Here is a 56,454-nt window from a genome sequence, read left to right as displayed (position 1 = left end):
ACCAGGCTCGTGGCCTCACCGGTGAGCCGGTCTGTGGCGGGCGGACCCGACCGCTGGGCCGCCCGTCGGCTGCGGGCCGCGGTGAACTCGGCGGGTGTGCAGCCGGTCATCGCCCTGAACTCACCGCTCAGATGCGCCTGGTCGTAGAACCCGCAGGCCGCCGCCGTCTCGGCCTGGCTGTGACCGGCCACGAGCAGCCGCCGTGCGCGCTGCAGCCGCAGCACCCGGGCGGCCGCCTTCGGCCCGAGGCCGATCTGCTCCCGAAAGCGGTTCTCCAACTGGCGTACGCTCCAGCCGACTTCGTGGGCGAGGCGGCTGACGGGGATGGTGCCCCCGGTGCGGACGAGCTCGTTCCAGGCGCCGACGATCCGGGGCGAACAAGGGGTTCCGGCATCCACGCAGCGAGTCAGGACATCGTCCAGCAGGGCGAACCGGGCGCTCCAGGTGCTCAGCCCGGCGAGTGCGGCGACGAGTTCGGCGATGCTTCCCCAGCCGACGAGCCCTGGCGGTCTGCCGAGGTCGTCCGGATCGACGTACCGATTCGACAGTTCATGCTGTGCGATGCCGAAGAGCGAGAACGCGGCCCAGGGGGTGAGCAGCACAGAGACACCGGACAGCCGCCCCTCGTGCTCGCCGACGGCGGGCGTGGTGCCCAGCCCCGAGCACACCGAGACGAGGGAGACGGCGGGACGCCCCGCACTGGAGATCCGCACCGGCTGCTCGAAGCCGAGCATCAGCGTGACCGCGCCGATCGGTGTCTCCAGCCGGCGCCGTGGACGGTCCAGGTCGTACCGGAAGCCGTGATAACTGATCACGCCCGGCCGTAGCCGGGGGTGGGGCAGCGCCCATGCGGCTTCCCAGGTGCTGGCGGCACGGTGGACCGGCCCTGGTGCCGCTGCCGGCCCCCTCACCGTCGTCATGGCGGTCAGCTTTCCGGCCGTGAAAGAAAAGTGTCAAGACGGTCAGGATGTCAGGACAATCCATTGACAGGGTGCTGGTATGCGACTAAACCCAGACTTCGAGACTCGACCGGACCCCCTTTTACTGCTTCGAGACTCGACCGGACCCCCTTTTACTGCTGGGCCGGGCAAACGTGTTCAAGCGAGGTCGGCGACCTCGCCGCCCTCACGTACCGCTCGAAGCCCTGCACCCATCGCCTCCGGCGCGGGAGGCCACTTCGCCCTGGCAGGAGCGAAGTGCGAGCGCTGACTCCCCGCCCGCCACGCCCCCGCGCCGGAGGTTCAGCCCGGAGCTGCTGCATGTGTCGGGCGCCGGGCGCCACATGTGTCTACGCCGACCCCGAAATGGCAGACACAGTGTCCGGCGCGCTCCCCGTCGGGGCGTGGTGGGATGTGGCCATGGCCGAGGCCGGGACCCGCTCGTCGGCCATGGAAGCCCACGAGGTGTACGACCGGGACGTCCGGGCCCGACGCCGCCGTCTGCGAAGGTAGGGATCTTGTCATGACGAAGACCGTCAACCACTGGATCGGTGGGAAGACCGTCGAGGGTACGTCGGGTACGTACGGCCCGGTCACCGACCCCGCGACCGGCGCCGTCACCACACAGGTGGCCTTCGCCACCGTCGACGAGGTGGACGCCGCGGTCGCCGCGGCCAAGGCGGCGTACGCGACCTGGGGGACGTCTTCCCTCGCGCAGCGCACCGCGATCCTGTTCAAGTTCCGTGCGCTACTGGACGCCAACCGGGACGCGATCGCCGAACTGATCACCGCCGAGCACGGCAAGGTCCACTCGGACGCGCTGGGCGAGGTGGCCCGCGGTCTGGAGATCGTCGACCTGGCCTGCGGCATCACCACGCAGCTCAAGGGCGAGCTGTCCACGCAGGTGTCCAACCGGGTCGACGTCGCCTCGATCCGCCAGCCGCTGGGCGTCGTCGCCGGCATCACGCCGTTCAACTTCCCGGCCATGGTGCCGATGTGGATGTTCCCGATGGCCATCGCCTGCGGGAACACCTTTGTGCTGAAGCCGAGCGAGAAGGACCCGTCGGCTTCCATGAAGGTCGCCGAACTGCTCGCGGAGGCAGGCCTCCCGGACGGCGTGTTCAACGTCGTGCACGGCGACAAGGTGGCCGTGGACCGGCTGCTCGAACACCCGGACGTCGCGGCCGTGTCGTTCGTCGGGTCGACGCCGATCGCCCGGTACATCCACACCACGGCCTCGGCGAACGGCAAGCGCGTCCAGGCACTGGGCGGCGCCAAGAACCACATGCTGGTGCTGCCCGACGCCGACCTCGACGCCGCCGCGGACGCCGCGGTGTCGGCCGCGTACGGCTCCGCGGGCGAGCGCTGCATGGCCATCTCGGCCGTCGTCGCGGTCGGTGCGACCGGTGACGAACTCGTCGCGAAGATCAAGGAGCGGGCCGAGAAGATCAAGATCGGCCCCGGCAACGACCCCGAGTCCGAGATGGGCCCGCTCATCACGGCCGCGCACCGCGACAAGGTCGCCTCGTATGTGAAGGGCGCCGCCGACCAGGGCGCCGAGGTGGTGCTCGACGGCACCGGCTACACCGTGCCCGGCTTCGAGGACGGCCACTGGATCGGCCTGTCCCTGCTCGACAAGGTGCCCACGGACGCCGACGCCTACAAGGACGAGATCTTCGGCCCGGTGCTGTGCGTGCTGCGCGTCGACACGTACGAGGAGGGCGTCGACCTCATCAACGCCTCGCCGTTCGGCAACGGCACTGCGATCTTCACCCGGGACGGCGGCGCCGCCCGCCGCTTCCAGATGGAGATCGAGGCGGGCATGGTCGGCGTGAACGTGCCGATCCCGGTGCCCGTCGGCTACCACTCCTTCGGCGGCTGGAAGGACTCGCTCTTCGGCGACCACCACATCTACGGCAACGACGGCACGCACTTCTACACCCGCGGCAAGGTCGTGACCACCCGCTGGCCGGACCCGTCGGAGGCTCCGGCGGGCGTGGACCTCGGGTTCCCGCGCAACTACTGACCGACCGTCGTAGGCCCTGTGCGGGCGTCCGTATTCCGGACGCCCGCACATCTTCGTACCGCGCCTGCGGTATGCGGGCGGAGAGCCGTACTCCTCAAGGAGGTACGGGGGTTCAGACCGGTGGCTGCCGTGGATGTCGGTGCCTGCCCTTACCGTTGACGACATGGATCTCCGACTGCCCGAAATGCGCGGGCCGCGACGGTGGCTGGCCGCCGCGGCCGCTGTCGTGGTGCTCGCCGGCGCCGGGACTTGGACAGCCGTCGCCTCGGACGACGCGCCGGCCGTTCACCGCGAGGACCGGATCCTCGACACCGGCGGCGTGAAGATCGACACATCGCTCTTCACGGTGGGCTCCTCCGGCGCGGGCAAGCGTCCCGCGGTGCTGCTCGCACACGGCTTCGGCGGCAGCAAGGAGGACATGCGGACGCAGGCCGAGGAGCTGGCGCGCGACGGGTACGCGGTCCTGACCTGGTCCGCCCGCGGCTTCGGCCGATCCACCGGGAAGATCGGGCTGAACGACCCGAAGGGCGAGGTCGCCGACGTCTCCGGGCTGATCGACTGGCTGGCGAAGCGGCCCGAGGTCACGCTCGACAAGGCCGGCGACCCGCGCGTGGGCATCGCGGGGGCCTCGTACGGCGGAGCGGTGTCGCTGCTGGCCGCCGGGTATGACCAGCGGGTCGACGCGATCGCCCCGCAGATCACCTACTGGAACCTGGCGGACGCGCTGTTCCCGGACGGCGTGTTCAAGAAGCTGTGGGCCGGGATGTTCGTCAACTCCGGCGGCGGCTGCCAACAGTTCGAGAAACAGCTCTGCGAGATGTACGAGCGTGTCGCGGAGACCGGCACGCCGGACGCCGAGGCGCGGCAGCTGCTGGAGGACCGCAGCCCGTCGGCCGTCGGCGACCGCATCAAGGTGCCCACGCTCATCATGCAGGGCCAGACCGACTCCCTCTTCCCGCTCGGCCACGCCGACGCGATCGCCAAGGCGGTCCGCGCCAACCACGCGCCGGTCGACGTCGACTGGATCGCGGGCGGGCACGACGGCGGCGACATGGAAGTGGACCGGGTGTACGCGCGCGTGGACGCCTGGTTCGACCGCTATCTGAAGGACGACAAGAACGCCGACACCGGGCCGGCGTTCCGCATCACCCGTACCGGAGGCGTCGACTCCACCGACGGCGAGGCCCAGCTCCGCGGCGCGAGCGGCGACCGGTATCCGGGCCTCGCGAGCGGGCTGCACAGCGTGCCGCTCACCGGCCGCGAACAGACCTTCGACAACCCCGCGGGCGCCGGGCCGCCCGCCGTCTCCTCGCTGCCCGGCCTCGGCGGCGCTGCCGGGGGCCTGTCCCTGTCGTCCCTCGGCGTCGGCGTCTCCCTCGACTTCCCCGGCCAGTTCGCGCGGTTCGACTCGGCGCCCCTGCGCAGCGATCTGCGCATCACCGGCTCTCCGACGGCCACGGTGCACATCGCGTCCACCAGCGACGACGCCGTGCTCTTCGCCAAGGTGTACGACGTGGGGCCGGACGGCAGACAGCAGGTGCTGCCCTCCCAGTTGGTCGCGCCCGTGCGCGTCGAGGGCTCCGGCGCGAAGGGTGGCAAGGACGTCACGCTGACCCTGCCCGCCGTCGATCACGAGCTGCAGAAGGGTCACCGGCTGCGTCTCGTCCTCTCCTCGACCGACCTCGCCTACGCCTCGCCCGTCCAGCCCGCCACGTACACGGCGTCCCTCAAGAGCGACCTGCACGTACCGACCGCGCCCGGAGTGACGACCGCCGCCGCGCCACTGCCTGCCTGGGTGTGGTGGCTGCCCATCACCGGAGCCGTCGCCGCCCTCGCACTGCTGCTCACCGGGCGGCGGCGCACCGCGACACCACCGCCGGACGCGGACCTCGCCGACGTGCCGCTGCAGATCACCGATCTGAGCAAGCGGTACGCGAAGTCGGCCGACCGGTACGCGGTGCGGGACCTCTCCTTCCGCGTCGAGAAGGGCCAGGTCCTCGGCCTGCTCGGACCCAACGGCGCGGGCAAGACGACCACCCTGCGCATGCTCATGGGCCTGATCCGGCCCGACGGCGGCGAGATCCGGGTCTTCGGCCACGCGATCCGCCCGGGCGCGCCGGTGCTGTCCCGGGTCGGCGCCTTCGTGGAGGGCGCGGGCTTCCTGCCCCACCTCTCCGGCCGCGAGAACCTGGAGCTGTACTGGCAGGCCACCGGCCGGCCCGCCGAGGACGCCCACCTGGACGAGGCGCTGGAGATCGCCGGACTCGGCGAAGCCCTGCAGCGCGCCGTCCGCACGTACTCGCAGGGCATGCGCCAGCGCCTCGCCATCGCCCAGGCCATGCTCGGCCTGCCGGACCTTCTGATCCTCGACGAACCGACGAACGGCCTGGACCCGCCACAGATCCGCGAGATGCGCGAGGTGATGATCCGCTACGCGGCGGCCGGCCGCACCGTCATCGTCTCGAGCCATCTCCTCGCGGAGGTCGAGCAGACCTGCACGCATCTCGTGGTCATGGACCGCGGCAAGCTCGTGCAGGCGGGACGGGTCGACGAGATCGTCGGCTCCGGGGACACGCTGCTCGTCGGCACGGCCCGGCCGCTCGACGATCCGCTCGTGGAGAAGATCGCCGCGCTGCCGGGCGTGGGCTCGGCGGTGCCTGCCGATGGCGGACTCCTCGTCCGGCTGGACGGCGCGAGCACACCGCAGCTGCTCGCCGAACTCCTCCGCCTTGAGGTGCCGGTCGAGTCGGTCGGGCCGCACCGGCGGCTGGAAGACGCGTTCCTCACCCTGATCGGAGGCACCTCATGACCACGCTCGCCGAACGCACCGAGGTGGCGCACGGGTACCGCGCGGGGCGGACGCTGCCGCTGCGCGTCGAGCTGGTCCGCCAGCTGAAGCGGCGGCGCACGCTGGTGATGGGCGCGGTGCTGGCCGCACTGCCGTTCGTGCTGGTCGTGGCCTTCGCGATCGGCGGCGAGCCGGACGGCCCCGACGACCGCGTGACGCTGATGGACACGGCCACGGCGTCCGCGGCGAACTTCGCCGCGACCAGCCTGTTCGTCTCGGCGGGCTTCCTGCTGGTGGTGCCGGTGGCGCTGTTCTGCGGTGACACGGTCGCCTCCGAGGCGAGCTGGTCGTCGCTGCGCTATCTGCTGGCGTCGCCCGTGCCCCGGGCCCGGCTGCTGTGGTCGAAGCTCGTCGTCGCGCTGGGCCTCAGCCTGGCCGCGATGGTGCTGCTGCCACTGGTTGCGCTGGCGGTCGGCAGCGTCGCGTACGGATGGGGGCCACTCCAGATCCCCACCGGCGGGGCGCTCGACTCGGGCACCGCAGCCCAGCGGCTGGTGATCGTCATCGCGTACATCTTCGTGTCCCAGCTCGTCACCGCCGGGCTAGCGTTCTGGCTGTCGACGAAGACCGACGCACCGCTCGGCGCGGTCGGCGGCGCCGTCGGACTGACGATCGTCGGCAATGTGCTGGACGCGGTGACCGCCCTGGGCGACTGGCGCGACTTCCTGCCCGCGCACTGGCAGTTCGCCTGGGCGGACGCGATCCAGCCGGAGCCCGAGTGGGGCGGCATGATCCAGGGCGCGTCGGTCTCCATAACGTACGCACTGGTGCTGTTCGCGCTGGCCTTCCGCGGTTTTCGCCGGAAGGACGTGGTGTCCTAGGTCTCCGGAGGATCACCTCCCTGTCTCAACCGCCGCCCGCCGTAGCCGCATCGAGATCCAGCCGCAACGGCCCCGACAGCTCCTTCGGGCCCCCTCGGCCGTCACAGTCACAAGCGCTCCGCTGTTTCGAACGAAGGAGCGCACAGACAAGCTGACGGGCCGAGGGGGCAGGGGGCCTGCGCGACGGCGCCACCAACCGGGTCGTCCTGCTCTCCGACGCCCTCGCCAACACGGGCGAGACGAGCGCCGACGCGATTCTGGAGCGCATCGCCGACGCCCGCCGCGAGCACGGCCTCACACTCTTCGGGGTGGGCGTGGGCAGCCAGTACGGCGATGCCCTGATGGAGCGCCTCGCCGACAAGGGCGACGGCCACACCACGTATGTGTCCAACGTCAAGGACGCCCGCACCGTGTTCTGCGAGCAGCTCCGCGCCAACATCGAACTGCGCGCGGACAGCCGTGCCCCGCACGAGGCGTCGGGCCAGATCGAGTCCGGCGCGCTCGACGGCCCCCTGTGGCAGGCGGGCAGCGGTCTGCGGGTCGCGGCGGTTGCGGCGTACTTCGCTGACGCCCTGCGCACCCCGGCGGCCCCGACGGGCACGGGCCGCTGGGACCTGCTGCCTGGCGCACCGTCGATGCCCGAACTGGCCAATCGAGCAGAGGAGTTGGCGTACACGACGCGGGACGAGACGGTACGCGGGCTCGCGGACGCGGTACGGCAGGCCGACCGGCTGCGGGCGTGACGGGCCGGCCGACCGGCTGCGGGCCTGACGGACCTGATGGAACGCACATCGGCCGGGACTCCGCGGAGTCCCGGCCGATGTCACGCCTGGCTTGGTTCCGAGCAGTCTAGAACAGCGAGTAGAGCAGCCTGTTGGGCGAGCCGGTGCGCGGATCCGTCACCTTGCCGCTGGTCGCGCCGTTCACCAGCGCGTCCCGTACCTGCGCCGGGGTCGCGGTCGGGTGGGTGGCCAGATAGAGGGCCGCGACACCCGCGGTGTGCGGTGTCGCCATGGACGTACCACTGATCGTGTTGGTGGCCGTGTCGCTGTCGTCCCACGCCGACGCGATGCTGACACCTGGGGCGAACAGGTCGAGGCAGGTGCCGTAGTTCGAGAACGACGCCCTCCTGTCGGAGGAGTCGGTGGCGCCGACGGTGATGGCCTCCGGGACGCGGGCCGGGGAGTAGTTGCAGGCGTTCTGCGGCCAGCCGAGGATGTTGCCGTTGCCAGCCGCTATCGAGTAGCTGACGCCGGAGGCTATGGACCTCTTCACGGCGTTGTCGAGGGTGGTGTCCGCGCCGCCGCCGAGGCTCATGTTCGCCACGGCCGGCTTCACGGCGTTCGCGGTGACCCAGTCGATGCCGGCCACGACGCCGGCCGTGGTCCCGGAGCCGTTGCAGTCGAGCACCCGCACCGCGACCAGCTTCACGCCCTTCGCCACGCCGTACGTCTTGCCGCCCACCGTGCCCGCGACATGCGTGCCGTGCCCGTTGCAGTCCTGCCCGTTCTGGCCGCCGCCCACCGTGTCGGTGCCGACACTCGCACGACCGCCGAACTCGCTGTGCGAGGTGCGGATCCCGGTGTCGATGATGTACGCGGTGACGTTCGACGCGGTCGTGTTGTACGTGTAGGTCTTGCTCAACGGAAGATCCCGCTGGTCGATGCGGTCGATGCCCCACGTCGCGTCGGACTGGGTGTCGTTGATGCGCAGGACCTGGTTCTGCTGGACGTACGCGACCTTGGGGTCCCGCGCGAGTTCGGCCGCCTCGCTCCTCGTCAGCTCGGCGGAGAAGCCCTTGAGGGCGCTGCTGTAGACGCGGTCCAGGGCGCCGTCGTACTTCGTGGCGAGGCTCCTGGCCGTGGCGGGCGTCGCCGCCTTCGTGGTGGAGCCGTCCTTGAGGACGACGATCCAGCTGTCGGGGACGGCCGTCGCCTCGGGAGCGAGACGCAGGTCGGCCAGCGGCGCGCTGTGCGCGGGAGAGGCGGTGAACTGCAATCCGGCTGCCAGCAGCACGGCTGCGGGCAGAAGGGCTCCGAGCCGGCGGGTGGTTGCTCTCATAGGGCACCAGACCTTTCGTTGACCAGGTCGCGCTCATGTGGGGGTCGGGCTTCATGCGGGGTCGGTTGCGACGGCGCAGTACAGAGCGCGCCGAGACACCCGATGGGCACCCAAGGTGTTCATGGCATGCACAAGTCAGCATCAAACACGCAAGGAGGTCTGGGTGTTGGGGGAGTGCATGGGTGAGTTGCGGGGCTTGCGTGAAATCTGACGTGAGGTCAGGTACGGGTCGCGCGGCGGAAGTCGCTGTGGTGGCGGTCGGGGTCCTTGCCGCACGGCTGTCAGTCGCTCACCGAGAGCCAGTAGCGCCCCGGATGCTCCAGGGCTCCAGCCGTCGCGGCCCGCGCAGGACGCGACCGCCACCGTCCTCCGTATGAGCCCCCGAGGAGAGGGCGAACGCCCGGTGCGCAGGACGGTCTCGCGCGCCCGGGTGTCCGCGCGGAGGCCGGTGGCGCGGCGGGATGTCCGTCCGGGCTTGTCTGGCGAGAGAAAACTCGGCACACTGGTCACATGGACCGAACGAACGGTCGGTTGGGGAAGCGAGTGCCGATGACCAAGACGGACTCCGCCTCGTCCGCCGCGGGCTCCACCGACCCGCGCCTGGACGGGCACGATGAGCAGGACCTCGAGCAGCACTTCGACGCGACGATCGCGAGGGATCAGCGGATCGAGCCGCGGGACTGGATGCCCGACGGCTACCGCAAGACGCTGATCCGGCAGATCGCGCAGCATGCCCACTCGGAGATCATCGGTATGCAGCCCGAGGGCGAGTGGATCACCAGGGCGCCGTCGCTGCGTCGTAAGGCGATCCTGTTCGCGAAGGTCCAGGACGAGGCCGGGCACGGTCTGTACCTGTACTCGGCGGCGGAGACGCTGGGCGCCGACCGCGCGGACCTCACGCAGCGGCTGATCGAGGGCCGGCAGAAGTACTCGTCGATCTTCAACTACCCGACGCTGAGCTTCGCCGACGTCGGGGTGATCGGCTGGTTCGTGGACGGCGCGGCGATCTGCAACCAGGTGCCGCTCTGCAGGAGTTCGTACGGGCCCTACGCGCGCGCGATGGTGCGGATCTGCAAGGAGGAGTCGTTTCATCAGCGGCAGGGTTACGAGCTGCTGATGACGATGATGCGCGGCACCGACGCCCAGCGGGAGATGGTCCAGGACGCGGTGGACCGCTGGTGGTGGCCGTCGCTCATGATGTTCGGCCCGCCCGACGACGCCTCGCCGAACTCGGCGCAGTCCATGGCCTGGAAGATCAAGCGGCACAGCAACGACGAGCTGCGCCGGCGCTTCGTCGACATGACCGTCCCGCAGGCCGAGAAGCTCGGCGTGACGCTGCCCGATCCCGAACTGCGGTGGAACGCCGAGCGCGGCCACCACGACTTCGGCACGCCGGACTGGTCGGAACTGCAGCGGGTGATCAAGGGCGACGGGCCCTGTAACGCCCAGCGGATGGAGCGGCGCAGGTCCGCCCACGAGGAGGGCGCCTGGGTGCGGGAGGCGGCGAGCGCGTACGCGGCCAAGCAGAGCAGGCGAGCGAGGGAAGGGGCGGCATGAGCAGCACCGAAGGCGTCAAGGACGAGTGGCCCCTCTACGAGGTGTTCGTACGGGGCAAGCGGGGCCTGAACCATGTGCACGTCGGCTCGCTGCACGCCGCCGACGACCGGATGGCCCTCACCCACGCCCGCGACCTGTACACGCGGCGCAACGAGGGCGTCTCGATCTGGGTGGTGCGCTCTGACCACATCGCCGCGTCCACACGCGACGAGAAGGACCCGTTCTTCGCGCCCAGCGCCGACAAGGTCTACCGCCACCCGACCTTCTACGACATCCCCGACGACGTCCCGCACATCTGAGGAGCAGGGCATGAGTGACGATCACGTCTACATGACCCTCGCCGAGGGACACGAGGACGACGCCCGATGGGCGTACGGCACCGGTTTCGAAGACCCGCTGCACGGCGTGGACATCGCCGTGCCCGAGGGGGTCGACGCCGGTGAGGTGGCCGCGTGCTGCCTGGCGCTGGGCGACGACGCACTGGTCAGCGCGCAGCGGCTGGCCGAGTGGTGCACCCGCGCCCCGGAGCTGGAGGAGGAGGTGGCGCTGGCCAACATCGGGCTCGATCTGCTCGGCCAGGCCCGCCTGCTGTACGGGCGCTGCGGGCAGGTCGACGGCACCGGGCGCGGCGAGGACGCGTACGCCTACTTCCGCGACCCCGGCGACTTCCGCAACGTCCGCCTCGCCGAACTCCCGGGCGGCGACTTCGCGTTCTCCATCACCCGGCTGCTGGTGCTCTCCAGCTGGAGGCTCGCGCTCTTCGAGCAGCTCACGGCCTCGCCCGACCCCGTACTCGCGGCGATTGCAGCCAAGGGCGTCAAGGAACTGGCGTACCACCGGCAGTACGCGGCCGAATGGGCGGTGCGCCTGGGCGACGGCACCGAGGAGTCGCACCGGCGGATGCGTACGGCCCTGGAGCAGGTCGGGCCGTACATCGGCGAGCTGTTCACGGCGTACGACGTGCGGGACGAGGTCGTCGCGGTCCTGCGCCAGGTCACCGAGGCGGCCGGACTGCCCATGCCCGCGTGGAAGCCCTCCCCAAGCTCTTCGAGCAGGGGATACCCCATGCCCGGCGCCGGCCGCGACGGCGACCACACCGAACACCTGGCCCCGCTGCTGGCCGAGCTCCAGGGCGTGGCCCGCGCCCACCCGGAGGCGACATGGTGACCACCGGAGATGACATGGTGACCGCCCGAGGTGACACGGTGACCGCCCGAGGCGACTCGGTGACGGCGGGAGGGGACTCGGTGACCGTCCGAGGCGACTCGGTGACCGGGCTCGCATCGGCCGACGCGCGGCGGGCCCGGCGCATCGCCGAGGAGGTGCCCGATCCCGAGCTGCCCATGCTCACCCTCGCCGACCTGGGCGTACTGCGCGGCGTGGAGATCATCGCCGACGGCACCGTGGTCGCCGGCCTCACGCCCACCTACTCCGGCTGCCCGGCGATGGCCGAGATGCGCGCCGACGTGGCCGCGCGACTGCGGGAGGCAGGATTCGAACGGATCGAGATCCGTACCGTCCTCGACCCGCCGTGGACCAGCGACTGGATCACTGCCGAGGGCCGTCGCAAGCTCGCCGAACACGGCATCGCGCCCCCCGGCGCCGCGCCCCGCCGCACCACCGGCCCCGTGCCGCTCGAACTGCCGGCCACCCGCCGCTCAGTCGCGTGCCCGCGCTGCGGCTCGGTGGACACCGAGGAGACCTCCCGTTTCGCCGCCACCTCCTGCAAGGCCCTGTGGCGCTGCCGCTCTTGCCTGGAGCCGTTCGAGTACGTCAAGGAGATCTGATGGACGTGCATCAAGGAGATCTGACGGACGATGTGGCGGCCCCGCCCCCGGCACCGAGCCCGTCGTCGGCCAAGGCGTCGCCCCCGACGCCGACCCCGGCACCGGCACCGTCGTCGGCCGAGGCGTCGGCCCCGACCCCGGCACCGTCGTCGGCCGAGGCGTCGGCCCCGACCCCGGCACCGATCCCGGCCGCCCCGCAGGCGTCGCCCGCGCGTTCCCGTCGCCGCCCGGCCTTCCACCGCCTGCGGGTCGCCGCCGTTCAGCCGCTGTGCGAGGACGCAGCAGCCGTCAGTTTCGACATTCCCGCGGAACTCGCCGAGGAGTTCGCCTTCGCTCCCGGGCAGGCCCTGACGCTGCGGCGGGAGGTCGACGGCCGGGACGAGCGCCGCTCGTACTCGATCTGCTCACCGGCCGGCTCGTCGCCCCGCATCGGCGTACGAGTCGTTCCGGGAGGGCTGTTCTCGTCCTGGCTCGTGACCGGCGTACGGCCCGGCGACACGGTCGAGGTGATGGGACCGACCGGCGCCTTCACCCCCGACCTGACCCGGTCGGGCCACCACGTCCTGATCGCGGCCGGATCCGGCATCACCCCCATGCGCTCCATCGCCGAGTCGGTCCTCGCCGCCGACGACAGTTCGCAGGTCACGCTCTTCTACGGAAACCGGCGCACCGACACCGTGATGTTCGCCGACGAGCTCGCCGACCTGAAGGACCTGTATCCGGCCCGGTTCCAGCTCGCCCACGTGCTGTCCCGCGAGCCCCGCGAGGCGGACGTCCTTTCCGGACGCCTCGACGCCGACCGTCTCGCCACGCTCGTCGACGCCCTCGTCGACATCGACGGCACCGACCACTGGTGGCTGTGCGGCCCGCACGGCATGGTCAAGGACGCCCAGCGGGTCCTCGCCGGTCTAGGAGTCCCCGATGACCGCGTCCATCGGGAGCTGTTCTACGCCGACGACGAGCCCGTGCAGCCGGTGCGCCACGAGGACGCGGCGCTCGAGGGGCCCGTCAGCCAGGTGACCATCACCCTCGACGGGCGCTCCACCACGACCGCGCTCTCCCGCGAGCAGACCATCCTGGAGGGCGCGCAGCGCACCCGCCCCGACCTGCCCTTCGCCTGCAAGGGCGGGGTCTGCGGCACCTGCCGCGCCCTGGTGACCGACGGCAAGGCCGACATGCGCCGCAACTTCGCCCTCGAACCCGCCGAGGTCGACGCCGGGTACGTCCTGACCTGCCAGTCCTTCCCGGTCTCCGAGACGCTGACCGTCGACTACGACAGCTGAGGGACGAGCCGGGGGACGGGTCGGCTCAGCGTCCGCATCAGGTCCCGGCGGGCCCCTTCCGGCGCCCTGCGGGGCCCCGCCAGGCCCGCGCCCGGTCACCGAGCGGAAGTCACCGAGCGGAAGTACGGCCCCGGTGTGAGACTGCTGGTGTCGCGGGCCTCGACGGAGGGTTCGTGCGGCATACCGCTGGTGGAAGACATGGGAGACGATGTGCCGGCACGAGAGGCCGGGGAGAGGCTTCTGGAGGACTTCCTCGCCGATCCCCGGAACGCGGCCCTGGACCTGTCCACGGCCGTGACCCGGTGCGCCACGGCCCTAGGCCTGAACCAGGTGGTGGTCTATCTCGCCGACGTGCAGCAGCGGCACCTGATATCCCTGACGGACGTGTCGCCGACGCTTCCCGTCGACGCATCGCTGGGGGGCTGGTCCTACCGCACACTCTCGCTGCGCGTGGAGGAGTCCCCGACGGGTGGGATGACCGTGTGGCTGCCGCTGATCGACGGCGCCGAGCGGCTCGGGGTCCTCGCGGCGCAGACCACGTCCCTGGACGCGGAGCGCCTGCGGCACTGCCGGGCCCTCGCCGCCCTCATCGCGATGATGATCACCTCCCGGCGGGCGTACCTGGACACCTTCGTACAGCGGACCCGCACCGAGCCCATGCAGTTGCCGGCCGAGCTGCTGAGGGCCGTGATGCCGCCCCGCACCATAGGCAACCTCCACGCCATCTCGACCGCGGTGCTCGAGCCGGCCTACGAGATCGGCGGGGACGCCTTCGACCACGCGCTCACCGAGACGACGCTGCACGCCACGATTCTGGACGCCATGGGCCACAACATGGCGTCGGGACTGACCACGGCCGTCACGCTGGCGGCCTGCCGCAACGGCCGGCGGACGGGTGCCGATCTGCCCGAGCTGGTGGAGACAGTCGACCGGACGCTCGCCGAGTGGTTTCCCGAGCAGTTCTGCACGGGCGTCCTCACCCAGCTCGACCTCATGAGCGGCGCCCTCCGCTGGTGCAACTGCGGGCATCCGCAGCCCTTGCTCATCCGCAACGAGCGCCTGGAGCGCGGAGCCCTGGAACGCCCGGCCGATCCGCCCATGGGGCTGACCACCGCCTTCCTCGACGCGCCCCGCCACGTGTACGAGATCGACCTGGAGCCCGGCGACCGCGTCCTGCTCTACACCGACGGCATCACCGAGGCCCGCACCCAGGCCGGAGCGGAATTCGGCCTCGACCGCTTCGCCGACTCCATCATCCGCGCCACCGCGGCAGGCGAACCGGCCCCGGAAACCCTGCGCCACCTCATCCACGCGATCCTGGACGCGCAGAGCAACCGCCTGCGCGACGACGCGACGATCCTGCTCCTCGAGTGGCGACCGCCTCAGGCGCACCTGCCGTAGGGCTCTGCGGAACCCGGCCGGGCGAGGCGGCCCCGGGAGGCGGCCCCGGGAGGCGGTCCGGGGGAGGCGGTCCGGGGGAGGCGCGGGAGGCGGCTGACGGGGGGTCAGAGTGGCCGGGAGACCGGCACGCTCGACCGGACGGGGGACAGCGGACCGCCCGTCAGGCCCGGACGGCGGCACGTGATCCCTTACCCCATAGTGATGACGCATCAGGGGCCGCTGCGTGCTGCCAAGCGGGTAATAATTCCGCCTCAACCACTCGATGGGCCCACTTAGTAGCTCAAATGCGGCGTTCTCCGGTGGTGCGGAGCCGCAATCCCGCTGAGGGTGATCACGTCGCTACTGCGATCCGAAGAGCCGGCGCCGGGTCGGCCGTCGCAGTCGTGGCGAAAGGAATTCCTCCCCATGCGAATTACCCGCACCCTGTTCGCCTCGGCCGCCGTCACCGCGGCCCTCGCGATCGCCGCTCCCGCCGCGAATGCCGTCACCGTGGCCGAGCTCTGGACGTCGCACACCGCCTCCTCGTACGGCGACGACGACTACGACAAGAAGGACGACGAGAAGAAGGACGACTACGACAAGAAGGACGACTACAGCAAGGACGACAAGAAGGACGACGACTACAAGAAGGACGACTACGGCAAGAAGGAAGACGACTACAAGAAGGACTACGACAAGAAGGACTACGACAAGCCCAAGGGTGGCGTCCACGCCGGTGGTGGTGCCCTGGCCCTGACCCGGGCCGGCGACGACGACTACGACAAGAAGGACGACGAGAAGAAGGACGACTACGACAAGAAGGACGACTACAGCAAGGACGACAAGAAGGACGACGAGTACAAGAAGGATGACAAGAAGGACGACTACGACAAGAAGGACGACTACGACAAGAAGGAAGACGACTACAAGAAGGACTACGACAAGAAGGACTACGACAAGCCCAAGGGTGGCGTCCACGCCGGCGGTGGTGCCCTGGCCCTGACCCGCGGCGGCGACGACGACTACGACAAGAAGGACGACGAGAAGAAGGACGACGAGAAGAAGGACGACTACGACAAGGACGACTACGGCAAGGACGACGACAAGAAGGACGACTACGACAAGAAGGAAGACGACTACAAGAAGGACTACGACAAGAAGGACTACGACAAGCCCAAGGGTGGCGTCCACGCGGGTGGTGGTGCGCTGTCGCTGACCCCGGCCGGCGACGACGACTACTACGACAAGAAGAAGGACGACGACTACGACAAGAAGGACAGCTACGGCAAGAAGGAGCACGACTACGACAAGAAGGACTACGACAAGCCCAAGGGCGGCGTCCACGCCGGTGGTGGTGGTCTCGCGCAGTCCGGAAGCAGCATCGCCGCGGGCTCCGCGCTGCTGCTCGCCGGCATCGGCGCCGGCACGTACATCCTGCGGCGCCGCAACGCCTCCGGTGTTGCGTAGGCCTGATCAGGTACCCCTCGCCAGTCGCTGTGCTGTCGCGGTCGCCCTCGGAGGGCGGCCGCGGCCGCGGCTTTTGACCGGATCACCCCGCCGCTCTCGCCTCACCGCCGCCCGTTCATGAAAGGCACCCTTCCATGGCCGCCCCGCAGTCGCCCGAGCCGGACAAGCCCCGGACCGCGCCCGCGTCCCGTACCGTCGTCCGCGCCATGCTGTGGCCCGTAGCAGCAGTGGTGCTGGGCGCTCTGCTCATTCACAACTCCCTGGAGCCGCCCGCGGATCTCAAGCCGCAGGCCCGGCCCTCGGTGGTCGCCTCGGCTCCCTCCGTCAAGCCCAGCGCGTCCAGCACGCCGAGACCGTCTCCCTCTCCCACCGGCCCCGTACTGCCCCGTTCGGCGCCCAAGCGGATCTCGATTCCGGCGATCTCCGTCGACGCGCCGTTCACGGCGTTGTCTCTCGGCGCCTCCGGACGGCTCAACGCGCCGCCCGTGGACAACAAGAATCTCGTCGGCTGGTTCAAGGACGGTGCGTCGCCCGGTGAACGGGGCACATCGATCGTCGTGGGCCACGTCGACACCAAGACCGGCCCTGCGGTGTTCGTGGAGCTCAGCGAGCTCCAGCCCGGAAACAGGATCGACATCACGCGTGCGGACGGCAGCGTCGCGCACTTCGAGGTCGACTCCGTCGAGACCTTCAGCAAGGCGGAGTTCCCCGACGACCGGGTCTACGCCCACAGTTCGTCCCCGGAACTGCGCCTCATCACCTGCGGCGGCGCCTACGACAGGGTGGCCCAGGACTACGAGGACAACGTGGTCGCGTTCGCCCACCTCGACTCGGTCAAGCGCGCCTGAGCCAGAATCCGTCGAGCGCGCCTGATCCACGATCGGTCGAGCGCGTCTGATCCACGGTTCGTCATCAAACGCGCCTGAACCACCGTCAGTCGAGGTCAAGCCATCCGAGCCACGGGTGCCCGCCGGATCTTCCGCGGGCACCCGGCGCATGCTCCGCCGGAGGGGAGCATGCCGTCGGTCACTTGAGGTCCTTCGCGTCGATGTAGCCCGAGTCAACGAGGACGTCCTTGTAGTTGTCCTTGTCGACGCTCACCGGCTTGATCAGGTACGCCGGGACGACCTTCTTCCCGTTGTCGTACGACGTGGTGTCGTTGATCATCGGCTTGCGGTGGTGGAGTACCGCATTGAGCATGCTCGCCGCGACCAGGGCGAGGTCGCGGGTGTCCTTGTAGACGGTCTGGGACTGCTCCCCCTCAATGATCGACTTCACCGAGGGGATCTCGGCGTCCTGACCCGTGACGACGGGCAGAGGCTTCGCGGCGGTGCCGTAACCCTGCTTCTTCAGCGCGTTGATGATACCGATGGACATGCCGTCGTACGGCGAGAGGACGGCGTCCACGCGGCCGTCGGTGTACGAGCGGAGCAGCTTGGTCATACGTTTCTGCGCGGTGGCGCCGTCCCAGCGGAGGGTGGTGGCCTTCTCGTACTCGGTCTCGCCCGACTTCACGACGAGTTCCTTGTCGGCGATGTAGGGCTTCAGAACCTCCATCGCGCCGTCCCAGAAGAAGCGGGCGTTGTTGTCGTCGGGGGAGCCGGCGAACAGCTCGATGGTGAGGGGGCCCTTCGCGGTGCCGTTGACCAGTCCGAGATGTTCGGTGATGTACGTCGCCTGGAGCTCGCCGACCTGTGCGTTGTCGAAGGAGGCGTAGTAGTCGACGTCGGGGCTGTCCAGGATCAGCCGGTCGTAGGCGATCACGGCGATGTCGGCGGCGGCGGCCTTCTGCAGGACGTCCGTGAGCGAATGTCCGTCGACCGAGGCGATGACGAGGGCGTCCACGCCCTCGGAGATCATCTTCTCCACCTGTGCGACCTGGGTCTTCGGGTCGTTGTCGGCGTACTTCAACGTGCTCTCGTAGCCGTACTGCTTGAGCTCGTCGACCATGTTGTTGCCGTCGTCTATCCAGCGCTGGGACACCTTCGTCGGCATGGCTATGCCGACGGTCGCGCCCTCGCTGCTGGCTGCGTCGCCGTCCTGGCCGCAGGCGGTGAGAGCGAGGGAGAGAACGGACGCGGCTATGGCCGCTGCGAGCGGAGTGCGGGCGCGCATGCTGTTCGTTCCTTACAAAGTGAGAGGCAGTCTGCGGAACGTGCGTGTTCGGGGAGTTCGGGGAGTTCGGGGAGTTTTGATGCGAGGCCGTGCAGAGCCCCCCGCGCCAGAGGACGGGCGCCGCACCGGACCAGTCGCGGCGGCTCGTACGTTCGGTGATCGCCGCCCCATGACCGACACCTGGATGCGGGGACCATCCAGGGGTGGCCGTCTCACCGGATCTCGGTGAGGCGCTGAAGCGTCGGACCGGACGGTATGTGCGCCAAGCCGGCACTCGACTGATCCCGCACAGAGCGGGGCCGGGTTGACCGTGCCCGCTAGCGCGGCCCTCGGGTGTGGAGTGGCGGGCAGCCTACCGCAGACACACACAATCACCACAGCCCCATCCATCACCTCCGTATACGGCAGCAAACAGCGTGTGCTCAGGGGCCGATCGCGGCCTGACGCGAGCTGAAGCGGGCATCGGACGACGAACGCGCTGGCCAGGCGAGTGCGCATGTGTGCGGGGCTCGTATGCCGCCGCCGGTCGCCCCGAGGCCGCCACGAGGTGTCGCTGGCCTTCATAGGCACGCATCGGCGGTTGGAGAGGTCTCGTTGAGGCGCCCGCCGAACGGGTTCTCGGCGTTGCGAGAGGCCTGGGCCGGTCCGGGGCCGTGCCCAGGGAGGGGTGACTGCGCGTCCGGCATTGGAAAGAGCGGAGCGCCCCCGGCAGGACTCGAACCTGCGGCCAAGCGCTTAGAAGAGAGATGCGCGCTCACGATCACGTAAGCGTCTGAGCTGTGCGTTTGCTGTTTGGAGTTCGCTCCGACGTCCGGCTTTGCCACGCATTTGCCGGAGGGGAGCATTCCGGCCGCCCCTCCGGACGTCCCGCTGAACGCCGTACAAGAGGGCTGTAACACGGATGCATGCGTGTTACAGCCTTCCAGGCCGGACACACCGGACACTGCCCTTTGGGGTGTCCGGTCTATTCGTGCAGGTCAGGGCTCTAACCGGACAGTCGGACACGTGGGACACTGCCTGTCCGGTTGCTGTACTCGATCGGGCACGTGGAGGAGGACAAGGCTGCCTTCTGGTCCGTAGCTCTATGTGGATCAGACAGCGGTGGTCATAGCGGTCTCGCGAAGCTTCCGACGGACGTCACAAGACGTGGACGGTTGCTGTGGCTGCTGTACTGCACTGCTGTACAGCCACGGCACGGGGACCCTCCGCACTGCCCGATGCAGTACAGACAGCTTCACGCCGCTCGTGGGGGGAACCGAGTCCCTTCCGTCCAGGACCGGGCTGGCACCTTGGCCCAGGCCAGCAGATTCCGCTAGCGGGAACAGGGTGTAAGCCGATCGCGGACTGATGGACATATCGGCGCTGTCCTCCATGGCCTACGTCTTGGGGGACGGCGCCGATGTAATGGAGTGCACCTGCCGATTGCGGACTGACGACTCCGTTGCGGTACTTCCCGTCTGCGCTCCGCAGAGGCGGCTCGCTACGAAGCGGTTCCTCGCGACATCATGGGCCCTCGATCCTGCGGCTGCGGAGGATATATGCAAGACGGGACGATCAGAATTTTTCGGGAAGCGGGAAAGAGTGCGATCTTCCGCTCTGTAAAGGTGGAAGTCGATGGTGTCGAGCGGGGGATGATCAAGCAGGGCCGGGACTTGACCATCTCCGTGTCACCTGGCCGTCACGTGGTGCGCTGTGCGATGGACTGGTGCGGGAGCCGAGGGCTTGAAGTTGAGGTGCCGACCGAGGGCTCGGTGTCACTTGTCTGTCGAGTACGAGGCGGGCTGAACCCCCTGAAAATGATCAACTACATGACTGTCGGGCGGAATGACTACATCGAGCTGCGTCGGGGCTGAACGACTCGCCGTTGGCCGGGCGCCCGTACGACCTGCGGCACGCCTGCATCACGCGATGGCTGAACGCTGGGGTACCGATCGCAGAGGTGGCCCGGCGGGTCGGTAACTCGCCGGAGGTGATCCACCGCCGGTACCACGGCTGCATCGACGGGCACGAGGAAGCCGCCAACGCGAAGATCACAAAGGCGCGGGAGGAGGAAGGCGACACCGCCTAGCGGCGCCCTCCCCGTGACCCACAAGGGGCCCCGAGCGTCGGGGCCCTTAGCGCTCGGTAGTGCGCACTGTCCCGTCATCGTCCAATGCTTCACGAGCGGCGCTGATGAACTGCGCAACCAAGGGCGTCAGCATTCCAGGATCGTAGAAAGTTATGTGGAAACGGCCATGGTTTAGGGCTCGTTCGGCTAGCCCCTGGGCACCCTGGTCGATCTCGCTGGCTATCTTCTCGACTGCTGCCGGGCCAGCCAACGCAACTTCGATCCAGGCCTCTCGCACCTTATAGGCGGTCTGTCCAAGCCTCACCGCATAGTGATCCATGATTTCTGGGTCGTCTTCAGGCCGGTCGATCAGTGACCCGTGCCGCGTGTGATGCTCCATATCCCTGGCAGCGTCAATGAATCTCTTGTAGATATCGCTTCGCGGTTCTCGCCTCTGACGTCGGTGTTCGGCCCGAGCGGTGATCTTGGCTTGCTCGCGTGTGGCCCATCCCGTGGCCAAAGCAGCCCCCGTCGTCGCCAAGGCGCCGGCCACCGCCCCCCAGCACCGCAGCTAGCCCTGCGTCCATGGTGCCCACCTTCCTGTACGGGCTGCTGGTACAGCCCGTTGCGACAGGATCGGCTGTTGATCGACGTGTCGCCAACTGCCGCGCAGTGTGTCGGAGGTGTGTCGCGAACGCTGAGAGACAACGAGAGAGAGCGGGAGTCAGTAAGACTGACTACCGCTCTCTCATGTCGGCATCCGCCCTGGTCAGAGCTTGATCTCTGCTGACTGTCGGCGAGTGCCCCCGGCAGGATTCGAACCTGCGCACACGGCTCCGGAGGGCCCTTCACCTCATGGGCAACGTGCTGGTCAGAGGCCCTATCGCGTCAAGTTGCCGGGGATCTGTCCACAAATAGTCCAGAGTCCGGAGACTCCTGTCATAGCCTTACCAGGGTCGATGCGGCGCCGACGGGAGCGTGCTCGATCTGATGTTGGTGGCTCAACCTTGCTGTTGTCGATGCCCTGCGCCGGGAGCGCCCGTTGTGCGCCCTTGCGGCAAGCCTCACTGCGGGTCACCGTCAATATTCGTAGTTGCCTCTGACCGTGCTACGAGTGCGAGGGGGAACGGGGATGGCGGAGCGCAGCACAAGCGCGTCATGGTCGCAGGGCGTCTTTGGTGAGTTGGCTGCACCGCTGTCGAAGCTGGTCCCAGAGTGCATCGTCAGGGCCCACGAACGGGCACGGGACGGCCACCGGGGGGTGGGAACACAGACCCTGGAAGCCTACGGTCACGGTCTTCACGCTTCACAGTACGAAGAGTTGGCGGCCGGGCTCGCTGACCTTCCAGGCGCTACTGCGGTACGTCTGCAAGCGCGCACGGTGATGGTTGTTGCTGGCCAGGTGCTGTACCCGATCCGCTACGCCAAGCGAGACGTACCGGTCACGGTGACTCGTCTTCGCCGTGCGGTCGGCCTCCGTGCCGATTTGATTCGCCGCCATGGTCCGGAGCCTCTGCAAGGGGAGTTGGACCTTGGGCTTGAGGAGCTGCAAGAACAGGAGTTCCACAAGGACTTGAGCCAGCTTGACCCCGATGTCGGGCTGGTTCTCCTGGCTTACGCGTGCGCCATGGGCACCGGGGTCATGCGCCTCGAATGGGGAGACGCAGAGCTGCGCCGCGGTGACCGACACCTACTGTGGCATCACCATGAGCCGCTCGACCTGCCCGATGCACGGCGATCTGCCTAGTGCCTTGAGTGACCGCGGAGGCGCTTAGAAGGCGCCTGGCGCACGCTCCTGCAACCGAGTTCTGACCTGCGGCAACTCGCCCTGGACGATGGCGATCTGTGGAACCTCGACACGTATTCGACAAGACGGTGACCGACCAGGCACGGATGATGGGAAGTCGCCTCGTGGCTTTCGCCGACTGCACCGGGAGTCGCTCATCTTCTCGATGGCCACTTTCGTGGCGGCTGCAGTACTTCTTCCTGTACCGCAGGACCTGTTCTAGTCGTTGTGCGCCCGTCTGCTCGACATGCTTCTGCCGCCGATCAAGCGCAACCTGGAGTTGAGGGAAACGACTGCCCCTTGGCTTCTCAACCGCGGCAGGGAAACGCAGGCGGGCTCACCAAGAGGTGACGGCAAATGGCGATACTTGAAGGCCACTATGGCCATGCCCGGGTCGCGATCATGACGATCATCGAGGAAGAATTCAAAGCAGTCCAGAGAGAGTTTCAGGCTCTCTATGAGATTGAAGACACCGGAATATACTCACCCGTTGCCGGGGAAGGAGGCATGGAAGAAAATGGACCAGTAATCCATCCATTCGTCGTCGCCCGGGCAAACGACAGAGCAACTGATCCCGCTGGAGAGTTGCCCCGGGATCTGTACGAATACTTCTCTCCGGAAATATTCGTCCTCGTGGGTATCGCGGGAGGAGTCCAGCGTGAAAAGGTTAAGAGATGGAAAAGGGACGGGACGAAGGAAATGGAGCCCAAAGGCCCACGCCCCGGCGACGTTGTAGTTGCCAAATTCATCCATTTCTACGATTACGCAAAGAATGTGCCAAGTGGTCGCCGATTGAGGTATTTTGCCATTGATCATCCATGCAGTGACCTGATTGCACGTCATGCCAGGACCGTTGGCCGAGGGGATCTCTGGAAGCAAGCAGGGGGCGTTAAGCGGCCGAAGCGCGGCACCTCGACGTTCTGGGATGAGGAGATAGTTGTCACGAATCAGCTGGCTGGCAATCCGGGTAGTCGAGAACAGATCGACATGCTTGCCACGTTCGATAACGCTATGGCAGTGGAGATGGAATCTATCGGCATTGCTCGAGAACTGCATCATCTTCGCAAGACCGTTCACTATGACCCTCTCTGGATGTGCATTCGTGGAATAAGTGACACCGTCCCCGCCGAAAGACCCACTATCGGAGGAAAGGACAATACTGCAGAGAGGGAAAGGTGGAAGAATTACGCTGCAGCCGTTGCGGCCTCGTTCGCAAGATCTGTGATCGAGCGGATCTTGAAATATCCGCGCCCCGGTGTTGAAGGAGACTCAGGTGCTCCGCGATGGACCTTTTCCTAGGGGTAAGGATGTCCGAGAGCCATCTGTCTACCATATGGGATTCGACACATTCACCGCCGTTCAAATACCCGATCATCGTAGGTCGGGACTTTGATGACATCCTTTCTGGAAAAGGGCAGATTTTTACTTTGCGGGAGTTCATCAGACTTGCGCACTCAAAGGGGCGAGTACTTCTGCAGGCGCGGGGAGGTGCCGGCAAGTCTGTAACTCTGAGCAAGATAGCAAAGTCGGCCGCCAGTGCAGGCATTCGAGTATCCGAGGTTTCTGTTCTCAGTGCGCTCGCTCAGGCGGGAGCGCGACATGAGAGTAACTCCGCCTTGGGTATCGCCGACTCTCTTATGGAAACCGCGACATCGGCTTCGGGAAGTAGCAAGGAATCCCTGATTCTGATAGATGGCCTAAATGAGGTTTCGTCAGATATGGCACCAGCAGTACTTGACGCCGTGGATGAACTGGCGCTTCGGGATCTTCAGCTAGGAGCCATTGTCACAGATCGTCTAGTGCGGCGCGACTTGAGCGGCCGATGGGGTCTTGCCACACTCGGGCCAGTGCCTGAGCGTGTCCAGCGGAAACTGCTTGGAGAAAGATACGACAGCGCTTTGCATGAATTGAGTTCAATTCCGTACTATCTGGATCGACTGCACAGCAGCAACTTGGAAACGAAGAGCATCCGCAGCGACTTCCACAGAGGATTTTTCCTGGGGCACTCGATTTCCCACGACGAGCTTGAGGTGCTTTGTGAGGCCGCCTTCAGCCAATACGAGACTACATCAAGCAGGGAGCTGCTAGTAGATAAATTCATCGACGACATTGGCAAAGAAATCTGGAATAAGCTTGTGCGGGATCAGATTATTGTAGAGGATGGTTCCGCTCCGCGCTTCTCCCATCATCTACTTCACGATTATCTAGCTGCAAGTTACTTGGCGAAGCATCCCGAACTGTGGGCGCGAAAGGGATTTGATATCGTCACATTCCGCGCTGCCTCCTTCGACGTTCTGGCCATGGTGCTTGAGCAGTGTCCGAGCCAAGCGGACGATCTCCTGCTCAAGGTTTACGACTGGAATCTCTACGCGGCTGCCTATCTATTGGCGGAAGACAGGATGGGGGCACGCCAGGTCAGCGAGGATCTGGAAGTGGCAATTTTGTCACTTCTGGCAGAAAAGCGTTTCGATCGAATCATAGCTACATCCACTCAAGTCAGTGACGCGCTGCGTGTTCATCCGTCGGAACTTGCACACCTTCTTCTGAGGGCTCCCGGCGTGGATGCGATAACTGATTTCGTTGCACAGAGACAATTCCTGGATTTTTTGCAGGCATGGCAACGGACTTTCATTCGAAAGAGAAACGACCCTTCAGGGCCGGCCGACATAGATACCTTGCAGTCTGAGGATCCTCTACTTGGCTGGACCACGGCTGCGGTCATAAGGCGCTCCAGAGTCTCCGATGAACACTTGCAGAAAATTCGCAAATTGCTGGGACTTTCTCACCCGCAGCCAGTCAGGTGGCGAGCAGCGCATACTCTTGGCGCTTTTCCTGCGACAGAGGTTGTGGATGACCTGGTTTCTTGCTTCCTTAGGGAGAAGGACTTGTGGGTCAACTATGGGGTTGTCCGCAGCCTAATCGAAGTCGCTGCTGCGGGCAGTACCGATCTTCGCGAAAGAATCTTTGAGCGGATGTCGAATGTAGACTTTGTCTCCGAAATAAACCAGCAGGAAGCACTTAAGCGGGAGGTGGAGCGAGCCCTCGTGATCCGCACTCCTCCCGAGGACTGGCCTGAATTTGCCGGCCTCCTAATCGAACAATTGTGGGCACTTTCGGAAAGCGTTGAGGCCCAGGATCGGTGGCGGCGGGTCGCACGGAGGCTGCGACGAGGAGAGCCGTGATCCTTACGGTCGCGTTACCGGTCGCAGGAATTGAAGCGACCGATCAAGTGGGCTCAGCAAAGCGCGCTGGTCGACGTTGGTCATCGTTGAGCGCCCTTCCACGGCCCGAGGACGGCCCGGGAGGGCGCTCGTGCGTTGAGGCGCAGCATCTGTGCTGTGGTTCGGCCACGCCTGTCAACCCTCTGTGCCATGATGCCGCTCATGGACTGGAAGCTGCTCCTCGAATACATCAAGGTTCTTATCTGGCCCACTGTGGTCCTCTCTTTGGGCCTTGTATTCAGGAAGCAACTAGTCGGACTCGTTCGGAACATCGACTCAGTGGAAACTCCGATAGGTGGCATCACTTTTCAGAGACAGGCTGAGGCGATTGCGGAAGAGGCAGCAGAAATTGAAGGTGAGATTGCTGCGGAAATTAGCGAGCCGACTCGTCGGGTTGAACCCGCCGGAGATCAAGACGATGCAGGAAATGACGCGCAGAATGTGATCGAAATAAAGCCGGGTCGATTCGATCGTGAGCTTGCTAGCCTTCTCCGGGTGGCACAATCAGATCCTACTGCAGCTGTACTGGGGGCCTGGAAGGAACTTGAGGCGGCTCTTGCTGACGTCATCCCGCCCTCTAATATCCGGTACACCCCGGGAGCCATGATTCAGAGAGCCGAGCTACAAGGGGTCCTGCCTTCAAATCTTGCGCGAGTCGCCAACGACCTAAGAGCTCTCCGTAATCGAGTCGTGCATGAGGGCGATGTAATGCTGACGTCGGAAGGCGCGACCTCTTACGTCACCGCTACGCAGAGCGTCATCGATGCGCTTTCACTAGCCCGAACACCGCAAGCTCGCGCCATCCGCTACGAACACGCAGTCCTGCGTGCAATCGCTGACCTCGGCTTCCCGATTCAGCAAGCCGAGCGGGATGGTGATTGGGACTTCTTCGTCAATGTCGATGACAGGCAAGTTGGCGTAGTCGTGAAATATCACGGGCGTGGTCGTTTCGAGAGATACGAATTGAAACGTCTTGCAGAGAGATTCCCTGCCTCGGCTGTGCCTGTGCTGGTTGTAACCAATATCCCTCTCAGTGGCCCGGTCGTCGAGTTCAACACAGTGGGCGGCGCACTTCCGGATACTGCTATCCGTGAAGTTGTGCAGTGGAGGAACGGGCAGGATGAAGTCCATATTGTGGGCGCATTGCGGCGAGTGGCTGAGTCCTGAGCGTAAAATCTATAGGTAGGCGGAGCGGCTTTGGGCTGGAGCTGATTTGGCGCGAGTGATCATGGCCCATTACGCTGGCCCGCGGATCGGGCAGGTTTGTGAGCCTGCCCGTCAGTGCCCGATCTTGGGCCATGATCTTCGAGGCTCGCGCCAAATTGGCTGCCTAAAGCCGTGGAGCCGACCGGCCTCAGCCACAGAGGGTTTTCCTGCCTTCGCCCGCATGCACGCAGCGCGCCGCCGGGCGCGGCCAGCCGGGGCGCAGACAGGAGGCAGGCCGCGCCGCTGAGGCGGCGCGCGCCCGCGCCGTGCGCGGGCCTTGATGAAGTAGGGAAAGTTCTACCGCGCTGGCATCAGCCGCATCAGCCGCTTTTGTCCCCCACGGGCCTCAGCAAGTGCCCGGACAGGTGGGACACCTCGATTTCTCGCTGTCCCACCTGTTTGCACAGGTCAGCCCGGCTGCTGGGACAGTCGGACAGATGGGACACCTCCTGTCCACCACCTTGGATTTCGACCGCACGAACAGGGCCCGGACACTTCGTCCGGGTCCTCTGCCGTTGGGTGCCTCACGCTCGGTCGGACGGACAGGGAAGACCATCTGTCCGGCGTGACGACCGGCTCGGTACCGTGAGGCTGGCCCCTACAACCAGGAGGCAACACGCAATGCGTGGTCTTGGAGATCACCTCAGCATCGGTGAGCGCATCGCGTTCTACCGGAAGCGCCGCGGCTACACGCAAGAGGTGCTGGCCGGTCTGGTCGGTCGTAGTACTGACTGGCTTGCGAAGATCGAGACGGGACGTCGGAAGCCGCCCCGTATCGACATGCTCGCGGAGCTGTCGCGCATCCTGCGCGTGCCCCTCGGGGACCTGCTCGGCCAGACCGTACTCATGGAAGACGAGCGGCAACAGGACGACGTCCCCGCCGTGCGCGATGCCCTTATGACCCCCCGCCGGCTCTCGCGTCTGCTCTTCGGGCCCGAGGCTGAGGCTCAACTTCCAACGCCCGCCCCTGTGGCGGTACGCGTCGAGCACGCATGGAACGACTACCAGGGCGGACGGCTCGGCAGCGTCATCGCCGCCCTTCCCGCGCTGCTTCAGACCGCACAGGAGCTGGAGGATCGCGCGGCGCGTCGCGGCGACGACCGTAGCGATTGCTGGGCAGTGTCGGCCCGGACGCACCACCTCGCCGCTACGACGCTCGCGAAGATCGGTGAGTCAGATATCTCGTGGCTCGCTGCCGAGCGCGCGATGCGAGCCGCTGACGAGTCGGACGATCCGCTCGTGTTGGCGTCCGCCGCACGGTCCGGCACGCATGCCCTGCTTGCCAACGGGCGCTATGACGACGCTCTCCAACTGGGCAACACGGCGGCAACGTGGCTGTCGTCCCAGGTGACCGAGAACGACCCAGCCGCGCTTAGCTTGCTCGGGATGATCCACTTGCGTGCCGCCGTCGCGGCAGCGCGGCATCAGGACCGGCCCACCGCCACGGGGCTGTTGGACCGTGCCGAAGAACTCGCGGACGACCTCGGGTCCGATGAGAACTATTGGCAGACCGGATTCGGGCCGACGAACGTCCTGCTCCATCGCCTGTCCGTTGAGCTGGACCTCGACAATGTCTCGTACGTGGTGGAACACGGCCGGATCAACGTCGACCACATGCCGCAGGAGCGCAGCGTCTCGCACCGCATCGACTACGCGCGTGCTCTGTCGCTCGCTGGCCAGGGAGACGAGGCGTTCGCGGAGCTGCGTACGGCTGAGCGCACGTCCCCGCAGCTCGTACGCAACAATCCGAGGGTGCGCGAGACGCTGCGGGACCTGATCAAGCAGTCCCCTGTGAGCGGCGGCTCGCGTTCGTCCGAGGTGTTCGTGATGGCTCAGCGGTGCAGGGCGGTGCAGTGAGTTCAGGCAAGCGCGGGGTGCTCGGTGTCGTCGGGTCGGCGGCCGGAGGCGTAGAGGGACTGCGTACCGGTCTCGTCGAGCCAGCGATGGGGCGCGGATGGCGGGTGGCTGTCACTTTGACGCCTACCGCAGGTCAGTGGCTGCGGACGAGCGGCGAGGCTGAGAGGCTGGAGAAGCTCACCGGGCTACCCGTACGTGACGAACCGCGCCTCCCTGGTGAGGCTCGACCGCATCCGCCGGTCGACTGCTACGTGGTCGCTCCCGCGTCGGCCAACATGGTCGCCAAGCTCGCGACCGGCCTGATGGACAACCAGGCGCTGACGCAGGTTGGCGAGGCTATCGGCACCCTCGACCTGCCGGTTGTCGTCTTCCCCAGGGTGAACGCGGCGCACGCTCGCCATCCCGCGTGGCAAGGCCATCTCGACGCCCTTCGGGCCGGGGGAGTGCACGTCGTCTACGGTCCGGACGTATGGCCGCTGTATGAGCCGAGGGAAGCGCCGGCGGGGCGTGAGCTCCCGTGGGCGGCTGTGCTGGACGCCGTGGACGAAGCCACTCGATGACGAGTCGTCAACCTCCCTGACCTGCAAGGAAAGAGGACCCGGACAGTCTGTCCGGGTCCTCTTCCGTTTCCGGCCGCATGCTCATTGCCATGTCAGGGATCAATGAGCGAAGCAGCGAGTTGGGGGGTCTGACTCCCACGGAACTTGCCTTGATCGAAGCGAGTTTGAGCCAGGCGCGCGCCACGGTGGAACGACTACTGAGGCGTGCGGACGAACTCACGGCGACGGTGGAGTCTCGTCGCCGACAAGCTGTTCAAGGCGGTCCAGGCGCTCGCCGAGCAGACGAAGAGCGTCATGAATCGAGCTGAGTTCGGCTGCCAGTGCGGTGAACGCGGGGCTACTGCCCGGCTCGGTGCCGAGCGGCACCGATGGGTCACGGACGAACGTCCCGCGACCCTGCTGAGTGAGAACCAACCCCTCGTCGCGGAGCTGGCCGTACGCGCTCTGCACGGTCATGAGCTGCACGCCAAGGTCTTTGGCGAGCTTGCGAGCCGCAGGGAGCCGGTCTCCGGGATCGTACTCGCGGTTCGGGCCTGTGATCTTCGCACGGAACTCCGCAGCGATCTCTTTGGCTGTGGGCGTCGGCTTGGGCGCTTCTTGGCTCTGCTCCATGGGATCGAGAGTAGCCGGACCTAGGTCAATCCCTGCTCTTCCGCTGAACCTCCTTGACAGTCAGATTGACATGGGTCAATCTGAGAAAAGCGCCCGGCGGGTCCCGTGAAAACGGGAGCCCCTTCCAGGGGTTACCGCGCTCGTCGGAAGCGCCTGGTCTTTGACAACTGAATGGGGATCATGCCGCCTCTCCTCGGCCAAGTAGGCGGCGCACGCGGGCTCCGGCGCGTGTGCTGTACAGCGCGAATCGCCCTGATGGTCGTAGGCCGGGTTCGACTCCTGGCCGGGGCGCCGCCCCGCTGCCTCCGCGGCGCATGGGCCCGCGGGGCGACTGCCTCTCACCACCTCACGACCGCGGTCGCCCGCCCACCGCGCGATTCCTGTCTCTTCGCCTTCCAGGAGTTTGACCATGACCGAGCGCACCTTTGACTCCGCAACCTCCGGCCCGATCGTGCTGGGGCTGTCGCTGCCGGTCGGCAGCGTCCGCGTCCAGGTCATCGAGAGCCTGATCACAGCCCGCGTGGTGCTGCACACGGACGACAGCACCGGACCCGCAGCCGACGCGGTCAACCGGGCCCGCAGCGAGCAGAACGGCCAGGTGTTCGGCATCGAGGTGCCGGACATGCCGAACGGCGTGATTGTGCGAGGCGACCGCGGCACCGTCGTTCAGAGCGTCGGCAACATGAGCTTCGTCGGCGGCACGGTCCGCATCAACGGCCGGGTGGTCTCCGGGGGCATGGGCAACATGCCGACCGTCAGCCCCATCGAGGCCACGGTCTGCCTGCCCGCCGGGTCATCCTTCGGACTCGCCGGCACGTCCGCCGACGCCGAGGTGTTCGGCTACGTCGACCGGATGGAGTTCCGCTCCGTCTCCGGCGACCTGGACGCCGACGGCGTCCGGCAGCTCACCGCCAACACCACCTCCGGTGACATCAACGTCGGCCGGGTCACCGAGCAAATCACCGCGCACTCGGTCTCCGGCGACATCGAGGTACGCCTGTACGACGGCAGCGCGGCCACCCTCAACACCACCTCGGGGGACATCGAGATGCAGGCCACCGGCGCCGCCTCCGGGCACGTCAGCGCGCACAGCATCTCCGGCGATGTCCGGCTCGCCGGCGCCCGCCACCTGAGCGTGTCCGCCGACAGCGTCTCCAGTCGCATCCGTCGCTGATCCCTGCACCACCGCCCCGATGGTCGTAAGGCCGGGTTCGACTCCCGGCCGGGGCACCATCCCCGCCGCCGACGCGGCTTGGGGACGCACACCCCGAGCGGTCGCCTCTCACCACAAGGCCACGACCGCCCGGCACTCCCTATCCCTTCGACATCAGGAGCGCTGCATGCGTGCCTACATCGGCGGTCATCAGGCCGTCTCGACCGATGACTTCATTGAACTGGCCCTGGGCACCCCAGTTGAGCTGTGGCTGGGGGAGGAGGGCGAGTCCGAGGAAGAGCGCGCGGCCCGACTGGACGCCGCCCGCGACATCCTCGCCGACAACCCGGAGCTCCCGGACGCCGTGTCTCGCGTCGTCGCAGAGGTGATCGAGGCGCACGCCCCGGAGCTGTTCAACGTCGTCCCGCTGGCCCGCCCGGCCGGGCGCCGTTGGCCCTCCCGGAAGGGAGCGGCGGCATGACCTCCCACACCCCGACACCGCAGGGCTTCGCCCTGGTCCTGGTCCTCACGGGCGTGGCCATCGCGCTCGCCGGTTCAATCGCCGCGCTGGCGACCGCTAACCGGCCGCTGATGGGCATCGCCGCCGTTGGGTTTGCCATGCAGTTCGCCGGATGGGTGCTCAACGGGCGCCGGAACGGCGGTGCGCGATGAACCGGCGGGTGCTGCGGGCTCAGATCACCCTGCGCTGCTGCGGCACGACGGCCCCCGAGCGGACCGCAGGGCCGTGCTGGCAACTTTTCGTCGTGATGACCGGCAGCGTCAGTGACTGGCCCGTCTTCACGTGGCCCACCTCGCCGCAGGCCCCGACGGTCGAAGAGCGGGCGGAGGCTCTGGCCTCGCTCGGCTTCACGCTCGCCGAGGACGCCGAATGGGAGTGGTGCGAGGACACCACCCCGGAGTACCACCCGCACCCGTTGCGCGTGGTGCTGATGGCCGCGGCCCAGATCCGGCCGCTGGACGGGGGTGCGGCATGACCAGCACCGAGACGACACAGACCGCCGAACGTCCGGCGGTGCCGCCGCTGACGAAGCCAGAGATGGGCCTTGCCGGAGTCGGTGCGCTCGCCGCCGCCGGAGTCGGCGCGCTCGGTCTCATCTCCTCCTTCGACGCGGTGTCGGCCGCTGCGGCCCGCTGGGGGTTCGGTGAGCCGTGGATGCTGCCGGTCGGTATCGATGTGGCCATTCCGGTGTTCACCGTGGCCAACCTGCTGTTGATCCGGATGGACATGGCGCTTGCGTGGGTGCGGTTCGTGCCCTGGGCGCTGACGCTGGTGACCTGCGGGCTCAACATCGCGGCCGGAGAGTCGCTGTGGGCGAAGGTGGCGCACGGCACGATGCCGCTGCTGTGGGTGGTGTTCTCCGAGATCGGCGCGCACATCTACGCCGTCCGGATCGGCGCCGCCACCGGCCGCCGTATGGAGAAGATCCGGTTTTCTCGCTGGCTGCTCGCTCCGCTGTCCACGTTCGCGTTGTGGCGGCGCATGACGCTGTGGGAGGTCACCTCCTACAACACGGCACTTGCTTGCGAGCGTGAGCGGCTGTTGGCCCGTGCGGACCTGCACGAGCGACACGGCTGGAAATGGCGCTGGAAGACCCCGCGGCGCGAGCGCGTGATGCTGCGCATGGGCGAACTGGCCCCCGCCGGCGAGGACGCACCGGTCACCCCGGAGCCGAAGCAGGCACCCGAAGAGCCGAAGCGCGAGGCGCCGAAGCCGCGGCGCAAGCGGCCGACGACGGGCAAGGCCAAGACGACGCAGCGCACGACGGCCGAACTGCTCGCCGAGGCGCGCACGGTCACAGCCGACTGGAAAGACGCCGCGATCAATGCCGAGGCGCTGCGCAAGGAACTGCACTGCGGCTCCGGCCCCGCCCGGCAGGTGCGCGACGCGCTGCTCGCCGAGCGGGCCAACGGGCGCGCGCTGCACCCCGTGGATGCTCCCGCCGCCACGGCGTCCGACGACGGCGCCGAGGGGGTGGCCGCGTGAACACCCTGGCCACGGTGCTGCTGTCCGCGCTGCCGCTGGCCCTCGGGTGGGCGGTCCATGTGTGGTGGCTGCGAGGCTGCCTGAACACCGCCCGGCGTGATCCGCTCACCGGGTTACGCACCCGCGACGGCTTCACCCGCCGTGCCACGGCCCTGCTCAAGGATCCGCGTGCGGTCGTGGTGCTGGCCGACGTCGACCGGTTCAAGCACATCAACGACACCTACGGGCACGCGGCCGGGGACGCGCTGTTGAAGGCGACCGCGGACCGGCTCGCCCGCCACGTCGGCCGTAGCGGGGTTGCCGGACGGCTCGGGGGCGATGAGTTCGCCGCCGTCCTCATCCACGACCACGGCACCGCCGGGGACCTGCTCGCCGTGCTGCACGGCGTGCTCGCCCGTCCGGTCGACGGCCAGGATCCGGCTGTGCGCACCACGGTCTCGTTGGGCTGGGTGCACGCCGCGGACTTCCCCGCAGATGACCTGTCCGGGCTGCTGCGTCGGGCGGATGAGGCGATGTACGCGGCCAAGCAGGCTCGCGCTGGAACCCGCCGCGCGGGGCTGGGCTGGCTGTTCGCCACTGTCACCGGACGGCGTGCCGGCCGTACCGGCGCCCGCACCGATGTGCCCGCGGTGGGGGTGGTCGCATGAAGTCACAGCCCATCGTCGGCGCCGCCGTGTTCACCGCGGTGATGGAGACGGCCGGTTACCGCTGCCAGTGCGAGGGCGAGTGCGGCAACGCGCACGCCAAGGGCGGCGGCCGGTGCCACCACGAGCACGACCACTACACCAGCAAGCGCGGGCGCCGGGTGCGGCTGTTGGCTGCACCGGTCGACCCGCTCGCCACCGACGTCGCCGCCGCCCGCCTCCCGGCGAGCGAGCTGCGCGCGTGGTGCCCCGACTGCCGCGGCGCCGCCGCCCGGATCGCCCGCAAGCGGCTGCCCGCAGCCTCTACGGATCAGTGCGGCCTGTTCGACCTGTAACCCCTCTGCTTTCGGAAGGAGTTCAGGCGTGAGCCTGAAATGGATCACCGATCTATTCCGCGGCTCGGGTGGCTCGCTCCGTCAGCCGCTCCCCGCCAACGCAGCGCGGTTCGTTTGCCTGTCAGGCAGCAAGTTCGGCGTTCACGGCGTGATCCCGGCGTCCTACGCCCGCTTCGAAGTCAGCCGACGCCGGGCATGGGGTCACGACGTCCGCGCCTATCCGACCACCGGCCGCGACGGCACCGCGTTCACGGTCATCTACACCCGCGTCGCCTACGCCGTCGACCCCGGCCTTGAAGTCCTGGTCACGGTCTTTGAGTTCCCCACGGGCAGCGCACTCCCGCCCGACATGTAAGCAGACGGGCCCGGCCGCTCACCTCCTACAGCGACGGCCGGGCCCGCTCTCCCTCACACCCGTAAGTGGAAGGAATCTCAGTGAACCACCCTGACGACAACGAACTCTTCAACCGACTGGAAGCCGAGATGGCGGCCGACTCCGGCGCCGAGGTATTCGACCTCAACAAGGCCCGATCGGCGCGCGGCGAGTCGGCCGACCCGACCGCCGACTCCCGGCCGCCCGAGTCGGCCGACCCGAGCGCCGACCGGTCGCCCGACTCGGGCGACGACGATGCGGATGGCGAGTCGGCCGTGATGGTCGACGGTCCGGCCCCGGCCGGTCCGGGCCTGATGGACCGACTGAAGTCGGGGCAGCGGCGCGAGGTGATCCCGGCGTGGGCGCGGTCCAAGCCGGAGTTCGTCACCGCGCTCGGCTGGCTGGGTGGTTACGCCTGGCACACCACCGCCTTCCACGCGATGCGCCTGCCCTGGTACTCCCTCCGGCTCGCTTTCCAGGCCCCGGCCGGGGTCGCGAAGTTCGTCGGCGGCGCGATGCGCTGGGTCGCCGACACTGAGGGCGAGCCGCTGCGGCAGGTCGCCGCGCGGCGCGAGAACGTCGAGGAGTACCTGAAGCTGTCGCGGCAGCGCGACAACCGCGTCAAGCTGCGCGGCATCGTGATGCTGCTCGGCCTGATCCTCGGTCCGGTGCTGGCCATCGTGCTGTTCGTGCTCGCCCCCACATGGCTGGAAGTCCTGGCGCTGGCGCTGCTGATGGCCGGGTTCGGCTTCCTCGGAGCGCCGTCCGACAAGCCCGTCATCTCCCGCGCGGTCGTCACGACCGAAGTCGAGCGGCTCACCTCCGGCATCGTCGAACGCGCCCTCGGAGCGCTCGGTATCGCCGAGATCAACAAGGCGCTCGCCAAGGGCGGGGAGGGCATCAAGTTCCCCGCCCCGATCACCCGAGACGGCCCCGGCTGGCGCGCGGATGTCGACCTGCCCTACGGCGTCACGGTGCCGGACATCCTTGACCGGCGCGAGAAGCTGGCCTCTGGTCTGCGCCGCCCGCTGGGCTGTGTGTGGCCGGAGCCGGTGGCCGATGAGCACGCTGGCCGGATGATGCTGTGGGTCGGGGACCGGGCGCTGAACAAGGTGCCCGCCCCGCCGTGGCCGCTGGCGAAGTCGGGCGCTGCGTCGTTGTTCAAGCCGCTGCCGTTCGGTACCGATCAGCGCGGCCGGAACGTCGACCTGACGCTGATGTACGACAACGTGCTGATCGGCGCCATGCCCGGCATGGGCAAGACGTTCAGCCTGCGTACGCCGCTGCTCGCCGCGGCGCTGGACGTGACGGCTGAGCTGCTGATCTGGGAGCTGAAGGGCACCGGCGACCTGGACCCGCTGAAGAAGGTGGCGGCCGACTACGGCTCCGGCCCGGACGACGACACGTGCGCGGCCACGCTGGATTCGATCCGCTACGTCTACAAGGACTTGGAGCGCCGGGCGAAGGTCATCAGCTCCCTGCCCAAGGACAAGTGCCCGGAGAACAAGGTCATCCCGTCCCTGGCCGCGAACCGCTCCCTCGGGCTGCACCCGCTCGTGCTCGCCATTGACGAGTGCCAGGAGCTGTTCAGCCACGACAAGTACGGCAAGGAAGCCGGGGCGCTGTGCACGGCCATCATCAAGCGCGGCCGGGCGCTCGGGGTGATCCTGCTGCTGGCCACGCAGCGCCCGGACAAGGACTCGCTCCCGCCCGCGATCAGCGCGAACGTGGGCACCCGGTTCTGCCTGCGGGTCATGGGCCAGATCGAGAACGACATGATCCTGGGCACGTCGATGTACCGCAACGGCATCCGCGCCACGTCGTTCACCAAGTCCGACAAGGGCATCGGCTACCTGGTCGGCGCCGCCGACGACCCGCAGATCGTGCGCGGCTACTACCTCGACAACCCGGCCGCGGACGCCATCTGCGAGCGCGCCCGCAAGGCGCGCATCGACGCGGGCACGCTGCGCGGCATCGCCGCAGGCGAGACGCCGGAGCGGCGCGAAGCAACAGATCCGCTGCTTGAGGACATCCTCGCCGTCGTCCCGGCGGATGAGCCCAAGCCGTGGAACGACGTCACCGTCGACCGGCTCGCCGAGCTGCGGCCGGAGAAGTACGGGCCGTGGGGCGAGATGGCCCCGGCGGACAAGGCGCGGCAGCTCACCACCGCGCTCAAGCCGTACGGCGTCACCACGGGGCAGGTGGCCCGGCGGATCAACGGCAAGACCGTCAACCGGACCGGGTTCGAGCGCGCCCACATCGTCACGGCGATTGCGGAGCGTGACCGAAGTCGGGACGCGGGCTGACGCGCGGGGGCCTCTAGCGCTAGGGGGCCAACCCTCTAGCGCTAGAGGTCCCGCTAGCGCCCCATACGGGACCTGATCAGCAAGCTAGCCGATAGGGCCCCACCTGCGGAAACCCCCGAAACCCGCCCTGGGAGGGCTCTCGTGACCCCGATCCTGCTCGCTATCGCGCTCCTGCTGTTCGTCACGTTCGGTTACATCTCGGTGTGTGCGGCGAGCCCGTTCGGCCCCTGCCGCAAGTGCAACGGCTTCGGCTTCGCCATGACCACCGACCGCAAGGGACGGCCCAAACGAGGCAAGACATGCCGCCGCTGCAAGGGCCACGGCAAGCGGATACGCGTTGGACGCTGGATCTACAACCGCGCCGCCCGCACCTACCGCGCAGGCACCCGCTGATGGGCCGCGCGCTGCGCACCGCCGCCTGCATCGTCCTGCTCGGACTCGCGGTCGCCTCCTGCCCCGGCAACGACACCACCCCCGCCCCCGCTCCCCAGAAAGGAGCCCCCGCATGGCCGTGACCGTCTCCCTCGTCCTGCTCTTCGGCCTGGTCCTGTTCTTCCTGCTGCGCGGCAAGACCCTCGGCTACGGGTCCGCCTTCGTCGCCGTGATGTTCGGGTTCTTCCTCGCCTCCACCGGCGCCTCCGGGCCCATCAACGAACTCACCCGCGCCGTCATCAACGCCATCCCCGACCTGTGACAGGAGATCCGTCCATGACTCGCATGCCCAAGCACGTGCTCAAGCTCTTGAGCATGGTGGCCGCCTACGACCGCGGCGACGGCGTCACCTTCCGCGCGATCCCGCGTGGCCGGTGGCGGCTGGCCGAGCACCCCCGCGGCTACGCCGTAAAGGCGCGCACGTTCTACCCGCTCACCGCCCGCGGCCTGGTCGAGGTCAGCGGAGACGACCCCTTGGCCGTCCCCGTCACCATCACCGACGCCGGGCGCGCCTACCTCGGAGACGCGGCATGAACGAGCAGATCACCGCCCGGCACTGGCTCACCGCGGCCCTGCCCAAAGCGGCCCCTGCACTGGCCACGTCCACCGTGCTGATCCTGGCCCGGATCTGGAACGCCAACGGCGCGGAACACTCCATCGGCAACGCCGTGCTCATGACCGCACTGTCCCTGGCTGCTGCGGCGGCCGGCGCGTGCGCGAGCATCGGTCGCGCCGGAGACCCTGTGCTCGCCGGGACCGCGTTCGCCGCCTCCGGCGGGCTCGCCCTCGCCGGGGTCGCCGGATACGCCGACGGATGGTCCCTGCCGCTGCTGCTGTGGGCGCTGGCCACCGCCGTCGCCTACGGGCTCGCCGCGCGCTACTGGCGCACCGACCGGCGCGAGCGCGTCGCCTACGAGCGGCACGTGAGCGACCGGCGCGAGGAACGCGCCCATATCGAGCGTGTCGAGACCATCCGCGGCACGACACAGATCGAGGTAGCACGCACCGGCGCTGCCTACGCCGAACAGCTCGCACAGGCACTCGTCACCCGCGCCGCGCTGCCCGGCTTCGACCCCAAGGCGCTGGAAGCCGCGGGCCTGCCCGAGCTGCCCGCCCTCGACACGAGCAAGGAGCACTGACGTGGACATCGACCCGGACGAGATCGTCACCGTCGAACTGCGCTGGGACAACGACGGGTTGCCGACGACCTACAGCCGCGACCTCACCCGCCGTCAGCTCGGAGAGCTGCTCTTGCAGGTCGACGACATGGCCGCCGAGACGGACTGAGCCGTGTTCGAGATCCGCGTCATCTGCACGCCGGACGACGCCGACCGCGTCAGCACCGCTCTGGCCGCCGCGTTCGACACCGGCCCGACACGTCAGTACCCGACCCGCGACGGCAAGCGCATCCGGCTGTGCATCACCGCTGACCACCGCGACACCAGCACCAACCCCACCCACACCGAAAGCGAGTGATCCACATGTCCGTGGGAGAGACCCCCATCACCATCGTCGGCAACCTCGCCGCTGACCCGGAGCTGCGCTACACCAACGGCGGCGACGCCATCGCCCGGTTCTCCGTCGCCTCCACCCCGCGCAGCTACGACAAGGCCACCGGCCAGTGGCGCGACGGCACCGCGATGTTCCTGCGCTGCACCGCATGGCGCGACCTGGCCAACCACGTCGCCGAGAGCCTGACCAAGGGCATGCGCGTGGTCGTCACCGGCCGCCTGCGCCAGCACAACTGGCAGACGGACCAGGGCGAGAACCGCTCCATGCTCGCGCTGGAGGTCGACGACATCGGCCCCTCGCTGCGGTTCGCCACCGCCAAGGTCGACCGTGTCCAGCGCAACGGCGCTGCCCATGGCCCGGCCGCCGACGCCTGGAGCACCGCTGCGCCTGCCCCGGCCGGGGCGGCAACGGGCGCGGGCAACGAGCCGCCGTTCTAGATCCGCCCGGGGCGGGCGCCTCTCACCACCAGGACCCCGCACGCCCCGGCTCTCTTGTCCCTTCGACAGCACAGGAGTTGAGCGCGTGCTGACCCTGACCGATCTGTTCTGCGGTGCCGGAGGCTCGTCCACCGGAGCCGTCGCGGTGCCCGGGGTGCGGGTGCGGATGGCCGCCAACCACGCCCGGCACGCCGTCGACACCCATCAGGCCAACCATCCCGACGCCGACCACGACTGCGCCGACATATCGCAGGTGGACCCGCGCCGCTACCCGGCCACGGACATCCTGTGGGCCTCCCCGGAGTGCACCAACCACTCCATCGCCAAGGGTCGCCGCCGCGGCCACGGCGCTCACACCGACGGCCTGTTCGCCGAGAGCGGCGCCGATGAGGCGGCGATCCGCTCGCGCGCCACCATGCACGACGTGCCCCGCTTCGCCGAGGCCCACCGCTACCGGGCGATCATCGTGGAGAACGTGGTGGACGCCTACTGGTGGGGCCCCGAACAGGCCCCGGGTGCGGCGTTCGATGCGTGGCTGCGGACCCTGCACGCCTGGGGATATGAGCACCGCATCGTGTGGATGAACTCGATGCACGCCGCCGCCTACGGCTCGCCTGCCCCGCAGTCCCGCGACCGGATGTATGTGGTGCTGTGGCGGACGGGCGAGCGTATGCCCGACTTCGGCAAGTGGACCCGACCGGCGGCCGAGTGCCCCACCCATGGCCGCATCCGTGCCATCCAGGCATTCAAGCGGCCGGACCGGCGGTGGGGTCGCTACGGCCAGCGGGCTCAGTACTTGTGGCGCTGCCCGCGCGTGGAGTGCCGCAACCATGTGGTCGAGCCGGCCGTGCGCCCGGCCGCCGAAGCGATCGACTGGAGCCTTCCCGCGCAGACGATCGGGGAGCGCAAGCGCCCGCTGGCGGTCGACACGATGCGCCGGGTCCGCGCGGGCTTTGCCGCGTTCGCCGAACCGCTCACGGTGCCCGTGGAGGGCCGCGACGGCAAGCGTGCCGTCCCCGCCTCCGCCCCTCTGCGCACCGTGACGACGCGCAACGAGACCGCGCTCGCGCTGCCGCCGTACATGGTGGAACTGCGCGGTGGCGGTTCCTCCCACCGGGCCATCACCGCGCCGCTGGCCACGGTGACCGCGGGCGGTAATCACCACGGCATCGTCACCGCCCCGGACCTGGTGGTGCCGTACTACGGCAACGGCACGGCCCGCCCGGCGGACCGGCCGCTGCCCACCGTGACCACAGTGGACCGGCACGGCGCCCTGTACGGCGGCACGGTCAACTCCGTGGAGGAGTGCCGCTTCCGGATGCTCGAACCCCACGAATACGCCGCCGCCATGGCCTTCCCCGGCAGCTACCGGCTGCTCGCCAATGACAAGCGCACCCGGGTGCTGATGCTCGGCAACGCCGTCACCCCGCCCGCAGCCCGCGACCTGGTCGCCATGGTCAGCGAGGCCATCACCGGCGAGGAACTCCCACTCGCCGACGGCCAGTAGATACGCCCGAGGCGGCCGCCTCTCACCACAAGACCGCGGCCGCCCCGGCTCCCTTGTCCCTTCGACAGAACAGGAGAACCTCCAGCATGCCTCAACTGGATGGCTCTGCCCAGCTCAGCGCTGCCCTTGACGCAGCGTCGCGCGGCTGGCATGTCTTCCCCCTCATCCCCGGCGACAAGCGCCCCGCCGTCCGCGACTGGGAGACCCGCGCCACCATCGATCCGGATCGCATCACCCGGTGCTGGACGCACGCCCCCTACAACGTCGGCATCGCTACAGGCCCCTCCGGGCTCGTCGTCGTCGACCTCGACACTCCCAAGGGCCCAGACGACACCCCGCCGGCCGCATGGGCCACGCACGGCGTCACCAACGGCGCCGACGTGCTCGCCCTGCTCTGCGAGCGCCGCAGCCAGCCCTTCCCCGCCGACACGTACACGGTCCGCACCTGGAGCGGCGGCACGCATCTGTACTTCGCCGCACCCGAGGGCGAGCCGCTGCGCAACACCGCCGGGGACAGCGCCCGCGGGCTCGGCTGGAAGGTCGACACCCGCGCCGTCGGCGGGCTCGTCGTCGGCGCGGGCAGCACCTTCGCTGGAGAGCCGTACACGGTGGCTCACAATGCCCCCGTTGCCCCGCTACCGGGCTGGCTCGCCGAGCTGCTGCGCCCGGCGCCCCTGCCCCCGCAACGCCCGGTCACGATCCCGCTGACCACCCGCGACCGGCGCGGCAAGTTCCTGAACGCCGCGCTCAACGGCGAGTTGGCCCGCGTCACCGGCTCCGGCGAGCACCAGCACAACAACGCGCTCTACATCGCCTCCGTAGCCCTCGGACAGCTTGTTGCCGGGGGAGAACTGGATGCGCACGAGGTGACGGAGCGGCTCGTCGAGGCGGCGCTCAGCGTCGGCCAGGGCGAGCGCGAGGCACGCCGCACCATCGCCTCCGGCCTGCGGGCCGGAGCCAACCGCCCTCGGAAGGTCGCGGCATGAGCGTCAATCCGATTCCCCCGCTGCACTTGTACTCCGTGCCCAGTGACCCCGAGGCGGCCCCGCGGGAGTTGCCGAAGCGGGAGCGCCCGCGGACCGCGTGGACCGCGGATCAGCTCATGGCCGCGGACTTCCCGGAGCCCAAATGGGCGGTGCCCGGCATCCTCGCCGAGGGCGTGAACCTGCTTGCCGGTCCGCCCAAGGTAGGCAAGTCGTGGCTGTCTCTCGGCCTGGCACTGGCGGTCGCGGCCGGGGGCCATGCGTTCGACTCCCTGCCCGTCGATGGCGGACCGGTGCTCTATCTCGCCCTGGAAGACACCCCGCGCCGTCTCCAGACCCGCATGCGCAAGATCCTGGGCGGGCAAGCGGCCCCCGCCGGGCTGACTCTGGTCACCGAATGCCCGCCCTTCCCCCAGGGAGGCAGCGACGCCATCGCCGGATGGCTGGACCGCAACCCGGAAGCCCGCATGGTCGTCATCGACGTGTTCGCCAAGATGCGTGGCCAAGCCCCGCAAGGCGTGTCCGCGTACGACGCGGACTATGTCGCCGTCGGCTATGCCAAGCGGATCTCCGACCACTACGGCATCGCCGTCGTGCTCGTCCACCACGTCCGCAAGGCAGGCTCGGACGACTTCCTGACCGAGGTCTCCGGCACCAACGGCATCGCCGGAGCCGCGGACGCCACGCTCGTGCTCAAGCGGGCCCGCGGGCAGGCAGACGGCATCCTGCACGTCACCGGCCGTGACGTCGACGAAGCCGAATACGCCCTGAAGTTCCAAGCAGCCTCGGGGGCCTGGCAGATGCTCGACGGCCCGGTCTCGGATCACACCATCGGCGACACCCGCGCGGCGATCCTGCGGTACGTCCGGGAGAACCCCGGTGTGCGTCCGCGGGACATCGTCGCCGCGCTGCCGGACGTCGACGCGGACACCGTCCGCCGGTACTGCTCCCGCATGGCCGACGCAGGACAGCTCACCAAGGGCGCCGGAGGCCGCTACTACCCGGACACCCCACACCCGCAGGTGTCCCAGGTGTCCGACTGTCCGGTTACCCCCTCTGGCCTGCACGAAGGAACCGGACACCCCCAAACCCCCAGTGTCCGATTGTCCGACTCGAACCACGAAGGGAGCGCGCAGTGACGACGGCCCTGCCCAGGTCACGAGACGACAAGCTCACGCTCGCAGAGATCTGCACGGACCTGAAGATCTCGCGCTCAACCTTCTACGACTGGCGCGCGAAGGGGCGCGCCCCGCGCTGTATCAAGCTGCCCAACGGTGACCTTCGGATCCGCCGCAGCGACTACGAGCACTGGCTGGACGACCGGGAGGACTGCGCCTGATGGACACGACGTACAACGTCAAGATCTGGAGCATCAGGGTCTACCGGGGCAAGCACAAGACGTCGTACAGCGTGCGCTGGGCGCTGGACGGCCGAGAGTGGCGCGCGCCGTTCGACACCCGGGCGCTCGCGGACGCGTTCCGCTCCGAGCTGGTCAGTGCCACGCGCCGTGGTGAGGCATTCAGCCTCACCACCGGGCGCCCGGTCTCGCACCAGTCCGGGGCGAGTGCGGTGAGCTGGTACGACTTCGCCGTACAGTTCGCGGACGCCCAATGGCACCGCACCGCGGGGAACAGCCGGAAGAACACGGCCAAGGCCCTGATGGCGACGACCGTCGCCCTGCTGCGTACACCGCCAGCCGCCTTCAAGCCGGTCGACGTGCGCACCGCGCTGCGTGAGTTCGCGTTCAACACGAGGCGACGGGAAGAGGCTCCACCCCAGGTGGCCATGATCCTGAATTGGGTGGAACGCAACACCCTGTCCATGGCCGCGTGGGAGCAGCCGGTCAAGGTCGACGAAGTCCTTCGGGCCCTGGGCGCGAAACTGGACGGCACACGAGCCGCGGCCAGTTCAGTGAAGCGCAACCGGCGGATTCTGAACGTGGCCATGGAGTACGCGGTCAAGCACCGGATCCTGCGGGCTAACCCGCTGCCGAAGGGCAGAGGCTCGGTACCCAAGACGTCGTCCGCAATCGACAAACGGTCCCTGCTCAACCCGGAGCAGGCGGCGCGCCTGCTGGGCTGGGTGCGCCGCCGTCCCCGCGGCGGCAAGCGACTGCACGCGTTCTTCGCCACGCTGTACTACGCCGGGCCGCGCCCGGAGGAAGCCGTGGCGATAGACGTCGCAGACGTCCGGCTGCCCGAGGAAGGCGCCGAAGACCAGTGGTGCGAGCTGCTGTTTCATACGGCTCAGCCGGAAGTCGGGAAGAACTGGACCGATGACGGCGAGATCCACGAAGAGCGCGGGCTGAAGGGGCGCGCCGCGGACGACACCCGAGTCGTACCGGGCCACCCCTCGCTGACGAAGATTCTCCGCGAGCACATCAAGACGAAGAACCTGAAGCCGGGAGATCTGCTGTTCCAGGGCGAAAGGGGAGAGATGCTTGCGGGCTCGGTCATCCGTCGCGCGTGGCGGAGCGCTCGCAAGGAAGTTCTCACGCCGGAGGAGTTCGCGACACCGCTCGGTAAGCGGGTGTACGACCTGCGACACACCTGCCTGACCAGATGGCTCAACGACGGCATCCCTGCCGCACAAGTTGCCGAGTGGGCAGGGAACAGTGTCCCTGTCCTGCTGGCCATCTACGCCCGGTGCGTCTCCGGGCAGCTCCGGGACCTCAAACGGCGGATGGAGGCAGGGGGAGACCTCCCCGAGCTACCCGAGACCACCTGACGGCGCCCGGATAACTTCGCCACGTATTTGCCACGGCCACCCGCAGAAACCCGGTGACAGCCGGACAGTGCCGGACCCTCCTCACGACCAACGGGGGAGGGTCCGGCGCTGTTCTGATCTGGGTGCACGTGCCCTGACCAGCAAAAACGCCCTCCCGAAGGGAGGGCGGAGACTGGCGCCCCCGGCAGGACTCGAACCTGCGGCCAAGCGCTTAGAAGGCGCCTGCTCTATCCACTGAGCTACGGGGGCCGGGTGGTGGCCGGTGGCCCAGCGCCCTGGGTGGGGCTGACCGTGGCCTTGCCGGGGACAAGGATAGGGCTCCTGGATCCTTGACTCTCCTGCTTCTCCTCCGCGGTTCGATGTGGAGGTTCAGTGAAGCGGTCCCGATAATCGCAGGCAGGTACGAATCCTGCATCGCTTTTGGCCTCTCGCGCCCCGGGTGTTGTGCACTCGTTATGCCTGCGCCCCACTGGACCCTTGCGTCCCGGGGGTCTGATCGGCGCGCAGAAGCACCCATATGCTTCAGAAAGGCTCCAAAATTGGGCATTCTTCGCATGTGGTGACCTTCGACGTACGGCCTCAGTTGCTCGACGCACTCTCTGTCCTGCGCGACCGTGTCGCCGCCACGCGCTTTCCGCTGCCCGTGGCGGGGGCGGCACGCGCGCGTGCCAACCGGGAGGAACTGCTGCTGCAACTCGACGACTACCTGGTGCCCCGTCTGAAGGAACCCGAAGCGCCGCTGCTCGCGGTGATCGGCGGATCCACCGGGGCCGGGAAGTCGACCCTCGTCAACTCCCTCGTGGGGCGTCAGGTCACCGAGGCCGGGGTGCTGCGGCCGACGACGCGTACGCCGGTGCTCGTATGCCATCCGGACGACCAGCACTGGTTCAGCGGGAAGCGCGTACTGCCGCAGCTCGCGCGCGTACGGGCGACCAAGCAGGAGACGTGGAGGGGCAGACGGCCGCCCGCCAGGCCCGGGGGGCGGGCGCTGCGGATCGAGACCGTCGACACCCTGCCGCCCGGCCTCGCGCTCCTCGACGCGCCCGACGTCGACTCCCTCGTGGCCGAGAACCGGCTCCTCGCAGCCGAGCTGATCTGCGCCGCCGACGTGTGGGTCATGGTCACCACCGCCGCCCGGTACGCAGACGCCGTGCCGTGGCATCTGCTGCGTACCGCCAAGGAGCACAACGTGACGCTCGTCACCGTGCTGGACCGGGTGCCGCACCAGGTCGTCACCGAGGTGTCCCGGCAGTACGCGGCGCTGCTCACCAAGGCGGGACTCGGCGATGCGCCCCGTTTCACCGTGCCCGAGCTGCCCGAGTCCGCGGGGGGCGGCGGGCTGCTGCCCAGCACTGCCGTGGCACCCCTGCGCACCTGGCTCGTGCACCGCGCGCACGACATGGGAGCCCGCCGCCAGGCGATCGTCCGTACCGCCAACGGTGTCATGAACTCGCTGGGGGCGCGGATGCCCGAGCTGGCCGGCGCCGTCGCCGCACAGCACGCGGCCGCGCTGCGGCTCACGGCTGCTGTCGACGAGGCGTACGAAGAGGAGCACGCGCGCGTGCGGGGCCGTTTGCAGGCCGGGGCCGTGCTCGCGGGTGACGCTCTCAAGCGCTGGCGGGCCTACCCGCTGGACTGCACCCCGGAGGAGCTGCTCGACGCGCTCGTCGAGAGCCTGGGAACGCTGCTGCTGAACGCCGTGGCCGCGGTCGACGAGCGCGTGGAGGAGGCGTGGCGGCACGAACCGGGCGGCCTCGCTCCAGGGCTGACGGTCCGTGCCCCGGGGCTGGAGAACGCCGAACACCGGATCGGCATGACGGTACGACGGTGGCGGCGCGTCCTCGAGGAGCACGCCGAGGACGAAGTGCGCGGCCTCGATGCCGCACCGGATATGCGGCGGACGTCGCGTGGCGTCGCGCCGGACCCGGAGGCCGTCGCCGCTCTGCTCGCCACCGCGCTGCTGGGCGGACGCCGGGGCCGCTCGGCGGGCGAGAATCTGGCCGAGCGCATCGGGGCGCACGGGGCGCTCCGGCTGCGCGACCGCGGCGGGCGCCTGCTCACCAGCTACGTGGACAAGGTGCTCAGCGTCGAGCGCGAACGGCGCCTGGCCCCGCTCGACGCCCTCGGAGTGCACCCCGAACCCCAGGCCGAACTCATCGCCGCTCTGTCCGTCATGCAGAAGGAGAGGTGACCGCGGTGACCGCTGTCACTGACCACAGGGATCACTCCGACCCCACCGGCGGGTCGGGCGAGGCTCACGGTTCGGGCCCGTCCGGCACATCAGGGGCAGAGGGTGAACCGAACCCCGGCAGAACGTCCCGGGCCACCGGTCGCGACAGCGGGCACGCGCGCGTGGAGGACGACGATCAGGGCAGCGAGGACGCGCGCGGGAATCGGAGGCCGCGTGAAACCGACGGTGCCTGGGACGACGGGCTGATCGCGCGGCGCGTGTCCCAAGCGGGCGATGACGGAGCCGCCGGCGATACGGAGGGCGGAGCCGGGGGCGAGGGCGGCGCCCATGAGGGCCGTGGAGGTGCCCATGGCGGAGCGGAATCCCGTGGCGGTGCCGACGCCTCGCCGGGCAGCACCCTGTACGAAACGCAGCTACGGGGCCGGCTCGACTCACTGCGCGAGCTCATCGGGCTGTCCCGCACCCGGCTCGACAGGAAGACGCTCGCCGAGGCGGGCCGCGTCCTGGACGAGGCCGCCGCTCGGCGCAGACTGTCCGAAGAGCACACCGTGGTCGCCATCGCGGGCGCCACGGGCAGCGGCAAGTCGTCGCTGTTCAACGCCCTGGCGGGGGTGACGATCTCCGACGCCGGGGTGCGCAGGCCGACCACCGCGGCCCCCGTGGCGTGCAGCTGGACGGATGGTGCGGCAGGGCTGCTGGACCGCCTCGACATCCCCATGCGGCTGCGCCGCCGGCCCGCGAAGAGCCCGGACGGGGAGGCGCAGCTGCGCGGCCTCGTCCTGATCGACCTGCCCGACCACGACTCGGCCGTCGCCGCCCACCGCGAACAGGTCGACCGCATCCTCGCGCTCGTCGACGCGGTGATCTGGGTCGTCGACCCCGAGAAGTACGGGGACGCCGTGCTGCACGAGCGGTATCTGCGGCCTCTGGCAGGGCACGCGGAGGTCACCTTCGTCGTGCTCAACCAGGTGGACCGGCTGCCCGGCGACGCCGCCGAACAGGTGCTCGACGATCTGCGGCGCCTGCTCGACGAGGACGGCATCGCACTCGGGGAGTACGGCGAGCCCGGTGCCACCGTGCTCGCGCTGTCCGCGCTGACGGGCGAGGGCGTCGGCGAACTGCGCGACGCGCTCGACCAGTTCGTCGCGGAACGGGGCGCCGCCGTACGCCGTATCTCCGCGGATCTGGACGCCGCGGCGGCACGCCTGCGGCCCCTCTACGCGGCGGAGCGCCGCCCTGGGCTCAGCGAGGCGGCACGAGAGGAGTTCGCCGACCGGCTCGCGGAGGCGGTGGGCGCCGAGGCCGCCGGAGAGGCCGCGGAACGGGCCTGGACCCGCAACGCCAACAAGGCGTGCGGCACACCGTGGCTGCGGCTGTGGCGGTGGTACGAGGCCCGGAACGCACCGCTCGCGCTACGGCCCCGACCGGGTCCCCAGGCGCCGGTGGACGAGGAGGCCGCGGCACGCCAGCGCGTCGAGCAGGCGGTACGCATGGTGGCGAACAAAGCGGCGTACGGGCTGCCGGCACCGTGGGCTCAGGCGGTACGCGAGGCTGCGGCCCGCGGCGGTCAGGGGCTGCCCGAGGCGCTGGACGAGGTTGCGGTGACCGCCGGGCCGCCTGCGGGGCGGCCGCCGCGGCCCGGCTGGTGGCCGCTGGCCGTGCTGGTCCAGGCGTCGATGACCATCCTCCAGGTCATCGGCGGACTGTGGCTGCTTGGGCAGGTCATCGGGATCACCTCGCCCAACCTGGGGGTACCGGTGCTGCTCATGTCGGCGGGCATCGTGGGCGGCCCCTGCGTCGAACGGGCCTGCGGGGTTGCGGTACGCGGACCCGCGCGGCGATACGGAGCGGAGGCGGAACGGCGCCTCAGAGAGGCCGCCGCCGCCTGTGGCAAGGCGCATGTGCTCGATCCGGTGGGGGCCGAACTGCTGCGGTACCAGGAGGTGCGTGAGAAGTACGTGGATGTGATCGGGGTCGGCCGGACCGGCGGGGTGACGAAGTTGTCCACAACCAGCCGGTAGCCCACAGGTCTCAGCGGGCCCGGCCCGGCGGATGCACTCTGAGATCGCTGCGGTCGCCGGTGGATCCGGCGGACGGAGCCGCACAGCGAGGGTGCAGCCGTACGGGACGGGCCCGTGCGCGTATCCGCATATCCGCGTCGGCCGCCGGGGGCCGGGGGACTAGGGAGGGGTCAGGAATGAACGAGACCGTGGTGACCGTGGTGGGGAACGTGGCGACGACGCCGGTGTTCCGGGAGTTGCCGACCGGATCGGTGGCGCGCTTCCGGCTGGCGGTGACCGCACGCCACCGCGACCGTGTGAAGGAGACATGGGTCGACGGGCACACCAACTTCTTCACGGTGTGCGCCTGGCGGTTGCTGGGGGCCAATGTGATGGCGTCCGTGAACGTCGGCGACCCCGTCATCGTGCAGGGCAGGTTGAAGGTGCGGAACGAGGAGCGCGGCGGACAGCAGTGGATGTCGGCTGACATCGACGCGCTGGCGATCGGCCATGACATGTCGCGCGGGACCTCGGACTTCCGCCGCGGAGGGAAGCGCGAGACGGCACAGGCAGCACAGGCGACACAGAGCGAGGCGGCACAGGGGCAGCGGAGCCCCGCAGAGAGTGTGGGCGAGCCGCCTTTCGGCGCGGGTGCCGATGCCGTGGCCTCGCCCGAGCCGGTCTTCGAGACACAGGCCGTCCAAGTCGCGCCGGAGCCAGCGTCAGTGACGTAGCGTCACCTGTTTGTCGACGACGGTGGCAGTCGCCGTGTGGGCGATAACGATTCCGAGTCGGATCGGTTTATCCGACGGCATGACTGGGGATCACGTTGCGCCGCGTTCATAGGATGCCCGGCGTGGCCCGCGGGGCCATTGATTCTGCTGGTGGGACCGCACCCCCCATGTCAACGGGTCCCGCCTGAAGGGGAATTCTGTGTTTTCTGCGTTCTCTGTCCACAGGCGAGGTCTCGTCCGGCTCGTCGCCGCGGCCCTTGCGCCGGGGCTCGTGGCCGCCGGTGCCATGGTCGCGGCGACCCCGGCCGTCGCGGACGACGTCCCGCAGCACAAGGGTGGTGCGACCGCCACCCTCAGCGGGCTGAAGATCTACGGCCAGGCCGTCATCCGCGACAGCGGCGAGGAGCAGCAGGTCCCGGCGGGCCTCTTCGAGATGTCCGTCGACGACGGCGGCACTCTGCAGACGTACTGCATAGACATCCAGAACCCCACACAGAAGGACGCCGAGTACCAGGAGACGTCCTGGAGCGGCACATCGCTGGGCGAGAACTCCGATGCCGGCAGGATCCGGTGGATCCTGCAGAACTCCTACCCGCAGGTCAACAACCTCGCCGAGCTGGCCAGGAAGGCGGGAGCGAGCAGCCTCAGCGAGAAGGACGCCGCGGCGGGTACGCAGGTGGCGATCTGGCGGTACTCGGACGACGCGGACGTGGAAGCGGTCGACCCGGACGCCGAGAAGCTGGCGGACTATCTGCACAAGAGCGCGCGGAACCTGGCGGAGCCGAAGGGCTCGCTGACACTCGATCCGCCCGCCGTCTCCGGGCACCCAGGTGAGCGGCTAGGACCGGTCACTGTGCGGACCAACGCCGGCCGGGTCACCGTGACCCCGCCAGTGGACTCCGCGACGAGCGGTGTGACGGTCGTCGACAAGAACGGCAAGGCGGTCACCTCGGCGTCCGACGGCACCGAGCTGTACTTCGAGGTCCCCAAGGGCGCTGCCAACGGATCGGCCGCGCTGCAGGTGCAGGCGTCGACCACCGTGCCGGTCGGCCGTGCCTTCGCCTCCGAGACCCGGAGCCAGACCCAGATCCTCGCCGGCTCCAGCGAGTCCACGGTCTCCGCCACGGCGGCGGCCAACTGGGCGAACAGGGGCGCGATACCGGCGCTCTCGGCCGGGAAGAACTGCGCCAAGGGCGGCGTGGACATCACGGTGAGAAACGAGGGCGACGAGGCCTTCACCTTCGAGCTGATGGGCCTCGAGCACACCACTGAGGCCGGCCAGTCGCAGACGGTGACGATACCGCTGCAGGAGGACCAGGCGTACGACTTCACGATCAAGGGGCCGAACGGCCTCGAGAAGCGGATCAAGGGCGTGCTGGACTGCCGCACCGAGAGTGCTGCGGGCGATGACACGGTGCAGGTGGCGTCCGCGCCCAGTCCGGCGTCGGTCGGCGGCACCTCCGGCGGCAGCGACCTCGCGGAGACCGGCAGCTCCAACGCCACGCCGTTCATCGCGGGGATAGCGGTGGCCCTGGTCGTGGTCGGCGGCGCGGCGGTGTTCCTGGTACGGAAGAAGGAGACCCCGACCGATGAGTGAACCCCCGGCCGATGAGTGACCCCCCGGCCGATGAGTGACCCCCCGGCCGACGAGCGACCCCTGGCCGACGAGTGAACCCCCGGCCGACGAGTGAATCCTGGTCGAGGAGTGAACCGAGGTCGACCGGGGCGAATCGCGGCCCGAACGTGAAGTGAGGGCGGCGCGACCCTGGGTGACTTCCCGGGGCCGACGGCCCTTGCGGCCTGGGCATGTCCCCGTTGCGCCAGGGCCGCCGGGGGCATCATGCACCCGGCCCCGGCGTATCCGGTTTCCGTCGAGCGACGGCAGTACGGCAAGATGGGTGTATCTGCCCACTCCCAGATCCAGATGCCGGACGGTTTCTCTTGGCTGAGTTCATTTACACCATGCGCAAGGCGCGTAAGGCGCACGGCGACAAGGTGATCCTCGACGACGTCACCCTGAACTTCCTGCCCGGCGCGAAGATCGGCGTGGTCGGGCCGAACGGTGCCGGTAAGTCGACCGTGCTCAAGATCATGGCCGGTCTGGAGCAGCCGTCGAACGGTGACGCGTTCCTCGCGCCCGGCTACAGCGTCGGCATCCTGCTGCAGGAGCCGCCGCTGAACGAGGAGAAGACCGTCCTCGAGAACGTCCAGGAGGGTGTCGCCGAGATCAAGGGCAAGCTCGACCGGTTCAACGAGATCGCCGAGCAGATGGCGACCGAGTACACCGACGCGCTCATGGACGAGATGGGCAAGCTCCAGGAGGAGCTCGACCACGCCAACGCGTGGGACCTCGACGCCCAGCTGGAGCAGGCCATGGACGCCCTGGGCTGCCCGCCCGGCGACTGGCAGGTCACCAACCTCTCCGGTGGTGAGAAGCGCCGCGTCGCCCTGTGCAAGCTGCTGCTCGAACAGCCCGACCTGCTGCTCCTCGACGAGCCCACCAACCACCTCGACGCCGAGTCGGTGAACTGGCTGGAGCAGCACCTCGCCAAGTACCCGGGCACCGTCGTGGCGATCACCCACGACCGGTACTTCCTGGACAACGTCGCCGAGTGGATCCTCGAGCTGGACCGCGGCCGCGCCTACCCGTACGAAGGCAACTACTCCACGTACCTGGAGACCAAGCAGACGCGTCTGAAGGTCGAGGGGCAGAAGGACGCCAAGCGGGCGAAGCGTCTGAAGGAAGAGCTCGAGTGGGTTCGCTCCAACGCCAAGGGGCGACAGGCCAAGTCCAAGGCGCGCCTGGCCCGCTACGAGGAGATGGCCGCCGAGGCCGAGAAGATGCGGAAGCTGGACTTCGAGGAGATCCAGATCCCGCCGGGCCCGCGTCTGGGCAGCATCGTCGTCGAGGTCGAGAACCTGAACAAGGCGTTCGGTGACAAGGTCCTCGTCGACGACCTGAGCTTCTCGCTGCCGCGCAACGGCATCGTCGGTGTCATCGGCCCGAACGGCGCCGGCAAGACCACGCTGTTCAAGATGATCCAGGGCCTCGAGCAGCCGGACTCCGGTTCGATCAAGGTCGGCGACACGGTCAAGATCTCCTACGTCGACCAGACCCGCGCCAACATCGACCCGAAGAAGACGCTCTGGGCCGTCGTCTCGGACGAGCTGGACTACATCAACGTCGGCCAGGTCGAGATGCCGTCCCGGGCGTACGTGTCGGCGTTCGGCTTCAAGGGCCCGGACCAGCAGAAGCCGGCGGGGATCCTCTCCGGTGGTGAGCGCAACCGCCTCAACCTGGCGCTGACCCTCAAGCAGGGCGGCAACCTGCTGCTCCTCGACGAGCCGACCAACGACCTCGACGTCGAGACCCTGTCCTCGCTGGAGAACGCCCTGCTCGAGTTCCCGGGCTGCGCGGTCGTCGTCTCCCACGACCGGTGGTTCCTGGACCGCGTGGCGACGCACATCCTGGCGTACGAGGGCAACTCGAAGTGGTTCTGGTTCGAGGGCAACTTCGAGTCGTACGAGAAGAACAAGATCGAGCGGCTCGGTCCGGACGCCGCCCGTCCGCACCGCGCCACCTACAAGAAGCTGACGCGAGGCTGAGGCGCCCGTGGCCCGTCACATCTACAGCTGCCCCCTGCGCTGGTCGGACATGGACGCCTTCGGGCACGTCAACAACGTGGTCTTCCTCCGCTATCTGGAGGAGGCCCGGATCGACTTCATGTTCCGGCTGGCGCCGGGGGACGGCAGTCCTTCCTTCTCGGGCGGCTCCGTCGTGGCGCGCCACGAGATCGACTACGTGCGGCCGCTGGTGCACCGGCACGAGCCGGTGACCGTCGAGTCATGGGTGACGAAGATCAACGCCGCGTCGCTCACCATCGCGTACGAGATCAAGGACCCCGACCAGGTATACGTGCGGGCGTCGACGGTCGTCGTGCCCTACAACCTCGAGGCGCAGCGCCCGCGGCGGATCACCGCCGAGGAGAAGACGTACCTGCAGCAGTACCTGGAGGGCGAGAAGGCGGAGGGCGACAAGTCGGAGGCGCTCGCCGCATGACGGCGCCACCGACGCTGCACTTCGCCGATGCCGGGGAGGCGGCGGACCTGGCCGCCTTTCTGGCCCGGCTGATCCACTACGACCGCGCGGCCGCCGTGCGCCTCCAGGCGTCCGGGAACACGCTCGCCGTCTTCGGGCAGCCGCCGTCGTTCGAGGTCCTCGCGATCCGTACGGCGCGGCTCGCGAAGCCGTACGAGGGCGGGCCCGACGGCCCGCTCGACGCCACCGTCTCGGCGGGTGAACTCCTCGAATCCATCGACGAGAAGGCCGGCACGGCCGCCGTGCCGGCGACGGTCACCGGCCCGCCCTGGGCGGGCCTGCTCCCACCCCGCGGCGGCTGGCGGCAAGAGCCGGGACTGCCCGCGCCGGACGCCATCCGCTCCACGGTGGGCGGGGCGGTTGCCGAATTCAGGTCGCGGGTGGAGGAACTGACTCCCGGGCAGCGGACCCGCGCCCACCTCGACCGTATCGGCCGCGAGATATGGTCACGGCCGCTCGGCGACACGCACCTGCCGGTGCGGGCCGCCCACGCCGCACAGGCACTGGGTTTTCTGCGCCCCGTCCGCGCCACCGCGACCGCCACGGCCACGTCAGCGGCAGCGCCCGACGTGGCGCAGCAGATGGCGCTGCTCTCGTCGGGCGCATGGCTGAGGCTGCGGACCCCTTACGGGTCGATCGCGGTACGCAGGGCAGGACTCGGAGCACTGAACGTCAGCGTGCGCTGAGCCTCTGCGGCAGGGCCCATCGTGCGCATAGCCTCTGCGGCAGGGCCCATGCCGCGCGGCTCCCGGTACCGGGGAGCCCCGCGGCTCCCCGTCCCGAGGAGCCCCGCGGCTGCCCGTCCCCAGGAGCCTTGCCCCCCGGGCTGCTCAGCCGCCCAGCCGCGGCGGCCTCGGCCGCGAAGGCCGTCGCGCGGACGTGCCTCGCGCTCACGCTGCACAGCCGGCCCCGAGTCGCGATGTGCCTGACCGCGTCGCTCACCCTGCCACGCGCCCCAGGTCAGTCGTCCGAGACGGCGGTGATGCTGTCTGTCAGCCCGCCGTGTTCACCATCGAGGCCGCCGCATACGTGAGGTAGTTCCACAGCGTGCGCTCGTGTTCCTCGGAGAGGCCGAGTTCGTCGACGGCGACGCGCATGTGCTTCAGCCAGGCGTCGTGCGCGGCCCGGTCCACGGTGAAGGGGGCGTGGCGCATGCGCAGCCGCGGGTGGCCGCGGCGCTCGCCGTACGTCGTCGGCCCGCCCCAGTACTGCATCAGGAAGAGCGCGAGGCGCTCCTCCGCCGGGCCCAGGTCCTCCTCCGGGTACATGGGGCGCAGGATCGGGTCCTCGGCGACGCCCTGGTAGAAGCGGTGCACCAGACGCCGGAAGGTCTCCTCGCCGCCGACCTGCTCGTAGAAGGACTGCTCCTGAAGCGTGCCGCGCGGAATCTCGGTCACGTCGGTTGGCCTCGCAATGGGTCTCTCGTCGGCCCCCGGCCCGGTCGGCAGGGGGTCCGGGGCTCTCCCCCGGAATTGCAGCACGTATCCCATGGTCTCAGACACCCCGGCGGAGGACCGAGGGCTTAGGACCCGGCACCCCCGCCCTTGAGGACGCGCTCTCCAGGACGCGTCCATCGGTGGGTACGGCCTGGCCTCCCCGCCCGTGCCGCAGGACAGTGGGTGTATGGCCCCGAGCCTGCCGATGAACGAGGACCCCGCGTCCGTGGAAGCCGCCGCAGCCGCGGCACGGGCCCGGCTCGTGCGCGACATCGAGGCGAGCGGGGCCTGGGACGAGGACCCGGTCTGGCGGAGGGCGTTCGCGGAGGTCCCGCGCCATCTGTTCGTGCCGTACTACTTCGTGGGTGCACCCGAAACCGCACGTGGCTACGAACGGCTGTGGGGCGAGGACCCTGATCCGAAACGGCGCGCCCGCTGGCTGCGCGGTGCCTACGAGGACGGGCCGCTGGCCACACGGGTGCAGGACGGCCGGCTGGTGTCGTCCAGCAGCCAGCCGTCGCTGATGGCGAAGATGCTGGCCGAGCTGGGGGTGCGGGACGGCGACTCGGTCCTGGAGATCGGTGCGGGCACCGGCTACAACGCGGCGCTGCTCGCCCACCGGCTCGGCGACGATCACGTCACGACGATCGATCTCGAACCGGAGATCACGGAGTCCGCGCGCAGACATCTCGCCGCCGCGGGCTACCACCCGGTGGTCGTCACCGGCGACGGGGCGCGCGGCTGCCCCGAGCGCGCTCCCTTCGACCGGATCATCGCCACGTGCACCGTGACCTCGGTGCCGCGCCCGTGGATCGCCCAGTGCCGCCCGGGCGCCCGTATCCTCGCGCCGCTCGCGACGGGGCTGGTCGCGCTCGACGTACAGGAGGCCGGGCATGCCGAGGGACGCTTCCTGCACACGCCCGCGTACTTCGTGCCGTTGCGCGGCTCCGGCCGGCAGGAGACCGAGCCGCCACAGCCGGGCGGGCTGCCGCGCAGGGCCCTGCACAACGAGATGTTCCAGTTCCTGCTGGCGCTGTCCGCGGGCAGCCTCGATCCGATGGAGGCGCTCGCCCTGTGGCAGCGCGAGCGCCCGGGGCGTGAACGGTTCGGGATCACCGTCAGCGGCGACCAGGAGTGGGCCTGGCTGGACGACCCCGAAGGCCCGTACGCCTGGCCCATCCCGGTCTGAACCGGCGTCTTAACCGGTCTCTCCCGCTACGGAACGGTCTCTCCCGCTACGGACCGGTCTCTCCCGCTAGCGGACCGTCTCTCCCGCTACGGACCGGTCTGCGTCGCGACCGCTACGGAGTCGTCTGCGCCGCGACCGTGGCCCTCGGGGTCTCCGTCTGCTCTCCCCGGTTAACCCCGCCTGATCGTGATCGTCGTCCACGCGCCCACGTGCACCCGGTCGCCGTCCTGCAGCGGTACGGGGACGAAGGGCTGGATGGGCTCCTCGGCGCCGTTGACCGTGGTGCCGTTGGTGGAGTTCTGGTCGACGATCGCCCAGGAGCCGTCCGGCTGCTGCACGAGCACCGCGTGCTGGTGCGAGACGCCGGGGTCCTCCGGCGGCACCGACAGGTCGATGTCCGGGGTCTCGCCGGTGGAGTGGCGGCGGCGGCCGATCGTGATCTGGTTGCCGACGAGCTGACGCTGCTGCTCCGGCGAGTACGCGGGCAGGTTCAGCCCGGTGGCCTCGGGTCCCGAGCGCTGCATCATCGCCATGAAGTACTCGCGGTCGGGGCCGATCGTCGCGGTCCAGGTCGCCGGAGGCGCGTAGCTCGCCGGCGACTGAGTCTGCCCTGGCGGCTGCTGGAACGAGGGCGCGCCTGGCCCACCCGCGCCGCCGCCCGTGGTCGACGGCGGGGGGAGCATCCAGTCGTCGTCACCGCCGCCACCGAACGAGGGGCCGCCAGGACCGCCAGGCCCACCAGGTCCGCCGGGCCCAGTCGGAGCCGGCCCTTGCGGCCGCCCCGTCTCCTGCGGGAACGCGGGCGGGGGCGGGGGGTGA

The 56,454-nt window shown here is 68.8% G+C and carries 56 protein-coding genes, 1 tRNA gene and 1 pseudogene (1 of these 58 only partly in view); 50 read left to right on the top strand and 8 right to left on the bottom strand.

Annotated elements, in window-relative coordinates; all coding sequences use genetic code 11:
* Positions 1-920, bottom strand: the 5' portion of a protein-coding gene (locus H1D24_RS32445) for an AraC family transcriptional regulator (RefSeq protein ID WP_181661299.1). It extends 52 nt beyond the left edge of the window; only the first 920 of its 972 coding nucleotides appear in the window; it begins with the start codon at positions 918-920; its stop codon lies beyond the left edge, outside the window.
* Positions 921-1,304: 384 nt separating this feature from the next.
* Between H1D24_RS32445 and H1D24_RS32440 the strand changes: the two genes are divergently transcribed.
* From H1D24_RS32440 to H1D24_RS32420, 5 genes and pseudogenes are all read left to right on the top strand, one after another.
* The gene (locus tag H1D24_RS32440; RefSeq protein WP_181661298.1) at positions 1,305-1,451 is read left to right on the top strand and encodes a hypothetical protein; all 147 of its coding nucleotides are present in this window, start codon (positions 1,305-1,307) and stop codon (positions 1,449-1,451) included.
* Positions 1,452-1,461: 10 nt separating this feature from the next.
* Positions 1,462-2,964: a CoA-acylating methylmalonate-semialdehyde dehydrogenase gene (gene mmsA / locus H1D24_RS32435; protein WP_181661297.1), complete on the top strand. Its 1,503-nt coding sequence runs from the start codon at positions 1,462-1,464 to the stop codon at positions 2,962-2,964.
* A gap of 163 nt (positions 2,965-3,127) precedes the next feature.
* A complete protein-coding gene (locus tag H1D24_RS32430; protein WP_181661296.1) occupies positions 3,128-5,773 on the top strand; it encodes an alpha/beta fold hydrolase in 2,646 nt (881 codons plus the stop codon).
* Positions 5,770-6,633 (top strand): ABC transporter permease, encoded by an 864-nt coding sequence (locus H1D24_RS32425; protein WP_181661295.1) that lies wholly within the window; start codon positions 5,770-5,772, stop codon positions 6,631-6,633. Before H1D24_RS32430 ends, H1D24_RS32425 begins: the two co-directional genes overlap by 4 nt.
* Positions 6,634-6,806: 173 nt before the next feature.
* Positions 6,807-7,376, top strand: a pseudogene (locus H1D24_RS32420) (VWA domain-containing protein); the annotation flags it as partial.
* Positions 7,377-7,482: 106 nt separating this feature from the next.
* Here the strand turns inward: H1D24_RS32420 and H1D24_RS32415 are convergent.
* Positions 7,483-8,694: a S8 family peptidase gene (locus H1D24_RS32415; RefSeq protein WP_181661294.1), complete on the bottom strand. Its 1,212-nt coding sequence runs from the start codon at positions 8,692-8,694 to the stop codon at positions 7,483-7,485.
* A gap of 549 nt (positions 8,695-9,243) precedes the next feature.
* On the opposite strand from H1D24_RS32415, the gene paaA reads away from it, so the two are divergent.
* The 8 genes from paaA to H1D24_RS32375 all read left to right on the top strand — a co-directional run bounded on the left by paaA (position 9,244) and on the right by H1D24_RS32375 (position 17,016).
* On the top strand, positions 9,244-10,251 hold the full coding sequence (gene paaA, locus H1D24_RS32410) for a 1,2-phenylacetyl-CoA epoxidase subunit PaaA (RefSeq protein WP_258564480.1): 1,008 nt from the start codon (positions 9,244-9,246) through the stop codon (positions 10,249-10,251).
* Positions 10,248-10,550: a 1,2-phenylacetyl-CoA epoxidase subunit PaaB gene (paaB, locus tag H1D24_RS32405; RefSeq protein ID WP_181661293.1), complete on the top strand. Its 303-nt coding sequence runs from the start codon at positions 10,248-10,250 to the stop codon at positions 10,548-10,550. The genes paaA and paaB overlap by 4 nt, the downstream gene beginning before the upstream one ends.
* Before the next feature lie 10 nt (positions 10,551-10,560).
* Positions 10,561-11,418 (top strand): 1,2-phenylacetyl-CoA epoxidase subunit PaaC, encoded by an 858-nt coding sequence (gene paaC, locus H1D24_RS32400; RefSeq protein ID WP_181661292.1) that lies wholly within the window; start codon positions 10,561-10,563, stop codon positions 11,416-11,418.
* Positions 11,412-12,038: a 1,2-phenylacetyl-CoA epoxidase subunit PaaD gene (gene paaD / locus H1D24_RS32395; RefSeq protein ID WP_258564479.1), complete on the top strand. Its 627-nt coding sequence runs from the start codon at positions 11,412-11,414 to the stop codon at positions 12,036-12,038. Before paaC ends, paaD begins: the two co-directional genes overlap by 7 nt.
* Positions 12,038-13,321, top strand: coding sequence for a 1,2-phenylacetyl-CoA epoxidase subunit PaaE (paaE, locus tag H1D24_RS32390; RefSeq protein ID WP_258564478.1), 1,284 nt, complete (start codon positions 12,038-12,040; stop codon positions 13,319-13,321). Before paaD ends, paaE begins: the two co-directional genes overlap by 1 nt.
* 198 nt (positions 13,322-13,519) lie before the next feature.
* Positions 13,520-14,722 carry a PP2C family protein-serine/threonine phosphatase gene (locus tag H1D24_RS32385; protein WP_181661291.1) on the top strand — a complete coding sequence of 401 codons (1,203 nt, stop codon included), beginning with the start codon at positions 13,520-13,522 and terminating at the stop codon, positions 14,720-14,722.
* A gap of 405 nt (positions 14,723-15,127) precedes the next feature.
* Positions 15,128-16,168, top strand: coding sequence for a hypothetical protein (locus H1D24_RS32380; protein ID WP_181661290.1), 1,041 nt, complete (start codon positions 15,128-15,130; stop codon positions 16,166-16,168).
* 134 nt (positions 16,169-16,302) lie between these two features.
* Positions 16,303-17,016, top strand: a complete 714-nt coding sequence (locus tag H1D24_RS32375; RefSeq protein WP_181661289.1) for a class F sortase — start codon at positions 16,303-16,305, stop codon at positions 17,014-17,016.
* A 178-nt stretch (positions 17,017-17,194) separates the two neighbouring features.
* On the opposite strand, the gene chvE is transcribed toward H1D24_RS32375, so the two are convergent.
* Entirely contained in the window at positions 17,195-18,283 is a 1,089-nt protein-coding gene (gene chvE, locus H1D24_RS32370; protein ID WP_181661288.1) for a multiple monosaccharide ABC transporter substrate-binding protein, read from the bottom strand.
* 1,864 nt (positions 18,284-20,147) lie between these two features.
* Between chvE and H1D24_RS32365 the strand changes: the two genes are divergently transcribed.
* Complete coding sequence (locus H1D24_RS32365) at positions 20,148-20,351, top strand: site-specific integrase (RefSeq protein WP_374064455.1); 204 nt, start codon at positions 20,148-20,150, stop codon at positions 20,349-20,351.
* 46 nt (positions 20,352-20,397) lie between these two features.
* Here the strand turns inward: H1D24_RS32365 and H1D24_RS32360 are convergent, their stop codons facing one another.
* Entirely contained in the window at positions 20,398-20,730 is a 333-nt protein-coding gene (locus tag H1D24_RS32360; RefSeq protein ID WP_181661287.1) for a hypothetical protein, read from the bottom strand.
* A 732-nt stretch (positions 20,731-21,462) separates the two neighbouring features.
* Here H1D24_RS32360 and H1D24_RS32355 point away from each other — a divergent pair.
* The 6 genes from H1D24_RS32355 (at position 21,463) to H1D24_RS32330 (ending at position 28,960) form a co-directional block, all read left to right on the top strand.
* The gene (locus H1D24_RS32355; protein WP_181661286.1) at positions 21,463-22,077 is read left to right on the top strand and encodes a hypothetical protein; all 615 of its coding nucleotides are present in this window, start codon (positions 21,463-21,465) and stop codon (positions 22,075-22,077) included.
* A 396-nt stretch (positions 22,078-22,473) separates the two neighbouring features.
* Positions 22,474-23,415 carry a nucleoside phosphorylase-I family protein gene (locus H1D24_RS32350; RefSeq protein WP_181661285.1) on the top strand — a complete coding sequence of 314 codons (942 nt, stop codon included), beginning with the start codon at positions 22,474-22,476 and terminating at the stop codon, positions 23,413-23,415.
* Positions 23,416-23,423: 8 nt separating this feature from the next.
* Positions 23,424-25,298: an NACHT domain-containing protein gene (locus tag H1D24_RS32345; RefSeq protein WP_181661284.1), complete on the top strand. Its 1,875-nt coding sequence runs from the start codon at positions 23,424-23,426 to the stop codon at positions 25,296-25,298.
* Between the two features lie 201 nt (positions 25,299-25,499).
* A complete protein-coding gene (locus tag H1D24_RS32340; RefSeq protein WP_181661283.1) occupies positions 25,500-26,504 on the top strand; it encodes a hypothetical protein in 1,005 nt (334 codons plus the stop codon).
* A 660-nt stretch (positions 26,505-27,164) separates the two neighbouring features.
* A complete protein-coding gene (locus H1D24_RS32335; protein WP_181661346.1) occupies positions 27,165-28,400 on the top strand; it encodes a helix-turn-helix domain-containing protein in 1,236 nt (411 codons plus the stop codon).
* Positions 28,397-28,960: a flavoprotein gene (locus tag H1D24_RS32330; protein WP_309484516.1), complete on the top strand. Its 564-nt coding sequence runs from the start codon at positions 28,397-28,399 to the stop codon at positions 28,958-28,960. Before H1D24_RS32335 ends, H1D24_RS32330 begins: the two co-directional genes overlap by 4 nt.
* 216 nt (positions 28,961-29,176) lie before the next feature.
* On the opposite strand, the gene H1D24_RS32325 is transcribed toward H1D24_RS32330, so the two are convergent.
* Positions 29,177-29,572: a GntR family transcriptional regulator gene (locus tag H1D24_RS32325; RefSeq protein WP_181661282.1), complete on the bottom strand. Its 396-nt coding sequence runs from the start codon at positions 29,570-29,572 to the stop codon at positions 29,177-29,179.
* 409 nt (positions 29,573-29,981) lie between these two features.
* Between H1D24_RS32325 and H1D24_RS32320 the strand changes: the two genes are divergently transcribed.
* The 22 genes from H1D24_RS32320 (at position 29,982) to H1D24_RS32220 (ending at position 43,986) form a co-directional block, all read left to right on the top strand.
* Positions 29,982-30,746: a DUF4097 family beta strand repeat-containing protein gene (locus H1D24_RS32320; protein ID WP_181661281.1), complete on the top strand. Its 765-nt coding sequence runs from the start codon at positions 29,982-29,984 to the stop codon at positions 30,744-30,746.
* Between the two features lie 166 nt (positions 30,747-30,912).
* Positions 30,913-31,206 carry a hypothetical protein gene (locus H1D24_RS32315; RefSeq protein ID WP_181661280.1) on the top strand — a complete coding sequence of 98 codons (294 nt, stop codon included), beginning with the start codon at positions 30,913-30,915 and terminating at the stop codon, positions 31,204-31,206.
* Positions 31,203-31,397: a hypothetical protein gene (locus H1D24_RS32310; protein WP_181661279.1), complete on the top strand. Its 195-nt coding sequence runs from the start codon at positions 31,203-31,205 to the stop codon at positions 31,395-31,397. Before H1D24_RS32315 ends, H1D24_RS32310 begins: the two co-directional genes overlap by 4 nt.
* On the top strand, positions 31,394-31,720 hold the full coding sequence (locus H1D24_RS32305; RefSeq protein WP_181661278.1) for a DUF6303 family protein: 327 nt from the start codon (positions 31,394-31,396) through the stop codon (positions 31,718-31,720). The genes H1D24_RS32310 and H1D24_RS32305 overlap by 4 nt, the downstream gene beginning before the upstream one ends.
* Complete coding sequence (locus H1D24_RS32300) at positions 31,717-32,730, top strand: DUF2637 domain-containing protein (RefSeq protein ID WP_258564476.1); 1,014 nt, start codon at positions 31,717-31,719, stop codon at positions 32,728-32,730. Before H1D24_RS32305 ends, H1D24_RS32300 begins: the two co-directional genes overlap by 4 nt.
* Positions 32,727-33,377 (top strand): GGDEF domain-containing protein, encoded by a 651-nt coding sequence (locus tag H1D24_RS32295; protein WP_181661277.1) that lies wholly within the window; start codon positions 32,727-32,729, stop codon positions 33,375-33,377. The genes H1D24_RS32300 and H1D24_RS32295 overlap by 4 nt, the downstream gene beginning before the upstream one ends.
* Positions 33,374-33,709 carry a hypothetical protein gene (locus H1D24_RS32290; RefSeq protein ID WP_181661276.1) on the top strand — a complete coding sequence of 112 codons (336 nt, stop codon included), beginning with the start codon at positions 33,374-33,376 and terminating at the stop codon, positions 33,707-33,709. The genes H1D24_RS32295 and H1D24_RS32290 overlap by 4 nt, the downstream gene beginning before the upstream one ends.
* A 28-nt stretch (positions 33,710-33,737) precedes the next feature.
* Positions 33,738-34,064, top strand: a complete 327-nt coding sequence (locus H1D24_RS32285; protein WP_181661275.1) for a hypothetical protein — start codon at positions 33,738-33,740, stop codon at positions 34,062-34,064.
* A gap of 80 nt (positions 34,065-34,144) precedes the next feature.
* Positions 34,145-36,388, top strand: a complete 2,244-nt coding sequence (locus H1D24_RS32280) for a P-loop NTPase family protein (protein ID WP_181661274.1) — start codon at positions 34,145-34,147, stop codon at positions 36,386-36,388.
* A gap of 141 nt (positions 36,389-36,529) precedes the next feature.
* The gene (locus tag H1D24_RS32275) at positions 36,530-36,781 is read left to right on the top strand and encodes a hypothetical protein (RefSeq protein ID WP_181661273.1); all 252 of its coding nucleotides are present in this window, start codon (positions 36,530-36,532) and stop codon (positions 36,779-36,781) included.
* Entirely contained in the window at positions 36,781-36,903 is a 123-nt protein-coding gene (locus H1D24_RS42870; protein ID WP_258564475.1) for a hypothetical protein, read from the top strand. The genes H1D24_RS32275 and H1D24_RS42870 overlap by 1 nt, the downstream gene beginning before the upstream one ends.
* Positions 36,894-37,082 (top strand): hypothetical protein, encoded by a 189-nt coding sequence (locus H1D24_RS32270; protein WP_181661272.1) that lies wholly within the window; start codon positions 36,894-36,896, stop codon positions 37,080-37,082. Before H1D24_RS42870 ends, H1D24_RS32270 begins: the two co-directional genes overlap by 10 nt.
* Positions 37,083-37,096: 14 nt before the next feature.
* A complete protein-coding gene (locus tag H1D24_RS32265) occupies positions 37,097-37,354 on the top strand; it encodes a hypothetical protein (protein ID WP_181661271.1) in 258 nt (85 codons plus the stop codon).
* Complete coding sequence (locus H1D24_RS32260) at positions 37,351-37,959, top strand: hypothetical protein (RefSeq protein WP_181661270.1); 609 nt, start codon at positions 37,351-37,353, stop codon at positions 37,957-37,959. Before H1D24_RS32265 ends, H1D24_RS32260 begins: the two co-directional genes overlap by 4 nt.
* A gap of 1 nt (position 37,960) precedes the next feature.
* On the top strand, positions 37,961-38,107 hold the full coding sequence (locus H1D24_RS32255; protein ID WP_181661269.1) for a hypothetical protein: 147 nt from the start codon (positions 37,961-37,963) through the stop codon (positions 38,105-38,107).
* Between the two features lie 3 nt (positions 38,108-38,110).
* Complete coding sequence (locus tag H1D24_RS32250; RefSeq protein WP_181661268.1) at positions 38,111-38,296, top strand: hypothetical protein; 186 nt, start codon at positions 38,111-38,113, stop codon at positions 38,294-38,296.
* Between the two features lie 5 nt (positions 38,297-38,301).
* The gene (gene ssb, locus H1D24_RS32245) at positions 38,302-38,769 is read left to right on the top strand and encodes a single-stranded DNA-binding protein (protein ID WP_181661267.1); all 468 of its coding nucleotides are present in this window, start codon (positions 38,302-38,304) and stop codon (positions 38,767-38,769) included.
* 85 nt (positions 38,770-38,854) lie between these two features.
* Entirely contained in the window at positions 38,855-40,276 is a 1,422-nt protein-coding gene (locus H1D24_RS32240) for a DNA cytosine methyltransferase (RefSeq protein ID WP_181661266.1), read from the top strand.
* 86 nt (positions 40,277-40,362) lie between these two features.
* Positions 40,363-41,262: a bifunctional DNA primase/polymerase gene (locus H1D24_RS32235; protein ID WP_181661265.1), complete on the top strand. Its 900-nt coding sequence runs from the start codon at positions 40,363-40,365 to the stop codon at positions 41,260-41,262.
* Positions 41,259-42,398, top strand: a complete 1,140-nt coding sequence (locus H1D24_RS32230; protein ID WP_181661264.1) for an AAA family ATPase — start codon at positions 41,259-41,261, stop codon at positions 42,396-42,398. Before H1D24_RS32235 ends, H1D24_RS32230 begins: the two co-directional genes overlap by 4 nt.
* Positions 42,395-42,598, top strand: a complete 204-nt coding sequence (locus tag H1D24_RS32225) for a helix-turn-helix transcriptional regulator (RefSeq protein WP_181661263.1) — start codon at positions 42,395-42,397, stop codon at positions 42,596-42,598. The genes H1D24_RS32230 and H1D24_RS32225 overlap by 4 nt, the downstream gene beginning before the upstream one ends.
* Positions 42,598-43,986, top strand: coding sequence for a tyrosine-type recombinase/integrase (locus H1D24_RS32220; protein WP_181661262.1), 1,389 nt, complete (start codon positions 42,598-42,600; stop codon positions 43,984-43,986). Before H1D24_RS32225 ends, H1D24_RS32220 begins: the two co-directional genes overlap by 1 nt.
* 173 nt (positions 43,987-44,159) lie before the next feature.
* Here the strand turns inward: H1D24_RS32220 and H1D24_RS32215 are convergent.
* A tRNA-Arg gene (locus tag H1D24_RS32215) sits at positions 44,160-44,235 on the bottom strand.
* A 307-nt stretch (positions 44,236-44,542) separates the two neighbouring features.
* On the opposite strand from H1D24_RS32215, the gene H1D24_RS43760 reads away from it, so the two are divergent.
* From H1D24_RS43760 to H1D24_RS32180, 7 genes are all read left to right on the top strand, one after another.
* Positions 44,543-46,177, top strand: coding sequence for a dynamin family protein (locus H1D24_RS43760; protein WP_181661261.1), 1,635 nt, complete (start codon positions 44,543-44,545; stop codon positions 46,175-46,177).
* A gap of 5 nt (positions 46,178-46,182) precedes the next feature.
* Complete coding sequence (locus H1D24_RS32205; RefSeq protein ID WP_181661260.1) at positions 46,183-48,198, top strand: YfjP family GTPase; 2,016 nt, start codon at positions 46,183-46,185, stop codon at positions 48,196-48,198.
* Between the two features lie 176 nt (positions 48,199-48,374).
* Complete coding sequence (locus H1D24_RS32200; protein WP_181661259.1) at positions 48,375-48,911, top strand: single-stranded DNA-binding protein; 537 nt, start codon at positions 48,375-48,377, stop codon at positions 48,909-48,911.
* 199 nt (positions 48,912-49,110) lie between these two features.
* Positions 49,111-50,508: a Cys-Gln thioester bond-forming surface protein gene (locus H1D24_RS32195; protein WP_309484514.1), complete on the top strand. Its 1,398-nt coding sequence runs from the start codon at positions 49,111-49,113 to the stop codon at positions 50,506-50,508.
* 344 nt (positions 50,509-50,852) lie between these two features.
* Positions 50,853-52,517 (top strand): energy-dependent translational throttle protein EttA, encoded by a 1,665-nt coding sequence (gene ettA, locus H1D24_RS32190; protein ID WP_181661258.1) that lies wholly within the window; start codon positions 50,853-50,855, stop codon positions 52,515-52,517.
* A gap of 7 nt (positions 52,518-52,524) precedes the next feature.
* On the top strand, positions 52,525-52,971 hold the full coding sequence (locus tag H1D24_RS32185; RefSeq protein WP_181661257.1) for an acyl-CoA thioesterase: 447 nt from the start codon (positions 52,525-52,527) through the stop codon (positions 52,969-52,971).
* Positions 52,968-53,696, top strand: coding sequence for a DUF8010 domain-containing protein (locus H1D24_RS32180; protein WP_181661256.1), 729 nt, complete (start codon positions 52,968-52,970; stop codon positions 53,694-53,696). Before H1D24_RS32185 ends, H1D24_RS32180 begins: the two co-directional genes overlap by 4 nt.
* Before the next feature lie 306 nt (positions 53,697-54,002).
* Here H1D24_RS32180 and H1D24_RS32175 read toward each other — a convergent pair whose 3' ends face one another.
* The gene (locus H1D24_RS32175; RefSeq protein ID WP_181661255.1) at positions 54,003-54,407 is read right to left on the bottom strand and encodes a globin; all 405 of its coding nucleotides are present in this window, start codon (positions 54,405-54,407) and stop codon (positions 54,003-54,005) included.
* Positions 54,408-54,633: 226 nt separating this feature from the next.
* Here H1D24_RS32175 and H1D24_RS32170 point away from each other — a divergent pair, with 226 nt between their 5' ends.
* A complete protein-coding gene (locus H1D24_RS32170; RefSeq protein WP_374064454.1) occupies positions 54,634-55,635 on the top strand; it encodes a methyltransferase domain-containing protein in 1,002 nt (333 codons plus the stop codon).
* Positions 55,636-55,805: 170 nt separating this feature from the next.
* On the opposite strand, the gene H1D24_RS32165 is transcribed toward H1D24_RS32170, so the two are convergent.
* Positions 55,806-56,454: FHA domain-containing protein (locus H1D24_RS32165; protein ID WP_181661254.1), on the bottom strand; the 649-nt coding region annotated here is incomplete at its 5' end.

The sequence above is a fragment of the Streptomyces himalayensis subsp. himalayensis genome (genome assembly GCF_013778455.1).
Classification (GTDB): Bacteria; Actinomycetota; Actinomycetes; order Streptomycetales; family Streptomycetaceae; genus Streptomyces; species Streptomyces himalayensis.
Note: the sequence above shows the minus strand (reverse complement) of the source record. Positions and strands in the feature narration are given on the sequence as shown.

Bases quoted from the DNA above. Each gene is read 5' to 3' on its own strand.
- H1D24_RS32335 (WP_181661346.1), top strand. From the start codon at position 27,165: ATGCGTGGTCTTGGAGATCACCTCAGCATCGGTGAGCGCATCGCGTTC.
- H1D24_RS32325 (WP_181661282.1), bottom strand. From the start codon at position 29,572: ATGGAGCAGAGCCAAGAAGCGCCCAAGCCGACGCCCACAGCCAAAGAG.
- H1D24_RS32305 (WP_181661278.1), top strand. From the start codon at position 31,394: ATGAACCGGCGGGTGCTGCGGGCTCAGATCACCCTGCGCTGCTGCGGC.
- H1D24_RS32270 (WP_181661272.1), top strand. From the start codon at position 36,894: ATGGCCGTGACCGTCTCCCTCGTCCTGCTCTTCGGCCTGGTCCTGTTC.
- H1D24_RS32310 (WP_181661279.1), top strand. From the start codon at position 31,203: ATGACCTCCCACACCCCGACACCGCAGGGCTTCGCCCTGGTCCTGGTC.
- H1D24_RS32415 (WP_181661294.1), bottom strand. From the start codon at position 8,694: ATGAGAGCAACCACCCGCCGGCTCGGAGCCCTTCTGCCCGCAGCCGTG.
- H1D24_RS32440 (WP_181661298.1), top strand. From the start codon at position 1,305: ATGGCAGACACAGTGTCCGGCGCGCTCCCCGTCGGGGCGTGGTGGGAT.
- H1D24_RS32430 (WP_181661296.1), top strand. From the start codon at position 3,128: ATGGATCTCCGACTGCCCGAAATGCGCGGGCCGCGACGGTGGCTGGCC.
- H1D24_RS32345 (WP_181661284.1), top strand. From the start codon at position 23,424: ATGTCCGAGAGCCATCTGTCTACCATATGGGATTCGACACATTCACCG.
- H1D24_RS32200 (WP_181661259.1), top strand. From the start codon at position 48,375: ATGAACGAGACCGTGGTGACCGTGGTGGGGAACGTGGCGACGACGCCG.
- H1D24_RS32350 (WP_181661285.1), top strand. From the start codon at position 22,474: ATGGCGATACTTGAAGGCCACTATGGCCATGCCCGGGTCGCGATCATG.
- H1D24_RS32315 (WP_181661280.1), top strand. From the start codon at position 30,913: ATGCGTGCCTACATCGGCGGTCATCAGGCCGTCTCGACCGATGACTTC.
- H1D24_RS32375 (WP_181661289.1), top strand. From the start codon at position 16,303: ATGGCCGCCCCGCAGTCGCCCGAGCCGGACAAGCCCCGGACCGCGCCC.
- paaE (WP_258564478.1), top strand. From the start codon at position 12,038: ATGGACGTGCATCAAGGAGATCTGACGGACGATGTGGCGGCCCCGCCC.
- paaA (WP_258564480.1), top strand. From the start codon at position 9,244: ATGACCAAGACGGACTCCGCCTCGTCCGCCGCGGGCTCCACCGACCCG.
- H1D24_RS32230 (WP_181661264.1), top strand. From the start codon at position 41,259: ATGAGCGTCAATCCGATTCCCCCGCTGCACTTGTACTCCGTGCCCAGT.
- paaC (WP_181661292.1), top strand. From the start codon at position 10,561: ATGAGTGACGATCACGTCTACATGACCCTCGCCGAGGGACACGAGGAC.
- H1D24_RS32360 (WP_181661287.1), bottom strand. From the start codon at position 20,730: ATGGAGCATCACACGCGGCACGGGTCACTGATCGACCGGCCTGAAGAC.
- H1D24_RS32320 (WP_181661281.1), top strand. From the start codon at position 29,982: ATGACCGAGCGCACCTTTGACTCCGCAACCTCCGGCCCGATCGTGCTG.
- H1D24_RS32425 (WP_181661295.1), top strand. From the start codon at position 5,770: ATGACCACGCTCGCCGAACGCACCGAGGTGGCGCACGGGTACCGCGCG.
- H1D24_RS32170 (WP_374064454.1), top strand. From the start codon at position 54,634: ATGGCCCCGAGCCTGCCGATGAACGAGGACCCCGCGTCCGTGGAAGCC.
- H1D24_RS32220 (WP_181661262.1), top strand. From the start codon at position 42,598: ATGGACACGACGTACAACGTCAAGATCTGGAGCATCAGGGTCTACCGG.
- paaB (WP_181661293.1), top strand. From the start codon at position 10,248: ATGAGCAGCACCGAAGGCGTCAAGGACGAGTGGCCCCTCTACGAGGTG.
- chvE (WP_181661288.1), bottom strand. From the start codon at position 18,283: ATGCGCGCCCGCACTCCGCTCGCAGCGGCCATAGCCGCGTCCGTTCTC.
- H1D24_RS32340 (WP_181661283.1), top strand. From the start codon at position 25,500: ATGGACTGGAAGCTGCTCCTCGAATACATCAAGGTTCTTATCTGGCCC.
- H1D24_RS32180 (WP_181661256.1), top strand. From the start codon at position 52,968: ATGACGGCGCCACCGACGCTGCACTTCGCCGATGCCGGGGAGGCGGCG.
- H1D24_RS32265 (WP_181661271.1), top strand. From the start codon at position 37,097: ATGACTCGCATGCCCAAGCACGTGCTCAAGCTCTTGAGCATGGTGGCC.
- H1D24_RS32300 (WP_258564476.1), top strand. From the start codon at position 31,717: ATGACCAGCACCGAGACGACACAGACCGCCGAACGTCCGGCGGTGCCG.
- ssb (WP_181661267.1), top strand. From the start codon at position 38,302: ATGTCCGTGGGAGAGACCCCCATCACCATCGTCGGCAACCTCGCCGCT.
- H1D24_RS32380 (WP_181661290.1), top strand. From the start codon at position 15,128: ATGCGAATTACCCGCACCCTGTTCGCCTCGGCCGCCGTCACCGCGGCC.
- H1D24_RS32355 (WP_181661286.1), top strand. From the start codon at position 21,463: ATGGCGGAGCGCAGCACAAGCGCGTCATGGTCGCAGGGCGTCTTTGGT.
- H1D24_RS32385 (WP_181661291.1), top strand. From the start codon at position 13,520: ATGGGAGACGATGTGCCGGCACGAGAGGCCGGGGAGAGGCTTCTGGAG.
- H1D24_RS32235 (WP_181661265.1), top strand. From the start codon at position 40,363: ATGCCTCAACTGGATGGCTCTGCCCAGCTCAGCGCTGCCCTTGACGCA.
- H1D24_RS32260 (WP_181661270.1), top strand. From the start codon at position 37,351: ATGAACGAGCAGATCACCGCCCGGCACTGGCTCACCGCGGCCCTGCCC.
- paaD (WP_258564479.1), top strand. From the start codon at position 11,412: ATGGTGACCACCGGAGATGACATGGTGACCGCCCGAGGTGACACGGTG.
- H1D24_RS32290 (WP_181661276.1), top strand. From the start codon at position 33,374: ATGAAGTCACAGCCCATCGTCGGCGCCGCCGTGTTCACCGCGGTGATG.
- mmsA (WP_181661297.1), top strand. From the start codon at position 1,462: ATGACGAAGACCGTCAACCACTGGATCGGTGGGAAGACCGTCGAGGGT.
- H1D24_RS42870 (WP_258564475.1), top strand. From the start codon at position 36,781: ATGGGCCGCGCGCTGCGCACCGCCGCCTGCATCGTCCTGCTCGGACTC.